Genomic DNA, 56,118 nt, shown 5'->3' with positions numbered 1-56,118 from the left:
TCGGCGCTGAACGCGTCACGGCGGATGCGGCCGGAGCGCTACTACCGGCTGCTGGAGCTGGACGACCTCGCCGGCGGCCTGTCCTTCGCCGGGTACCACGACGCTTTGGACTGGTTCGGCGAGGAGTACGGCAACCTGATCGCCGCGGTGCACCTGGCGCGCCGCTGGCGGGACGACATCTGCTGGAAGCTCGCGTGGCTGCTGCAGAGCTACTTCGTGACGCGTTCGCGGCTCGACGACTGGCGTTCGGTGTTCGCGGTGGCGCTCGAAGCCGCGCGGGCGAGCGGTCACCGGCCGGGCGAGGCGGGCATCCTCAGCGGGCTCGGCGTGGTCAACGGCGTCGCGCGCGAGTACGACGAGTCGCGGCGCTACCTCGAGCAGGTGCTCGCGATCCAGCGCGAGCTCGGCGCCCGCGAGGGCGAGGCGCGGGCGCAGTACAACCTGGCGATGGCGGCGCACAACCTCGACGACTACGCCTGGGCGTACGAGCACGGGATGCAGGCGCTGGAGATCGTGCGTTCGCTGGGGCTGGGGGCGTTCGAAGCGAGCGTGCTGCGGGCGCTGGGCGACATCTGCACGTCGATGGGCGACCACGACCAGGCGTTGCGGCTGGCGGACGCGGCGCTGGCGATCCTGGGGCCGGACGGCGAGCCGGTGGACACGCGGTTCACCTTGCACACGCGCGGGCTGGCGCTGGTGGGGCTGGGCCGCGTGGCGGAGGGGATCGCGGTCATCCGCGAGTCGGTCTCGATGTTCTTCGAGATGGGCGAGCCGTACGAGGCGGCGGACGTGCTGGCCCAGCTGGGCGCGATCCACCTGCGCCAGGGAGATCGGGCGCTGGCCAGGGAGTGCTGGGTCCGGTCGGTGCGGCTGCTGACGGAACTGGGGCACCCGGACGCCGACGACGTGCGCGCGAAGCTGGCGGCGCTGGTGGGTTCGGGGAGCTGAGGGCTGGGCGGACCGCCCACGTGCCGACCCCCAGCGACAGCACGCAGGCCGGTCCGGCCCGCGCGTCCACTCAAGCCGATGGCGCTCACTGTCCACTCACTGTCTCGTCTGACTGTCTCGTCGGCGGGGCGACGCCGAGCAGGTCGGCCAGGGTCTCGGCGTTGCGCGGCGCCTCGACTTTGACGTCGTTGTCGAAGTAGACGTGGACATCGCGCTTCCCGCCGTCGTGCCAGGTCCGGATCTTGTCGGCCCAGGTGCGCAAGGCCTGGTCGGAGTAGCCGCTGACGTACAGCTCCTCGTCGCCGTGGAGGCGGACGTAGGCGAAGTCGGCGGTCTGGTCTTCCAGGAACGGCCACTTGCCGGCGGTGTCGGCGGTCACCAGGGCGATGCGGTGCTTCCGGAGCAGCTCCTTGGCCGCGGGTTCGGCGAAGGACGGGTGCCGGACTTCCAGCGCGTGCTGCAAAGGCTTTCGCGGTCCGGGTTCGAGGTAGGCGGCGCCCTTGAGCTTGTCGTCGTGCTTCGCGCCGAGCTGGGCGGCGTCGGTCGTCGTGCGCGGCAGGAGGGCGAAGAAGTTCGTGAGCCGGTCGGGGTCGAATCTGAGCCGGGGCGGCAGCTGCCAGAGGAACGGGCCCAGTTTCGCGCCGAGGGCGAGGACGCCGGACGCGTAGAAGTTCGCGAGCGCGGTTTCGACGTCCCTGAGTTGCTTCATGTGGGTGATGAAGCGGCCGCCTTTGACCGCGAAGAGGAAGTTTTCCGGGGTCTCTTCGAACCAGGCGCGGTACCGCTCGGGGCGCTGCAGGGAGTAGAAGGAGCCGTTGATCTCGACGGCGTTCATCCGCCGCGAGAGGTGTTCGAGCTCTCGCCGCTGCGGTAGGCCGGGTGGGTAGAACACTCCGCGCCAGGGCGGGTAGCGCCAGCCTGAGGTGCCGATCCGGATCTCGGCGATTGGTCTCACCGCCTTTCCGCGGTGGGTGGTTCCCGGTTTGGGGGTTGTCCAAACTCGGTTGTGGGTGTTGCTGTGGGACACGTGGGCTGGGGAGTGGGACGGGTGGCCTGATTTTGGGGTCGGGCGTCTTAGGGGGCCTTTGTGGTGTTTGCTCATGGGACTCCTGGGGGTTCGCGTGGGGCGGTTCTGTTGGTTGGGTGGCTCGCTCCTTTCTGTGCTTCGGCTTGCTTCTGCTTCTCTTCAAAGACTTGTCCTCGCCGGACGGGCAGGCTCTGGGATGGCCCTGGGTTTTGCTTTCTTCTCGCCTTTTGGTGGGGTCGCTGGGTGGTCATCCCGTCGCCTGATTGAGGCCTATCACTTTGAGCCAGGCCCGCAAGCTTTGTGCTGCTCTCCTGGGCTGGTCAGGTGGTTGCGGGCCTGGCTCAAAGTGATTTTTGGGCCTCAGGCGACGGGATGACCACCCAGCTCTTTTCTGGGGTGTTGGGTGGGCTGCGCCCCCCCCGCTGGCCTATGCCCAGGAAAATCGCCACAGGCGGGACTGGACCAAGCCTGATGCGTACTCGCGCAAATTGCCTGGCTGGCCTGCGAATGTTGGCAGGCTGAACGCACGGTGCTCTGCCGCTACCGTCAATGCTCGCGCCTGGTTCCTTGGGGGTGCTGCTACCGATAGCTCCAGCGAATCGAATCCCAGTACCACCAACGTTGCTCCGAAGCGGTCCTCCCAGCTCCGCAACACCGCTGATAGCTCTGCCACCTGGTCCGTGCACTTGATCATCCCTGTCCAGCCCAGCAGGGCCGGGATGTCCGCCGGGCGCTCGGTCTGGACCAGGCCCAGGCGGTGGGGGGCGCGGTTCGCCAGGATCGATCCCGTGTTGCCCGCCTCCGCCAGTGGGTCCGACTTGCGTGCGCTCTTCTTGGCCAGCCCCGGAAACCTGGCGCCGAACGGGCGGAGGCATGCTCCGTCGCAGCACGAACCGTCCCACCAGCGCTCCAGGGCGGCCGCCGGGTCGGCCGAGGCCACCCGGTGGTCCGCCGGGGCCAAGCGGCCTCGGTCGTCTATCCAGTCCTCGCCGTTCGCCGCGAAGCGCTGGTCGTGGGGGATCAGCACCGGCCACAAGCCGGACCTCTCGAACTCGGCCACGCAGCCCAGGTAGCGCTCGGGCCGGGTCAGCGGCAGGTCGGACACCCACAGCCGGCCGTGCCACGACCCCGGTGGCAGGGTCTGGACCGGCGGCGCGGGCGTACCGGGGCGGAGCGGTGCGATCGTCATGGACGTCCCCTCGAACTTGTGTTCAGCTGCTGCACGTCGAACAGTAGTTCGAGGGTCCGACAATTTCCAGCGATCCGGCCACTCATCCGTTCGAGTGAATCCGCGAATCCGCAGGTCAGAGCGTCAAACGAGAGCAAAGTGGCGGAAGTTGCTCGTGTGACGATTCGCTGGGCCGAAGGGGTGGCGCGCTCAGGGGGAGAGGTCGTGCAGCCAGGGCGTCAGAGCGGCCGGAGCAGGTCGTCCGCGTCGACGATGTGGTACGCGTACCCCTGCTCCGCCAGGAACCGCTGCCGGTGCGCCGCGTACTCCGTGTCGACCGTGTCGCGCGAGACGATCGAGTAGAAGTGCGCCTGGCGGCCGTCGCCCTTGGGGCGCAGGAGCCGGCCCAGCCGCTGGGCCTCCTCCTGGCGGGAGCCGAACGTCCCCGAAATCTGGATCGCCACCGACGCCTCCGGTAGGTCGATCGAGAAGTTGGCGACCTTCGACACCACGAGCGTCCGGATCTCGCCGCGGCGGAACTTGTCGAACAGCTCCTCGCGCTCCTTGTTGCGGGTCGCGCCCTGGATCACCGGGGCGTCGAGCTCGTCGCCGAGCATCTCCAGCTGGTCCAGGTACGCGCCGATCACCAGCGTCGGCTCGCCCGCGTGACGCTCCACAATGGACTTGATCACCGGGGTCTTCGTCAACGCCGTCGCCGCGAGCTTGTACCGCTCGTCGGCCTCGGCCGTCGCGTACTCCAGGCGCTCCGCATCCGTCAACGTCACGCGGACTTCGGTGCACTTCGCCGGGGCGATCCAGCCCTGCGCCTCGATGTCGCGCCACGGCACGTCGTAGCGCTTCGGCCCGATCAGCGAGAAGACGTCGCCCTCGCGGCCGTCCTCGCGCACCAGCGTCGCGGTCAGGCCGAGGCGCCGCCGGGACTGCAGGTCCGCCGTCATCCGGAACACCGGCGCCGGCAGCAGGTGGACCTCGTCGTAGACGACCAGGCCCCAGTCGCGCGAGTCGAACAGCTCCAGGTGCCGGTACTCGCCCTTGGTCTTGCGGGTGACCACCTGGTAGGTCGCGATGGTGACCGGCCGGATCTCCTTCTTCTCGCCGGAGTACTCGCCGATCTCCTCCTCGGTCAGCGACGTCCGCGCGATCAGCTCGCGCTTCCACTGCCGGCCGGCGACCGTGTTCGTCACCAGGATCAGCGTCGTCGCCTCGGCCTTGGCCATCGCCGCCGCGCCGACCATCGTCTTGCCCGCGCCGCACGGCAGCACGACGACGCCGGAGCCGCCCGCCCAGAACGCCTCCGCCGCCTGCCGCTGGTAGTCGCGCAGCTGCCAGTCCGTCTCGTCCAAGGCGATCGGGTGCGCTTCGCCGTCGACGTACCCGGCGAGGTCCTCGGCCGGCCAGCCGACCTTCAGCAGCGCCTGCTTCAGCCGCCCGCGCTCGGACGGGTGCACGATAACCGTGTCCTCGTCGATCCGGGCGCCGAGCATCGGGCTGATCTTCTTGTTCCGGACGACCTCGGTCAGCACCGCGCGGTCGGTGGTCGACATGACCAGGCCGTGCGCCGGGTGGTTGGCGATCTGCAGCCGCCCGAACCGGCCCATCACGTCGACGACGTCGATCAGTAGCGGCTGCGGCACGGGGAAGCGCGAGTACGTCGTCAGCGCGTCGACGACCTGCTCGGCGTCGTGGCCGGCGGCACGCGCGTTCCACAAGGCCAGCGGCGTGATCCGGTAGGTGTGGACGTGCTCGGGCGCCCGTTCGAGCTCGGCGAACGGCGCGATCGCGATCCGCGCGTCATCGGCCTGGGGGTGGTCCACCTCCAGGAGCACGGTCTTGTCGGACTGGACGATCAGCGGGCCATCAGTCACAACTACTGTTATACGTGCCTCGCCGGTGGGACGAGGTGCCGAGGGGATCGCTGGAGGGCACGTTGACCACACCACCGTTCGACGACAACCCGTTCCGGTCGCCGGACTACGCGACGGCGCCCCCGCCGATGCCCGGTCGGCAGCCGGTCCCGCACTGGTTCACGACGAAGGTGAAGGTCACGCTCACCGTGTGCGTCGTCCTGGCGCTGGCCGTGGGGTCGCTGGGCGCGTGGGGGCTGAGCCGGGTGGGCAGCACCGGCACCCCGTCGGACGGCGACTGCCTGTACCTGTCACGGGAGAGCGGTGACCGGATCGCCTACCACCACGTCGGCTGCAGCTCGGACCGCGCGAGCTACAAGGTCGAGAACACCTACCGCGGGGCCATCGCGTGCGCGTCCGGCGACTACGTGCGGTTCCGGCTGGGCTCCGGCGCCGGCGAGACGCTCTGCCTGGCCCTGAACGTCCGGTCGGGCGACTGCGTGCGCGGTCTCGACGACGAGACGACCGTCACCAAGGTGAGCTGCTCCGACCCGGCGGTGCAGGAACGCGTCCAGATCCTGTCCGGCTACGGGCGCGAAGACGAGTGCGAGCGCGCCGACAAGGTGCTGTCCTACGCGGGCCCGCCGTCGCGCACGGTGTGCCTGGCCCCGCCGGGCGAGAGCATCTAGGTCCCGCTCTGGTCGGGGAGCAGGCTCTGGACGTCGAGGCGGTTCGCCAGCAACCCCGAGTTGTGCATGAGGTCGGCGACGCGCTGCAGCCGGATGCCATTGAGCGACGCAGGGTACGAGCCGAGTGAGATCAGCGCCGCCGTCGTCGTGTCGATGTCGGAGAACCTCGGCAGCGCGTCGCGGACGATCGCCGGGTCGGTCGCGCTCTGCTGGGCCGCGCCCAGCGCCGTGCGGAACGCCGCCAGCGTGCGCGGGTTGGCCTGGGCGAACGGCTTGGCCGACGCGTACGCCGACAGCGGGAAGTCGAGCGTCGCGCCGCGGGCGCCGTCGGCGAGGATGTGGGCGCCGAGGTCCTTCTCGGAGCGCGTGATGTACGGCTCGATCATCAGCGCCGCGTCGGCGTCGCCGCCCTGCAGGGATTGCGGCATCTGGTCGAACGCGACCTGCTTGAACTTGATCTTCGTCACGTCGACGCCGGCCGTCCCCAGCACCGAGCGCGCGGCGAGCGCGCCGACGTCGTCGAGCATGTTCACCGCGATCCGGGGTGACTTCTTCGACGTCGGCACGGTGTAGTCGGAGCCCGGCAGGGTCACCAGGGCCATCGTGTTCGGCCCGGCCGTGTAGGCCTCGCCCTGCAGCTGCAGGGCCGTCCCGTCGGCCGCGGCGCGGAACAGCGCGATGTCGGACCCGAACGTGACGTCGAGGTCACCCGCGGTCAGCTTGGCCAGCCCGTCCTCGCCGCCGAGCTCGACGAGCTGCACGTTCAGGCCCACGGCGCCGAACTTCCCGGCCGCGACGGCGATCCGCAGCGGGGCCGTGTCGATGGCGTTGCCCACACCGACGCGCAGGGTGGTCCGCTCCAACGGCGGCGGCGGGGCGGCCGAACCGGAATCGAACACACCGCAGCCCGCGGTCGCCAGAAACGCCGCTACCAGCGGAATCAGCACTCCGCGTCTGATCATGAACCTTCACCTACCGCGAGAATCTGGTTCTCGTGCTGGATCGTATGGTCCGCGCCCCATACGATCGCGGGCAGGGCCGTATCGCGCCAGCGCGGCTTTCGGATCTTCATGGGGCGGGCTACCGTTCAGTAGGTTCGAGGTGCTGTCAGATCCGCGGGTTCCCGTCCGCGGCGGAAAAGGAAACCAGGTGACCCGTCGCGACAAGCGTCCCCGCAAGGGCGGCGACGCGGCGGATCCACGTCCGGCCGGCGGCCGCTGGCGGCTCCGCAACTGGCGTCTCGGCACGAAGCTGTTCGCCGTCCTCCTCATCCCCGCGCTGGCGGTCATCGGGCTCGTCGGCCTGCGGATCAGCTCGGACCTGCGCGACGCCCGGCAGCTCGCCGAGTTCGCCACCCGCAGCCGCGTCGACAGCACGGTCGCCGAAGCCCTCCACGAGCTGCAACGCGAGCGCGACCTCACCGTCCGGTTCGTCGCCCAGGACCGCCAGGGCGACACCGCCGACCTGACCGGCCAGCGCAAACGCGTCGACCAGGCGATCGGCACGTTCGAACGGACCCTCGCCGACAGTAAACCGCGGCTTGACGCCAAGGCGGCGGAAAGCCTGCAGCAGACCGACGACCGGCTGCGCGTGCTCGGCGGCCTCCGGTTCTCCGCGGAGCATTCGGCGTTCCCCGCCGACGCCGTGCTGCGCTCCTACAGCGAGCTGATCTCCGGCCTGCTCGACATCAGCGACTCGGCCGCCGCCGACGTCTCGGACCCCGAGCTCGCGCGCCTGCGCCTGGCCGGCAACGCGCTGGCCCGGATCAAGGACCAGATGTCGGTCAAGCGCGCGGTGCTGGCCGAGGCGCTCGCCGAGGGCAGCCTCAACCGCGACCGCACGCGCTCCCTGCTCGGCGCCGAAGCCGAGCTCGCCGCCGCGCGCAACGACTACCGCACCTTCGCGACGCCCGAGCAGCAGCGGATGTTCGACGACACGGTGATCGGCCTGGTCGTCGACATCGGCAACGACATGGTCGAGTCCGCGCTCACCCGCACCGAGAACGGCCAGAACCTCAACGGCCTCGACCCCAACCAGTGGGACGTCTCGGCGACGCACACGGTCAACCTCGCCCACCAGGTGCAGCAGGCCCTGCTGGTCCAGTTGCAGGAACGCACGGACTCCTTGGCGGCACAGGCGCGCACGGCGGCGATCTGGGACGGCGGGGTCGTGCTGGGCGTCCTGCTCGTCGCGGGCGTGCTGTCGGTGGTCATCGCGCGCTCGCTGCTGCGCCCGCTGCGGATCCTGCGCCGGACGGCCCTCGAGGTCGCCGAGCACCGGCTGCCCGCGGCCGTGCAGAACCTGCTCACCGACCCCGAGCCCGCCCCGGAGAACCTGCGCAAACGGCTGGCCGTCGCGCCGGTTCCGGTCTTCACGCGAGAGGAGCTCGGCCAGGTGGCGCGGGCGTTCGACGCGGTGCACGGCGAAGCCGTCCGGCTGGCCGGCGAGCAGGCGATGCTGCGCGAGAACGTCAACGCGATGTTCGTCAACCTCTCGCAGCGCAGCCAGGACCTCGTCGAGCGGCAGCTGTCGGTGCTGGACCGGATGGAGGCCGACGAGCAGGATCCGGACACCCTCGCCGGGCTCTTCGAGCTCGACCACCTCGCGACGCGGATGCGGCGCAACAGCGAGAACCTGCTGGTCCTGTCCGGCCAGGACTCGGCACGCGAGGACGCCGGCGCCGTCTCGGCCGACGAGATCATCGGCGCCGCGCTCTCGGAGGTCGAGCACTACCAGCGGATCGAGCTCGGGCCGGCGCCGCAGGTCGCCGTGCGCGGGGAAGCCGTCAACGACCTCGTGCACGTCGTCTCGGAGCTGCTGGAGAACGCGACGCGCTACTCGGGCAACGCGACGGTCACCGTCGCGAGCGCCGAGACCCACGACGGCGACTGGCAGATCGAGATCATCGACCACGGCGCCGGCATGCCGCAGGCCGAGATCGACCGCACCAACGTGCGGCTCGCGAACCCGCCGGACGTCGACGTCGAGGTGTCCCGCCGGATGGGCCTGTTCGTGGTCGCGACGCTGGCCACCCGCCACCGCATCGACGTCAGCCTGAGCCCGGGCGCGGACGGCGGCCTCGTCGCGACCGTGCTGGTGCCCACCGCCCTGATCGTCGAGCTGCCGCCGATGCCCGGCCCGCCCCCGCCCGCCGAGCCCGCCGCCGCGCCGGAGCCGGAGCTGCTGGCGCCGCTGGCCCCGCTCACGCCGGCGGAACCCGAGCCGGAGCCCGAACCGGAGCCCGAGGAGCTGACGCCTCCGTCGATCGAGGCCGGCCCGCCGCGCCGGGCGCCCGTGGTGGCCCGGGAGCACAGCCCGGAGTGGCCGACGGCGGACGACGACTCGCACCTGGACCTCGACGCCCCGACCGAGCGGATGCCCGCCTACCGCGACGTCCTGTCGCGCTGGTTCGACGCGGCGGCCGCGCCCGCGGCGGCGGCCGAGCGCCCGCCCGCCGAGCCGCTCCCGGTGGCTCCCGCGCCCCGGCCGGTCGAACCGCAGCCGCGGCACGCGCTGGCCGCCGCGCTCCCACCGCCGCCTCCGCCACCGCCGCCGGTGGCGCCCGAACCGAACCCGGACGACGAGGACACCGATCCGCAGTTCGCGCCCGTCGCGCCGCCGGCCGCGATCGAGCCCGCCTACGAGTGGCCGACCCCGGCCGAGCTGGAGCAGGAGGACGGCGCCGAGGACACCTGGCCGTTCCTGCAGACCGACGACGTCGCCGCCGGGCCGGGAGCGGTGCCCGAGCAGCGGCCGATACTCTCTCTTTCCCCGGAAGCGGTGCGCGAGCGGATGACGAGCCTTCAAGGCGGCTTCCGGCGAGGGCGTCATGCCAGGGGGGACGACACCCGGAACCAGTGAAACGGATTGAGGCATGAGCTCGAAGACGCCCCTGCTGGAAGTGATCGCGCTGGACGCGGCGGACGCCGAAGGCGCGCAGGCGGGCGGGGCGGACCGCCTCGAACTGGTGACGGACATGGCGCAGGACGGCCTGACCCCGACGGTGGAAACCCTGCGCGACGTGCTTTCGGCGACCGACCTCCCGGTCCGGGTCATGTTGCGGGACAACGGTTCCTTCGCCGTCGGCGACCTCGAAGGGCTGCGCGCGGATACCGCCCGGCTGATCGAAGCGGGCGCGCGCGAGTTCGTCTTCGGCTTCCTGAACATCGACAGCGAGATCGACCTGGACGCCTGCGAAGCGCTGATCAAGGAGGTCGACGGTCTGCCGTGGACGTTCCACCGCGCCATCGACCGCACCCGGGATCCGTTGCGCGCCTACGACCAGCTGGCCGCGCTCGGCTGTGACACCGTGCTCGCGGCGGGCCACCCCAACGGCGTAGCCAGTGGGCTTTCCGTGCTGCAGCGGCTCGCGCAGCGCGACAGCGGGCCGGCGCTGCTCGTCGGTGGTGGACTGCGCGCGCAGCAGGTCCACCTCTTGCGCGCGGGCGGGGTGCGCGGGTTCCATGTCGGGAGCGCGGTCCGGCCGGGCGGGTGGCAGTCGCCGGTCGACGCCGAAACGGTGCGCACGTGGGTGGAGCTCGTCAAATCCTGAAGAACCGCGGAAGCCGCACACCGGACGGTCGCGCCACGCGGAATACGCGGTTGTCCGGTGGGCGATCGCGTAATCCGCGAAGTGGTTGTACCAGTATTTTCGGTAATTGAATCGTGCTCCTGAAATTGCATTCGGTTCTTGCGAATGCCGAGCCGCCGTCGCGCGTGCAGGTGCACGCGCGCCGAGCCGGTTGGGCTGCTTGGCGGCTGATGACGTGGTACGCGCTGGCTATCGTGGGCGTGGACTCGTGAAACGCCGCCGGTTCCGGCGGGGGCGGGGTGATCTGCGACGGGCGTGTTGCCGTTCACCCGGATGGTGTCAAGAATTGTTCGGCTAGCGCGGGAGGCGTCGCTGTGGGCGCGCGTATTCGGTTCGCGGTCAATTCGATGAGAAGCCACGAGGAAACCAGGATGCCGACCATCCGGTGGATTTCCGCCGCGTGGGAGCGGCTGATTCCCCGTGGTGATCGCCCGAGCGCGTCCGGGACGAACCGGAAGGTCGAATCGTGACCGGCGCGCTACCGCGGCAACGCGGAACCGAAACCCCCGAAGACGAGTTCGAGAAGCTGGGGCTCGGCGGCTCGCTCGCCCTCACCGGCCTGCTGGCCGCCGTCAAGATCGCGGAAACCGCCACGGGTGTGGTGCTCACCGCCACCGGGGTACTCCCCGGTGCCAGTCCCTCGAAGGAGCGGGCTCCGGCCTGGCCCGGCGGGGAATGACCGGGAGCTGCCCGGCATCGGCAGCTCTCTACGGACGGAGGGCTGCCATGACGGGCAGTGAAGGGCGGGGCGGCACGCGAGTGGGTATCGCCGACGTGTGCCGGCTCGAAGACGTCGTCGCGGAGCTGAGGGCCCTGGACTACCGCTACGGCGGTGGCGCCTGCCGGGCGGCCGTCGAGTCGCGGCTGCCCGCCGCCGTGGCGCTGCTGGACGGCGTGACCAAGACCGTCGTGCTGGCGCGGCTCTGCACCGCCGTCGCGGACCTCTACAACCTGTCCGGCTGGACGAACTTCGACCAGGACCGCCCGGCCGCCGCGCTGGAGGCGTTCGCGCGGGCGCTGGAACTGGCCGTCGAAGCCGGGAACGACGACCTGCAGGCCAACATCCGCTACCGCATCGGACGGCTGCACCTGCACTACGGCGCCGTCGACGCGGCACTGGCCGAGTTCGCGCGCGGCCGGGAGGCGGCGCTGCTGGCCCACTCCAAGCTCGCGCAGGCGATCCTGTCGGCCAACCAGGCGTGGGCGCACGCCAAGAAGGCCGACGTCACCGAGGCGCTGACCTACCTGCGCCGCGCCCGCCAGGAGTTCGCGGAAGCCGAGGGACGCGATCCGTCGCCGTGGGACGCGTTCTTCGGGCCCGCCGACCTCGCCGCGATGGTCGGCACGGTGCACGGCGAACTGGCCCAGGTGGTCGACATCCGGCACGGCCGCGACGGCATCCCCGCGCTCACCGAGGCGATCGCCGGGTACCGCGGCGGCATGACGCGCAGCCGGTCGCTGACCCTGATCTGGCTGGCCACCGTGCACGCGCTGGACGGCGACCTCGACGTCGCCGGCGCCGTCGGCGAGGAGGCGATCGAGCTCGCGGGTGCCCTGCGGTCGCCCCGGACGCGTCAGCGGCTGCACTCGCTCTCGGCGGCCGCCCGGCGGTTCTCCGGCAACGCGGAGGCGCAGGAGATCGTCGACCGCGTCGACGATCTCGGGCATTCCGGACGATAATCGAATGATCATGGAAAGGTAAACGTTCCGGAAAATGAAAATGGGATCCGCGAAACGGCAGCCAAAAGTAGGTTCCTGGGCGGCCTGACGGCTTCTTATGCTTCTCGGCAACCTGCGGCGAGTATTCAAGCGCAGGCCCGGTCCCCACCGCCGAGAGGAAATTCCCCATGCGCTTGCGCAAGCTCGTCGCGGCCGCCGTGCCGCTGCCGGCGTTGCTCGGCCTCGCCGTGGCCGTCCCCGCCGCGGCGGCGACGGAACCCCTGGTCACACTGGCCGACAGCGCCGCCCCGCTCGTCAACAGCGCCCGCGTCGGCGACGTCGCGGGCGGGCAGTCGATCACCGCCGCGCTGTCGCTGAAACTGCACAACCAGCAGGCACTGGAAAAGTTCCTCGCCGATGTGCAGAACCCGGCGTCGCCGCAATACCACCACTTTTTGACCCCCGCGCAGTTCACCGCCGAGTTCGGCCCGACCCAGGCCGACGTGAGCAAGGCCGTCTCATTCCTCGAGAAATCGGGGGCGACCGGGATCGAGGTTTCCGGCAACCGCCAGGCCATCACGTTCACGGGTTCGGCGGCCCAGCTGGAATCGGCGTTCCACACCCGGATCGGGACCTACCACGACCAGGTGTCCGGCCGCGACTTCTTCGCCAACGACGCCGCGCCGACCGTGCCCGCGGACGTGTCCGCGGTCGTGGGCAACGTCGTCGGCCTGGACAACCACGCGCTGCGGACGCACGCGCAGGCCGTCGCGAAACCCAATGTCGTCAAGGCGGTGACCCCGCCGGTGCTCAAGACCGCTTACGGCACCAGCGGTTTGTCCGCGACCGGCAGCGGCGTGAAGGTCGGCTTCGTCGAGTTCGACGGCTACCAGAAGTCCAACATCACCAAGTACGACAGCACGTACGGCCTGTCGGCGGGCTCGGTGACCACAGTCCCGGTCAGCGGCGCGAACTACGACTCGTCGCCGGGCGGTGGCCAGATCGAGGTCGAGCTGGACATCGAGGTCGTCCACGCGCTGGCGGCCGCGGCGAGCGACTACGTCTACGAGGCCCCGAACACCAGCGCCGGCGAACTGGCGATGTACCAGAAGATCGCGTCGGACCACACGGTCAACGTCGTCTCGATCTCCTGGGGCGCTTGCGAATCCGCGGAGGGTTCGAGCGCGGCGAAGAGCGTCAGCAACGCGATCGCGACGGGCACGGCGGAGGGCATCTCGTACTTCGCGGCCGCGGGCGACGACGGCACGACCGACTGCTACCGCCAGACGGGCTCGACGGCGAAGGCGGTCGACTTCCCGGCGTCCAGCCCGAACGTGACGGGTGTCGGCGGCACGCAGCTGACGGTGACGTCGTCGAACGCGTACAGCAGCGAGAAGGCGTGGAACGACGGCGCGTCCAACGGTTCCACGGGCGGCGGCATCTCGACGGTGTTCACGGCGCCGTCGTGGCAGTCCTCGCAGAGCACGACGTACCGCAAGGTCCCGGACGTCTCGGCCGACGCGGCGAGCGGCTCGGGCTACTACATCTACACGGCGGGCGCGTGGCAGACGGTGTGGGGAACGTCGGGCGCGGCCCCGCTGTGGGCGGCGTTCGCGACGCTGCAGAACCAGGTCCACGGCGGTGGGCTGGGCAACCTGAACCCGAAGTTCTACTCGATCGGGAACGGATCGTCGTACGGGACGGGGTTCCACGACGTGACGACGGGCAACAACACCCTGCACGGGACGACGGGCTTCAGCGCCGGCACCGGGTATGACCAGGTGACGGGCTGGGGGTCGTTCAAGGGGAGCGGCTTGTCGGGCCTGATCGGCTGAGCGTTGTGGGGGCCGGGGCTGTCGCATTCGTGCGACGGCCCCGGTTCCCGTTTTTGTCGGTGACCGGTGACACACTGCGCACATGTCAACACGAGTAGCGACGCCGAGGAGCCGGGCGCTGGGCTTCGGCTTGCGCACGGCCCGGGTGGCGCGCGGTCTCGGCATGCGCGAACTGGCCCGGATGGTCGATGTGCGGCCGCAGGAACTCTCCCACTGGGAGATCGGCACGCGGGTGCCGAAGATCGCGCAGGTAGGCCTGTTGCTCGGCGCATTGCGGGTCGAACCAGCGGAGCGGGAGCGCCTGCTGGACTTGGCGGAGTACGCGCGGGAACCCAACTGGCTCGAACACAGCATCCCGGGCATCTCGCCGAAGCTCTCGGCTTTCATCGAGTACGAGCGCACCGCCTCGGCGATCTTCGCCTGGGAACCGTTGCTGATCCCCGGACTGCTGCAGACCCCCGAGTACGCCTGGGCGATCCTCGGCACCGGTGGTCGGCAGCGGGCAGAAGCGGAACTGCGGCTGAGGCTGAAGGTTCGCTTGCTGCGCCAGGAGGTACTGACCGGCCGCGACCCTTCTCCCTACACCGTCTTCCTCGGCGAAGCTGTGGTCCGGCAGCGCCTCGGCGGCCGCGAAATCATGCTCTCGCAGCTCAAGTACGTTTCCGAACTGGCCAAGCGGCGGAACATCAGCTTGCGGATCCTGCCGGAGAGCGAAGAGTTCCACCCGGGGCTCAACGGTTCGTTCGTCATCTTCGACTACACCGAGCTGCCGCCGATCATCTTTCTGGAGCAGTACAGGGGAAGTGCTTACCTCTACGATGAGCAACAGGTGGCCGACTACCAGGCCGCCCAGCGGGCGATGGCGGTACTGACCCTGAGCGAGCAGGCATCCTCCGCTCTCCTCGGGGAGGTGATCGCCGACTTGGAGGCGTGATGTGGCGTAAGTCCAGCTACAGCGGGAGCGAAGAGAACTGCGTTGAGGTGCGCCTCGGCCCGGTGTCGCAGATCCGCGACACCAAGGACCGCTCCGGGGGCACGCTGATCGTCACTGCGGCCACTTGGAGGGCTTTCCTTCGCAAGACTAAGCATTAGTCTGGGGGCATGATCAAGCGCACGGTGCTGGACGCCACCCGCGAGCTCCTCCGCGAACTCGGCCTCACCACGTTGTTCGGCAACCCCGGCACCACCGAGGTCCCCTTCCTCACCGACTGGCCGGACGACTTCGACTACGTCCTCGGCCTGCAGGAGTCCGCCGTCGTGGCGATGGCCGATGCCTACTCGCAAGCCACGCGCCAAGCCGTGCTCGTCAACCTGCACTCCGCCGGCGGTGTCGGCCACGGGCTCGGCAGCCTCTACAACGCCTACCGCAACCGCACGCCCTTGATCATCGTCGCCGGGCAGCAGACGCGGAACCTCCTGCCGCACGATCCCTTCCTCGGCGCCATCGACGCGCCCGGCTTCCCCAAGCCCTACGTCAAGTGGTCCATCGAACCCGCCACCGCCGAAGACGTCCCGGCCGCGCTCGCCCGCGCCTACCACGTCGCGACGCAGGCGCCGTCCGGTCCCGTCTTCGTGTCCGTTCCCGCCGACGACTGGACCGCCACCACCGAACGCCCGGTCATCTCCCGGCCGCGCATCCGCGGGTTCGCGCCCGACCCCGAGGCGATCGACGAACTCGTCGCCGCGCTCGAAGCCAGTGAACGGCCGGCCATCGTCGTCGGGGGAGCCGTCGACCAGGACGGCGCCGTCGTCGAGACCGTCGCGCTCGCCGAACGGCTCAACGCCGGCGTTTACGTCGCTCCCATGTCGTTCCGGTGCTCCTTCCCCGAAGACCACCCGCTGTTCCAAGGCTTCCTCGACCCCGAACGCGGCGCCGTCTCGGACAAGCTCGCCGGGCACGACCTCGTTCTCGTGCTCGGCGCGCCCGCCTTCACCTACCACGTCGACCGCGGGCGCGGGGAAGCTCCGCTGCCGCCGCTGTTCATCCTCAGCGACGACGAGCAGATCCTCGCGCGCGCCTTCGAAGGCACCGGTATCCGCGCGACGCCGAAGCTGGGCATCCGCGCGCTGCTGAACGTCGTCGACCGCAGCACGCGGCCCGCGCCGGCTCCGCTGGAGCGTCCGGCGAAGCCCGGTGACGAGAAGCTCTCCGCCGAGTTCGTCTACTCGACGCTCGCGGACCTGTTGCCGGACAGCGCGATCGTCGTCGAGGAGACGCCCAGTCACCGCGGCATCCTGCACGACCACCTGCCGATCACGGAGACCGACACGGGCTTCCTGACGATGGCCAGCGGCACGCTCGGCTACGGCGTCCCGGGCGCGGTCGGTGCGGCGCTCGCCCGCCCGGACCGTCCGGTCGTCGGCGTGGTCGGCGACGGCTCCAGCATGTACGGCATCCAGGCCCTCTGGACGGCCGCGCGGCAGGAACTGCCGGTGACGATCCTCATCATGGACAACTCGGAGTACGCGGCGGTCCGCATCCTCGGCGAGACGATCGGCGGTGCGAAGCTCCCCGGCACCGAGCTGGGCGGCATCGACTTCGCGGCGCTGGCGTCGAGCATGGGCTGCCAAGGCATGACGATCACCGAGCCGTCGGGCCTGGTCCTGGGCTTGACGGCGGCGCTGGCCGACCCGCGGCCGACGCTGGTGCACATCAAGGTCGCGGCGTCCGACCGGACGTTGTACTGACTTGTCGACAACCGGCTTCGTCCACCCGGACTCCGCGGACAACTGAAAAGCCGCGGCGGATCAAGAAGATCCGCCGCGGCTTCAGTTGTCCTAAGTGGACTCAGCTACCGGTCTTGCTGCTCTCCGAAACGTCCGAAGACTGCTCCGCCAGCTCCCACTCCGCGGCATCGGAAGCAGCCGTCGCGGCCTCCGCGGGGCTGCCGCCGTGCAGCAGGCGCGCCACTTCGCCGCGCAGCGTCACGAACTCCGCCGACTCGCGCGTCGTGATCTGGTCCCGTGCGGCGGGGAGGCCGACCGGCAGGTCCGCCACGATCGACGCCGGCGACTTCGACAGCACCAGCACCCGGTCGGACAGGTAGACGCTCTCGTCGATGTCGTGCGTGACGACCAGGATCGTGCTGCCCTGCTCGCGCTGCACGCGCCGGGTGAGGTCCTCGAGCTCGAAGCGCGTCTGGGCGTCGACCGACGCGAACGGCTCGTCCATCAGCAGCAGCGCCGGCCGGCTGGCCAGCGCGCGGGCGATCGACACCCGCTGCTGCATGCCGCCCGACAGCTGCCACGGGAACTTCCCGCCGACGCCCGAAAGCCCGACCTGCTCGAGGGCCTCGGCCGCCCGCGTCCGCCGCTCGGCCTTCGAAATCTGCCGCCAGCGCAACGGGAACTCGACGTTCTTCTGCACCGAAAGCCACGGGAACAGCGACCGGCTGTAGTCCTGGAACACGACGGCGAGGTCGTCCGGCACGCCCGAGACGCGGTCGCCGTGCAGGCTCACCGTGCCCTCGGTCGGCGGGGTCAGCCCGGCGACGCAGCGCAGCAGCGTCGACTTCCCGCAGCCCGACGGGCCGACGATGCTGGCCAGCTGCCCGGCCTCGACGGCGAACGACAGGTCGTTCACCGCGGTGTGCGCCTTGGCGCCCGTGCCGTAGCGGTGGCTGAGGCCGGACACTTCGAGCATGGTTGACATGGGAGAGGCCTTTCCAGCGTCAGTCGCGGCCGAGGCGGGTCGGCTGCCAGGCCAGCACCCGCCGCTCCGCGGCCAGGAAGATCGTGTTGAAGACGTAGCCGAGGATGCCCAGCAGCACCAGCCACGACCACATGGTCGGGAAGTCGAAGTCCTGCTGGGCGTTCAGCAGCGACCGCCCGATGCCGTTGTACGCGCCGACCAGTTCGGAGACGACCATCAGCAGCAGCGAGATGGACAGGCTGACCCGCAGCCCGGCGAAGATCTTCGGCGCCGCCGCGGGCAGCACGACCATGCCGACCCAGTACCGCTTGGGGGTCCGGAACGACCGGGCCGTCTCCACCTTCACCTGGTCGACCGACCGGACGCCGTCGACCGCGTTGAGCACCACCGGCCACACCGAGCCGAAGATGATCGACCCGATCTGCATGCCCGAGCTCAGCCCGAACAGCACCGCGAACACCGGGATCAGCGTGGGCGGCGGGATCGAGCGGAAGAACGCGAACAGCGGGCCGACGTAGTCCATCGCGGTCGCGGACCGGCCGAGCAGCACACCGAGGACGACGCCGACGACCGCGGCCAGCGCCCAGCCGCCGAGCGTCCGGCCGAGGCTGGGGAACACGTTGTCGAACACCGCGTCGGTGAGGAAGAGGTGCGACGCGGGCCCGGTGAACCACAGCTTCGCCGCGGCGGTCGCGATCTCCGTCGGCGGCGGGAAGAACTTGCTGCCGCCCGCGCGGGCGGCGAACTCCCAGACCACCACGAGGATCGCGAACAGCAGCCAGTTGCGGACGACGGTCGCGGCGCCGCGGGCGGCGCGCCGGCCCACCCGGCCGGAGAGTGTCGCCGTGGTCATGCGATCGCCTCCCGGTCGACGGTGCTCCAGCGGAACAGGCGCTTGCCCAGCTGCTCCAGACCTTCGTTGATCAGGTACCCCAGCACCCCCGCGACCACGGTACCGGCCAGCACCAGGTCGAACCGGATCGAACCGGTGCCGGCGACCAGGATGAAGCTGCCGAGGCCGACCTCCGACCCGGCGAGGAACTCGACGCTGACGACGGCGATCAGGGAGATGGTCGCCGACAGCCGGACGCCGGTGAAGACGAACGGCGCGGTCTGCGGCAGCGCGACCGACGAGAGCATGCGGAACCGGCTGGTCCCGCACGCGCGCGCGGTCTCCATCAGCACCGGGTCGATCTCACCCATGCCGTAGATGGTGTTGAACATGATCGGCCACAGCGACGCGTACACCGCCAGCGAGATCTTCGCCTCCGGTCCGGAGCCGAGCACCAGCAGCACCAGCGGCACGAGCGCGGTGACCGGGATCGGGCGGAGGAACTCGACGATCGCGGCGGTGGCCGTGCGCAGCACCGGGACGCTGCCCAGCAGCAACCCGGCCGGCACCCCGACGGCGATGGCGATGGCGATGGCGATCAGCCAGGCCAGCATGGTCGCGACGATGTCGCGGATGAAGGAGGGGTCGCCCAGCAGGTGCCCGACGGTGACCAGGACGACGCTCGGCGGCGGCGTGAACGTCTTGCTGACCAGGCCGACCTGGACGACGACCTCCCAGAGCAGGAGGAAGCCGACCAGGCCGGCCAAGCCTCGGAGCAGTTTCTTCACGTCAGCTGGCAACCTGCGGCGCGATCATCGACGCCGCGTCCACCTTGCTGGTGATGACGCCCATCTGCAGCAGCAGGTCGGGCACCCGCTGGAGGCGCCGCGCGTCCAGCGTCGAGCCGTACCCCGGCAGGGTGAGCAGCTTGGCCGTGTCTTCGTCGATCTTCGCGTACTTGACCAGCAGCGGCTCGACCTTCGCGCGGTCGTTGAGCGCGTCGAGGGTGGCCTTCTTCATGGCGCGCTGGAAGGCCGCGAGGGTCTTCGGGTTCGCCTGGACCCACTTCGTCGTCGCGCCGTAGCCGGTCAGCGGGAAGTCCTGGCTGGCACCGGTGTTGATGTCGATGACGGGGGTCGCGCCCGCGATCTTCGCCGCCTGGGACAGCTGCGGTTCCGGCATGTAGGCCGCGTCCACCTGGTTGTCCTTCAGCGCCGCCGCCATGTTCGGCAGCGGCATCGGGACCCAGGTGACGTTGTTGAAGTCGACGCCGTGGTCCTTCATGACGGACTTAGTGAGGATGTCGGACGCGGTGTTCTTCGCCGTGATCGCGATCCGCTTGTTGGCGAGGTCGTTGACCGTCTTGACCGTCGAGTTCGGCACCGTGACGATCGCGTTGCTCTTGGCGTTGACCGACGTGCCGTCGGCGACCAGCTGCACGTCCGCGGAGCCGGTGCTCTTGGCGACGAAGAACGGCATGTAGGTCGACAGCGAGATGTCCGCTTCACCGGAGATCGCCTTCGTCATCGACGCTTGACCGCTGTTGGCGATGATCTGCTCGACCTCGAGGCCCTCGGCCTTGAAGTAGCCGCCGTCCTGGGCCAGCCAGAACGGGGCCAGGTCGGTCGTCGGCATGATCGAGACCTTGATCTTCGACTTCTCCAGGCCGCCCCCGTTCGACGAGGCGCTCGAGTCGTCCGAGCCGAGCGCACTGCAGCCGGTGAGGGCCGTGGCGGCTGCGACGGTGAGGGCGAGCCCGAGCGCGGCGCGGCGAGTGCGAACCCGGCCACTGCTCATGGCGTTTCCAAGCAAGGCCTGCTCCTTGGGTGAAAATGTTGACGGTTGGCGGACCGAATCCCGGGGAAGTACGTAACTCATTCTCAGGGGAGTCCCGCGGGCCACTGTAGAGGCGGTGACAGCTCGCTCACAACGGGTGGGATCAATACCTGAGCGGGTGGCGCACGTCACTCTTTCGGCCTCTGGTCTAGACCCACTGCTCCACTCGCCGTAGTGGTTCACCCAGCGTAGGGGCCAGATCCTGAATAACCGATGGCCAACTGTGCGTCGACTGAGCGAACGCTGTGCAACATCGGGCACGAAGCATCGGGAGGGTTACATCTTCCCCGGCCGTTCGCTACCCTCTGCACCTGCGGGGAGGTATCAACCTCCGATGTAGTGAGAGAGAGTGCCTGGATGGCCGATCAAGACGGACCACTTCGGTGTACCAGGGCTCACTGTGCTTTTCCTGAGAGATTCTCCCCCGCAGAGACCACTGCCTGGCCGTGCTCAGCCGCCGTGCCGGTGGACTGAACCGACCAAACAGACCGATGCAGACCAGCGCAGGGACCCGACCGTGATGCTCGAGCTGAACCGATTCCGTCCGGCCGGACGGGGTTCAGGAACCCCCGTCGAAGACGATCTTTTCACCCGTACGGGTAGCGTCTCGCGCTGGCTCCTGCCGATCGGCCGCCGAGCCGGAACGCCGGGAGCGTGCTGACGAGTGGCTGAGGAGAACGCGATGCGCCCTGGCGGGCGCTGGACCGAGCAGGGTTTCACGAGCACGAACGATGATGGTGGTGCGGCGGTGCCGAACGAAGACGCCGCGGGGGTAGGAGGGACCCCTGCGCAGTCGCCCGGAGATGCTCCGGGCCGGAAGGCCGGGCTGTTCTCCGGCATGCGCGATTGGCGGCTGCGCTCGAAGCTGGCCGCGATCCTCCTGATCCCGACGCTGACCGCGCTCACGCTGGGCACGTTGCGCGTGGTGGACGACGCCCAGCAGGCGGCGGAGTTCCAGCGGACGGCCGACCAGGTCGCGTTCGCCGTCAAGGTCACCACGGTGGTGCACGAGCTGCAGAACGAACGCTCGCTGGCCGTCGCGCGGATCTCGTCCAACAACCAGCTGCTGCAGACCGGGCTGGACGCGCAGATCGCCAAGGTCGACCGCGAGGTGACGAACCTGCGTTCGGCGGCGGCGACCCTCAACTACGACGACCAGGCGACCAAGGACCGCTACACCCGCGGTCTCCAGCGCCTCGACGCCCTGCGCCCGCTGCGGGCGGCGTTCAACACCTCGAGCGGCCTGCCCGACATCACGGTCATGACCGCCTACTCGGGCATCCTCGACTCGCTCATCGAGCTCGGCCGCGAGGTGACCACCGCGGTCACCGACCGGGACGTGCTCCGGCTGGGCACGAGCACGCAGGCGATCAGCGAGGCCAAGGAGTTCACCACCCGCGCCGACGCCGAGCTGCAGATCGCCGCGTTCCGCGGCAACTTCCCCGGCGACCTCCTGGACCAGACGCGCGCGTCGGCGTCCAGTGCCGACGCCTCCGTCCAGTCGTTCCTCGCGAACGCCGACGACGACCAGCGCCAGCTCTACAACGACACCTACTCCGGCCCGGAGGTCGACGACCGCCGCCGGATCCAGACGGCGGCCTTCGCCTTCGCCCAGCAGGGTGACGCGCCGAGCATCGACACCACCGCGCTCGGCAAGGACAGCACCGTGTCGGCGGACAAGCTGCACGCGGTCGAGTCGAACCTGCTGGCCCAGCTCAAGACCCGCGCCGACGACCTCGCCACGGCGGCGGTCAACTCGGCCTGGGTCGGCGGTGCCGTGGTGCTCGCCGCGCTGGCGGCCGCGATCGCGCTGATGCTCGTCGTCGCCCGCCTGATGCTGCGCCCGCTGCGGGTGCTGCGGAAGAGCGCGCTGGACGTCGCCTACACCCGGCTGCCCGAGACCGTGCAGGCGATCCTCGACGACCCGGACCCGGTCGGCGCCTCGAAGAAGGCCGTCCAGCCGGTGCCCGTCACCTCCCGCGACGAGATCGGCGAGGTCGCGCGGTCGTTCGACATCGTCCACGAACAAGCCGTCAAGATGGCCGCCGAGCAGGCCCTCCTGCGCGAGAACGTCAACGGCATCTTCGTGAACCTCTCCCGGCGGTCGCAGCGGCTGGTGGAACGCCAGCTCGGCGTCATCGACCGCCTCGAGGCCGACGAGCAGGACCCGGACCACTTGGCGAGCCTGTTCGAGCTCGACCACCTGGCCACGCGGCTGCGGCGCAACGGTGAGTCCCTGCTGGTGCTCTCCGGCGCCGGCCTGGCCAAGTCCGTGCCCAAGCCGGTGCCCGCCGCCGACGTCATCGGCGCCGCGGTGTCGGAGATCGAGCAGTACGCCCGGATCGAGGTCGGCATCGTGCCCGACGTCGCGGTCCAGGGCCTCGCGATCCACGACCTCGTGCACGTCCTCGCGGAGCTGCTCGACAACGCGACCTACTTCTCCGAGCCGGAGACGAAGGTCATCGTCCGGGCCGTGGTGACCCGCCGGAAGGCGCTGGCCATCCAGGTCACCGACCACGGTGTCGGCATGACCGAGGACCGGCTGGCCGAGGTCAACGCCCGGCTGGCCGAGCCGCCGGACCTGGACGTGTCGGTGACCCGGCGGATGGGCCTGTACGTGGTCTCGCGCCTGGCCAAGCGCCACGGCATCGAGGTCCGGCTGCGCGAGAACGAGGACATCGAGGGTGGCGTGATCGCCCGCGTCGTCGTCCCGGCCGAGCTGCTCACGCCGCTGCGCCCGGGCATGCAGCGGCAGACCCCGCCGCCGGCGAACCGGTCCGAGACGTCGATGTCGATGCCGAGCATCCCGATCCCGGCCGCGCGTTCGGACTTCGACCAGACGCTGACGCACACGCCGGTGCCGCCTTCGGCACCGCCGCCCCCACCGCCTCCGCCGGCTCCCGAGCCGGTGGCGAACCAGGGTGGGCTGGTGCCCCTCGACCAGCCGATCAGCCTGGACGACCTGGTCAGCGGCGGCCGCGCGGCGGGCCCGTTCCTGTCGCCCGAGCTGCCGAAGCCCGACGTGCCGGCCTGGCCGACCGCCGAGGACCTCGCGCCGCTGACCCCGCAGCCGAACGGCGACGGCGCCAGCTCGCGGGCCGGTGACACGCAGTTCGCGCCGCTGGTCCTGCCGAAGCGCGAGCCGAAGTACGTCCCCCCGGAGGAGCCGCCACCACCCCCGCCGCCCGCGGCGGAGGTCGGGTCGTCGGCCCTCGAGGACGATGTACCCACCCGGCGGCTGCCCATCTACCAGTCGGTGCTGTCACGCTGGTTCAGTGAGGGCGACGACTCGACTGCCGACCCGGTGCAGCCGCAGAGCGAGGGTGAAGACCCGAACCTGCCGCCCCTCACCGGCTCCCCCGAGCCGGTGGCCGAACCGGTCGCCCGGCGCCAGGAGCCCGTCGACGAGCTGCAGCCGACCGCCGCGACCCGGCACCCGCTCCTCCCCGCCGACGACGGCTGGCACAGCGCCTCCGACGACGGCTGGCAGGCGGCGCAGTCGCTGCTGGAGTCCAAGAACGAGGAGATCACCCCGGCCGGGCTGCCCAAGCGCGTCCCGAACCAGTACCTGGTCCCGGGGTCGATCAACAGCCCTTCGGCCGAAGCGCCGGCGCAGAACAGCTTCGCGGACAACACCGCGGGCATGCCCGGAACGGGTGCGATCACCCGCTCGGCGTCCGCGGCGCGGAGCCGGATGGCAAGCTTCCAGCGGGGCTACACCTCGGGACGGCACGCGTTGAAGGAACTCCCGGGCGAAGAACAGCTGGAAACCAGCAGGGTTCCGGGGCGTGGCAACACCACAGACAGCAGTGAGGAGTGAAAGTGACACGGGCGGGTGCAATGCAGCCGGGTGGCTCCGCGCAGCCGAACGGCCAGGCGCATGCCAAGGCGAACAATGCCGGCAGCTTCGCTTGGCTGATCACGGATTTCGTGCACCGGGTGCCCGGCGCGGCCCACGCGGTCGTGGTGTCGGCCGACGGCCTGCTCCTCGCGGCCTCGCGTGGTCTGCCGAAGGACCGGGCCGACCAGCTGGCCGCGGTGGCGTCGGGGCTCACGAGCCTCGCGCGCGGTGCGGCCAAGGTGTTCGAAGGCGGAACGGTCGCGCAGACGGTCGTCGAAATGGCGAACGGCTTCCTCTTCCTCATGTCGGTTTCCGACGGTTCGTGCCTGGCGGTCCTCGGTTCGCCGGAGAGTGACATCGGCTTGGTCGTCTACGAGATGACCCTGCTGGTGGAGCGGGTCGGCCAGCAGCTGACTCCGGAGATGCGGGCGCAACTGCAGGGTGCGGCGATCCGCCGCTGAGGACCCGGGAACCGAGGAGAGAGCCGTGGACGACGGGCGCTTGAGGGGCGATGGCCGGCTCGGTGACGACTTCTCCGGTGGGTGGTCCGAGCACTCGGACGACGGCCGGGAAGACTGGCAGTCGTTCCGGGACCGGGTCGACCGCGAGTGGCGGTCGCGCCGGGTGCAGGCGTCCGACAGCGACCCCGTGCGGGAACCGCCGAACTGGCTGACCGACAGCAATGCCGGTCAGGAGCCGATCCGGCCGATCCAGGCCGGCAGCGGTGAGTACCGCGACCGGCTGCTGGGCGGGCCGGGCGCGGAGCTGTTCGGCGGGTCGAGCGGGCCGCTGTACGACGCACGGGACTTCGCCGCGTACAGCACCGAGCGCGACTTTTCGTCGGGCCCGGACTCCGGTGAGCTCGCGGCGGCGCTGCCGCAGCAGGCCCACCAGGAGTACGTCGACGCGCCGCCGCCGACGGAGATGGAGACGTCCGGCCTGGTCCGGCCGTACTTCCGGACCCGCGGCCGGACGAAGGCGACGCTCGACCTGGCGATCGAGGCGCTGATCTCGACCAGCGAACAGGGCCGGATGCTCGACCGGGTCCGGGTGCCCGAGCACCGGTCGATCTGCGACCTGTGCCTCGACACCCGGTCGGTGGCCGAAGTGGCGGCGCTGCTGCGCCTGCCGCTCGGCGTGGTGCGGGTGTTGATTGGTGACGTGGCGGGCCTCGGGCTGGTGCTGGTGCACTCCAGCAACCAGACGGTGGGCGACCGCCCGAGTATCGAGTTCATGGAAAGGGTGCTCAGTGGGCTTCGGAGAATTTGACTCCGACGCGAACGCGCCGCAGGTGACGGGTCCGACCTCGTCGGCCAAGATCGTGGTCGCCGGCGGGTTCGGTTCGGGGAAGACAACGTTGGTCGGGGCGATCTCCGAGATCGACCCGCTGACCACCGAGGCCATGATGACCGAGGCGAGCGTCGGACACGACGACACCTCGGCCACGCCCAACAAGACCACCACTACCGTGGCGATGGACTTCGGGCGCATCTCGCTGGACTCGGACCTCGTGCTCTACGTCTTCGGCACGCCGGGTCAGCACCGGTTCTGGTTCATGTGGGACGACCTCGCGGTCGGTGCCATCGGGGCGGTCGTGCTGGTGGACACGCGGCGGCTCGCCGACGCGTTCCCCTCGATCGACTTCTTCGAGAACCGGAAGCTGCCCTACGTCGTGGCGATCAACTGCTTCGACCGGCTCCTGCACCACCAGATCGAGGACGTCCGGCACGCGCTCACCATCGCGCCGTCCGTCCCGATCATGGCGTGCGACGCGCGTGAGCGCGACTCCGCCAAGCAGGTGCTGATCTCCGTCGTCCAGCACGCGATCGCGCACGATACGGCGCTGCGCGCGGGCTGAGGGTATGACGCCCCGAACCGGATGCGGCCGTTGGAGTGAACTCCACGCGCTTCACCCACTTCGGGGAGCGTTGCCGCCGTCCGGAGGACGAAGTGGTCGCCGCGTCGGGGGTGCGCCGGGGGTCCCGGCGGGTCCCCGGTCCGGCGTCGGCGGGTCTGACCTGCGCGGACGCTCCGCCGTCGCGGGCCGCGGGGTGGGCTCCGCCCGCGCCGACCCGGCCGGGCCGGCGCGGAGCGCGGCCGGGCGCACACGTAGGGTGCGCAGCGGCCGGCCGGTGGTCGACTCGACACTTCCGGCGGGGCGAATACGCTTGAGCGTGGGCCGTGCCGGCCACTCCGGAGTGCGGCGCGCGGCGCCGCAGGAGCAAGGAGGGGCAGTAGTGACGGCTTCCGGCCAGGGTTCGTTCGGCTGGCTCATCACGGACTTCGTGCGCCGGGTACCCGGCGCCGCGCACGCCGTTCTGGTGTCCGCGGACGGCCTGCTGCTGGCGCCGTCGGAAGGGCTGCCGCAGGAGCGCGCCGAGCAGCTGTCCGCGGTGGCGTCCGGGCTGATCAGCCTGACGCACGGCGCCGCGCGCTGCTTCGAGGCGGGCGGCGTCAACCAGACCGTGGTGGAGATGGAACGCGGCTACCTGTTCCTGATGTCGGTGTCGGACGGCTCGTCGCTGGCGGTGCTGGCCGCGCCGACGTGCGACATCGGCACGGTCGCCTACGAGATGACGCTGCTCGTCGAGCGCGTGGGCCAGCAGATCACCCCCGAGCTGCGCGCGCAGCTGCAGGGCGGCGTGCGTGGGTAGGACAAGATGAGGATTTCGGGATTCGACGATCCGGACTCCAGCGGCTGGGACGCGCTGCACCGCGGCACCGAGCGCGAGGGTTTCGATTCGCCCAGCAAGTTCGACATGTCGACGCTGTCGATGATCATGCCCAAGCGCAAGCCGGCGCGGCCGCAGCCGGACGCGCAGGGTTACACCGACGAGGACACCCGCGAGTGGGGTTCCCCGGCGGCGTCGTCCGACGAGGACTACGACGACGGTTACGACCCCGCCGAGCCGGAGTGGCAGGACGACGAGCGCTACGAGCCGGAGCCCCCGCCGCTCGAGCCGGCGTGGACGCCCCCGCGCGGCGCCCGCCCGCCGGCCCCGCCGCGGCCGCCGGCCCCGCCCGGCCCGCCGCCGCCCCGGCCACCGGCGCCGAGACCCCCGGTGTCCAGAACCCCGGCGGCGCCCCCGCCGTCGTGGGCCCCGCCGATCGACCCGCGCACCGGCTGGACACCCCCGCCGGACCCGGAGACCCGCTGGATCCCGCAGCCGGAGCCGTGGGAGGAACCGGCCCGCGTCGCGGCGCCCGTCGCCCCGGCGGGTTCGCGGGTCCGCCCGTACACGCGGACGGGCGGCCGCACGAGGTCCGACCACAACCTGGCCCTGGAGGCCCTGGTCTCGACGTCCGACGACGGCCGCCGGTACCGCGGCGTGCGCTCGGTCGAGCACCGCCGCATCTGCGACCTGTGCCTGGACACGCGCTCGGTGGCCGAGATCGCGGCCCACCTGCGGCTGCCGCTGGGCGTGGTGAAGGTGCTGGTGGGCGACATGTCCGACATCGGGCTGGTGCTGATCCACCAGACGGAGCTGATCCTCGGGGACCGGTCGTCCCGCGAGTTCATGGAGCGCGTCCTGGCCGGCCTGCGGGCGCTCTAGTCTTCGACCAGCGCCGCCGAGGTGATGCGGTGCAGCGAGTAGCGCTCGTTGTTGTCGCCTTCGAGGACGCCGCCGCCGACCCGGATCGGCCGGACCACCCGCTGGCTGGCCGTCCCGCGTGAGTCGACGAACCCGATCCAGACCTCACGCCGCTCCAGCGTCGCCCGCGACAGCAGCTCCAGCGTCGCCGAGGTGTCCGCGCCGCCGCCCACCGGCGCCCGCACGGCCGATCCCCGGCGGCGGGCCGATGCCGCGTCGCCCGCCCGCAGGTTCGAGACGATCCGGGACGCCTGGTCCGGCGTCAGCACCGCCTGCTCACCCGGGCTGCGCCGGGGCCCGCGTGCCTTCGCCGGCAGCCGGCGCCCGCCCGGGCGGATGTCGACGACCCGGCCGTCCGGGCCCTCGGCCGCGGGGGCGAACCCGGCCGCGCGCAGGCCGGCCAGCACCTCGTGCAGCGGGTCCGGGCTGACCACGACCGTCGGCGCGATCAGCCGCAGGTCGTGCTCCGCCGCGACCGGGTTGGCCAGCACCTCCGCCAGCAGCGCTTCGTCGTCGCACCGCAGGAACGACGCCGCCGCGCCGCCGCGCAGCCGGCCGTGCCGCCGGGCGACGTCGTCGACCAGGTAGCTCAGCGACTGCGGGACCGGTGTCGCGGACTTCTTCTTGAACAGGGCGTGCAGCTCGTCGGCCGTGCGCCCGGTGTCCAGCGCCCGCCGCACGGACGTCTCGGTGATCCGGTAGACCGTCGCGTGCCCGGCCGACTCGACGTCCGCGACCGCGGCCATCTCGGTCGCCAGCTCCGGCTCGAGCGGGCCCGGTGCGACGACCGTCAGGTCGGCCTGCAGCAGCACGTGGTCCACCGGCGCCGGCAGCGCGTCCAGGATCGCCTCGACGGCACCCGGCCGGTCGTCGGCCAGCAGCGCGCGCGTCGCCGTCGTGACGCCGCCGAGCCCGACCAGCCCCAGCGCGGACGCCTCGGCCATCGTCCAGCGGACGGTCTCGTCGCGCAGCCGCCCGCCGCGCCGCGGGGCTCGCCAGGCCAGCACCGCGACGAGTTCGTCGACGCTCTTCACGCCGGCGCCCTCGGGCAGGTCGGCCAGCGCGGACAGCACCCGCCGCCGCGTGACCGGGGCCAGCGGGCGGCGCAGGTCCTCCGACAGCGGCGCGATGGGCTTGTCCTTGGCGTCGCGGCCGCCGGCCATCCCGGGCAGCCGCGGCAGCTCCAGCCACGCCTGGGCGAGCGTCATCCAGCGCTGGGCGGTCGGCGACGCGAGCCACGAGTCGGTCAGCGTCGTCGGCACCCACTCGGGCGCGGTCGCCTCGCTGTCCGCGACGAGCCCGGCGCCGACGGCCAGCTCGGCGAGCAGCACCGCCTGCGTCTCGTCGATCTCGAGGTCCTTGGCGAGCTTCTTCAGCTCGCGCACGCCGAGGCCGCCCGACTTGAGCACCGGCGGCGGGGACGCGGACCACGACCGCAGCAGGGATTCGGTGTGGCGCAGGAACTCCATCGCCTCACCGGCCGCCGCCTTGTCCAAAGTAGACGTCTGGTGCGGGTGGACGGGCAGCTCGGGTTCGGTGAGCGCGCCCGGCGCGAAGACACCCCCGCGCAGCGCGACCCCGAGCTCGCGCGGCAGCTCGACGGTCTGGTCGTCGCGCCGCAGCAGCAGCCCGCGGGCCAGCAGCTTCTGCACCGGGGTCGTGGCCTTCTCGAGCGTCAGGTCGAGCCCGGCGTCGCGGGTGCGGCCGATCGGCGGGCCGGCGGCGAGGGCGTTCAGGACGGCGCGCTCGTCGTCGGGCAGCTCCGCGAGCCGCGCGGTCAGGTCTTCGCCGGCCAGAGACGGCGACGACGCGCCGAGCCCGGCCGGGAACGGCCCGAGCGCCTCGCGGACCGCGGGCGGCACGCGCAGCGCGTCGTCCGGGCCCCACGCCAGCGCCCGCGCGCGCAGCCGAGCCAGCGGCACGCTGATGTCGGTGCCGACGAGGCCGGTGACCTCGGCGACCGGCACCGGGTCGCGGTCCGCGCCGGCCAGCAGGCACGCTTCGAGCACGGCGATGGTGACGGTGTCCAGGTCTTCGCAGGCGCGCGCGACCGAGCCGGGGGTGCCGGCCCTGGTGGCCAGCACCGTGCTGTCGGAGGGCGGAGGCGTCGAGAGGTCCCGCCGCGTGCGGAGAAGCTCTTCGAGTGCGGCGTCGGACTCCGCGCGCAGCCAGTCCGCCAAGGAGGTCGCGGGCATAGAAGGCCAGGATACCGGGCGGTTGCGCCGGGCCGCCCGGGCTCAGGCAGACTGTTCCCGTACGACGGAGCAAGGCTGTGGAGGACGTTGTGGCCAAGGGTGAGAAGAAGCACAAGGGTGTCGACCCGACCTGGCCGGGCGATGACGGCGAGCACCCCGTGACCGAGCTCGCGTCCGACCGCCAGGGCGCGCTGTCGCCGTTCGGGGACGTCACCTTCCCGCTCGACACGGTGCCCTACGTGCACCCCGAGACCGAGATCAACCGCTGACGCCATAGTTACTGGTCAGTACCGGTATCGGCCCCTTCGTGAGGGCGGTCACGGGAGTAGGTTCGCTCCCGTCCTGCCCGACCTTTCCCATGCGGGGGTAAGTGCCATGCCGGTTCCCGGTCCCGGATACTCGATCACCGTCCGGGTCGAGGCCCCGGCCTCGTCCAGCGCGGCCGGTGACCTCACCACCGCCGTCGGGCGCGTCGGCGGGGTCCTGACCGCGTTCGACGTCGTCGAGTCCCACTCCGACTCGATCGTGGTCGACATCAGCGCCAACGCGCTGTCGGAGAACCACGCGAACGACATCACCCAGACGCTGGACTCGCTGCCCGGCGTCAAGGTCCGCAAGGTCTCCGACCGCACGTTCCTGATCCACCTCGGCGGCAAGATCGAGGTCACCCCCAAGGTCGCGCTCCGCAACCGTGACGACCTCTCCCGCGCCTACACGCCGGGTGTCGCCCGCGTCTGCCAGGCCATCGCGAACAACCCCGAGGACGCGCGCCGGCTGACCATCAAGCGCAACACCGTCGCCGTGCTCACCGACGGTTCCGCGGTGCTCGGCCTCGGCAACATCGGCCCGGCCGCCGCACTACCGGTGATGGAGGGCAAGGCGGCGCTGTTCAAGAAGTTCGCCGACGTCGACGCGTGGCCGGTCTGCCTGGACACCCAGGACACCGAAGAGATCATCCTGATCGCCAAGGCGCTGGCCCCGGTGTACGCGGGCATCAACCTCGAGGACATCGCCGCGCCGCGCTGCTTCGAGATCGAGAAGCGCCTGCGCGAGCAGCTGGACATCCCGGTGTTCCACGACGACCAGCACGGCACCGCGATCGTCGTCGTCGCCGCGCTGCGCAACGCCCTGCGCGTGGTCGGGAAGAACATCGAGGACTGCAAGATCGTGGTCAGCGGCGTCGGCGCGGCCGGCTCGGCGATCATCCGCCTGCTGCTGCACAAGAACCCGGGCGACATCGTCGCCGCGGACATCGACGGCGTCGTCCACTCCGCGCGCGGCAACCTCGACGACAACCTCGCGTGGATCGCGTCGCACACGAACAAGCAGCAGGTCGGTGGCACCCTGCACGAGGCCCTGGCCGGTGCGGACGTCTTCATCGGCGTCTCGGCGCCCAACCTCTTCGGCGCCGAACAGGTCGCCACGATGAACAAGGACGCCGTGGTATTTGCGCTGGCCAACCCGGACCCGGAGATCGACCCGCTCGAGGCGCAGAAGCACGCCGCCGTCGTCGCGACCGGCCGCAGCGACTTCCCGAACCAGATCAACAACGTCCTGGCCTTCCCGGGCGTCTTCCGCGGCCTGCTGGACGCGCACGCGAACAACATCGACGACTCGATGCTGCTCGCGGCGGCCGACGCGATCGCCGACGTCGTCGACAACGGCAAGCTCAACGCGTCGTTCATCGTGCCGAGCGTGTTCGACAGCGCCGTGGCGCCCGCGGTCGCCGAAGCCGTGCGGAAGGCCGTGCGCGCCGAACAGGGCTGAGTAGCGCTTTCGGCGGACGACCGGCGTCCTCCGGCGTCCTAGGCTGACTCCCGACACGGTTGGGGGGAAACCGAAATGCGGAGGATCTCGCTGGTCGCGGCGGTGGCCGTCGTGGTGGCCTCGGTGGTGCCGGGCGTGGCCCAGGCGGCGCCGGCCGCGCTGACCTGGGGCGCGTGCCCGGCGGACGTCACCGCGCCGGGCCTGGAGTGCTCGACGCTCGACGTCCCGCTGGACTACCGGAAACCGGACGGCACCCGGATCCGGGTCGCGATCTCGCGGCTGAAGAGCGCGAACCCGGCCGCGCGGCGCGGGATCCTGCTGACCAACCCGGGCGGCCCCGGTGGCCCGGGCCTGAACCTGCCGGGGCTCCTGAAGCTCGCCGGGCTGTCGCAGAGCGTCCTGGACGCCTACGACATCATCGGGTTCGACCCGCGCGGGGTCGGCCACAGCACGCCGGTGACGTGCGATTTGACGCCCGCGCAGCAGGTGAGCAACGTGCCGCCGTACGCGCTGAACCCGGCCGACGTCGCCGTGCGCGCCGAGTACGCGAAGGGCGTGGCTCGGCAGTGCGGTGCTTCGCCGACGGCGTCGATGCTGCCGTACGTCACGACCGCGAACACCGCCCGCGACATGGACCGGATCCGCGCCGCGCTGGGCGAGCCGAAGCTGTCGTACTTCGGCATCTCGTACGGCACGTACCTCGGCGCGGTCTACACGACGCTGTTCCCGCAGCACAGCGACCGGATCCTGCTCGACAGCAACCTCGGCCCGGGCGGCCTGGACGTCACCGGCTCGCGGATGTTCGCCCAGGGGTTCGAGGACCGGTTCCCGGACTTCGCGGCGTTCGCCGTGGCGCACCCCGAGTACGCGCTGGGCACGACGCCGGCGCAGGTGCGGGCGAAGTACTTCGCCCTGGCGGCGCGGCTGGACGCTTCGCCGAACTCCCAGGGCGTCGACGGCAAGCTGTTCCGGCAGATCACGTTCGGCATGTTCTACAGCGACCGCACGCTGCCGTACCTGGCCACGGCGTGGCACGCGCTCGACACCGGGCAGCCGATCCCGCCGCTGCCCGGTGGCCAGATCCCGGGCATCGAGAACCTGCTTTCGAGCCAGCTGTACGTCGTGTGCGGCGACTCGGACTGGCCGGAATCGGTGTGGGCGTACCAGAAGAACGTGGCGGTCGACCGGTTGCGCCACCCGATGTTCGGCGCAGCGGCGGCCAACGTCTGGCCGTGCGCGTTCTGGCCGTCGGACCCGGTGGAGCCGCCGGTGCGGATCGGCGACCGCGGCCCGTCGGACGTGCTGATGCTGCAGAACCTCCGCGACCCCGCGACCCCGCTGGCGGGCGCGCTCCGGCTGCGCCGGGCCTTCGGGGACCGGGCCCGCGTGGTCACCGCGGACCAGGGCGGCCACGGCGTCTACTTCAACGCCAACACGTGCGCGAACGACGCGGCGACGGCGTTCCTGGCCACGGGCGTCCGCCCAGCGCGGGATCTCGCGTGCGCGGCGGAGCCCGCCCGGCCCGTGCCCACCGACGCACTGCGCGTGCTCGGAAGTAGCCTCGGCATGTGAGTGAACTCAGCCACGTCGACGAGACCGGCGCCGCCCGGATGGTCGACGTCTCCGGCAAGACCGCCACCGCGCGCACCGCGCTCGCCGCCGGGACCGTGCGGACCACCGCCGAGGTGCTCCGCCTGCTGGCCACCGACGGCCTCCCCAAGGGCGACGCCCTCGCCACCGCGCGCATCGCCGGGATCATGGGCGCCAAGCGCGTCCCCGAGCTGATCCCGCTGTGCCACCAGATCGCGCTGTCCGGGGTCAAGGTCGAGTTCACGCTCGGCGAGGCCGAGGTCGGCATCCGCGCGACGGCGAAGACCACCGACGTCACCGGCGTCGAGATGGAAGCGCTGACCGCGGTCGCGGTGGCCGGGCTGACGCTGCACGACATGATCAAGGCCGTCGACCCGGCGGCGACGCTGGACGACGTCCGCCTGCTCCGCAAGGACGGCGGCAAGACCGGGACCTGGGAGCGGCCGTGAAGCGCACCGCACGCGTGATCGTGGCGTCCAACCGCGCCGCGAAGGGCGTCTACGAGGACAAGACGGGCCCGGTGATCGTCGCCTGGCTGGCCGGACGCGGGTACGACGTGCCGGCGCCGGTCGTCGTCGAGGACGGCGACCCGGTGGGCGTCGCGCTGCGGGCCGCGCTCGCCGACGACGTCGCCGTCGTGCTCACCACCGGCGGTACCGGTATCTCGCCGACCGACCGCACTCCGGACGTCACGCGCGCGGTCCTCGACCACGAGCTGCCGGGCGTCGCGGACGCGATCCGCGCGGCGGGGCTGCCCAAGGTCCCGACGGCGGTGCTTTCGCGCGGTGTCGCGGGCGTGGCGGGGCGCACCCTGGTCGTGAACCTCCCGGGCTCCAGCGGCGGTGTGAAGGACGGCCTGGGCGTGCTGGACGGCATCCTGGACCACGCGGTCGACCAGCTGGCCGGGGGCGACCACCCGCGGCCGGCGGTGGCGCCGGTGCCGGTGCGCGTGGTGCGGGCCCTCGTCACCGAGGAGACGCTGTCGGTCGAGGAGCACGCGCGGCTGGTGGAGGACGACGCGGCGGGCGCGGTGGTGACGTTCGCGGGCGTGGTCCGCGACCACGACGGCGGCAAGGGCGTGCGCGACCTGACGTACGAGGGCCACCCGAGCGCGGGTGACGTGATCGCCGAGGTCGTGGCCGACTTGTCGACTCGCTGGACGGGCGTCCGGGCGGTGGCGGTGAGCCACCGCGTCGGTCACCTGGCGATCGGCGACGTGGCGCTGGCGTGCGCGGTGGCGGCGGAGCACCGCGGCCAGGCGTTCTCGGCGTGCTCGGACCTGGTGGACGAGGTCAAGGCCCGGCTGCCGGTCTGGAAGCACCAGCACTTCACCGACGGCACGGACGAGTGGGTCAACTCGCCGTAACCCGGAAGACGGCGCCGCGGCCAGCTCGGGGTTTGGTCCCCTGGGCGGCTCACCGGCCGGCGGGAGCGGGTCCGCGGGCTCTGAGGGCTCGCAGACGGCCTGGCGCGACGGCTCGCGGCCTCGGCGACAGGTCTAGGCCATTCGCGCGCTCTGAGGGCCGCTCAGGCGGCGTTGCCGGCCGGCGGCCGGCTCCGCACCTCGGAAACGCGCAAGCCCTCCACCGCCCGGGGGATCGGCGGTGGAGGGCTGAGCAGTCACGGCTCGAGGCCGGACCTACGCATCGCTGCGCGCGATCGTCACTTGGTGGCGATCTTCTGGCCGACGAGGATCATGTCCGCGTTCGGGATGTACTTCGCGTTCAGGTCCTGCAGCTTCTGGTAGCCGCCCTGGACGTTGAACTGCTTGGCGATCTTGGACAGCGTGTCGCCCGCCACGACGGTGTAGTCACCGGCCGGGTTGGAGCTGGCCACGCCGGTCGCCGCCGGAGCCGCCGCCTGCTTCGGGGCGGTCACGGTCTTCTTCGGGGTCGACTGCTTGGTGGTCGTCTTGTGGGTGGACTTCGGGGCCGTCGACGAGCCGCCGCCGCCCTTCTTGCCACAGACGGGCCACGCGCCGATGCCCTGGCCCTGCAGGACCCGCTCGGCCACGGCGATCTGCTGCTCGCGGGACGCGCCCTGCGGGCTGCCGGTGCCGCCGTAGGCCTTCCAGGTGCTCTGCGTGAACTGCAGGCCGCCGTAGTAGCCGTTGCCGGTGCTGGTGCTCCAGTTGCCGCCGCTCTCGCACTGCGCGATGGCGTCCCAGTTGGTCGCCGACGCGGGGGTCGCGGCGATAGCGAGGGGAGCGCCGACCGCAATGCCCGCGATGGCGACGCGAGCGACGGTGCGGGTGGCAGCGGACATCTTGCGGTGCTTGCCTCGGTAAGACATTTGGATGCTTCTCGGTTTTCCTGCGCCTACGAGCACGTGCTGAGGGTCAGGATCGGGGTCCTGGCGCCGGCCGTCTCAGACCGGCGGGCGAGTCCGACGCACGGCGCGTCTTCGTCGTCCCCTCGTCCCTGTCCGGAAATGCTTTCGCTCGGGGTATGGGTCCGGGATTCCGTTGGACAGGGCTAGGCGCTACGGATTCCCGGTCGTGCTGGTTGGTCGGGGCCAACCGAAAAGCGACGGTACGTAACGAGAGCCGTGATCGGAAATTATTCGGGGCGTGACCTACGTCACAGTAACAGCACGCAACCCCCATCGATGCCGATGTTTGCGCAGGTCAGCGGGCCGTTATCTGCCCGTTTCCTTGTCGAGATAAAACACGGATCGTGAGGCTTGCATCACGTGTTTTGCGCGGCGAATGGCCCATTCGCGACGCCCGGCCGCGAAGGGAAGCGCGCATCTTATGACGGCTCACGAGACGACGCCAGACTTGACAACTCCGCCTCATGTGCCCCAGGAGTCACGGTAGTCCCACCTGTTAGTGGGGTTTGAATGCACCGCCGAGAGCGTGCGGACCCGTGCGGCCGCCCGGTGGGGGCCACGCACCGCAACGGACCAGGCGAAACGGGTCACCGGAAGGCGTGGCGGCGGAGCGCGATCAGCTTCTCGCGAACAGCCGGAATTGATGACGCGCCACGCCGAGGGGTGGCAGGGGCTTCGCCGAGCGGTCCCCGGCGACGCGCGACCGGTCGGCTGTTTATAGGGAGGGCGAACTCAGGGTCGACGCCGGGAGGGCCCCGGTGGCCAGGCAAATGCCTGCGCGCCCCGCCCTGGGCAGGGGTGCGGGGCTGCTGGCGGATCGGCAGGGCGGGGTCTATGTGCCCGAGTTCGGAGGGGCGGGTCGCTGGGGCGGGGTCGACAGGCCTGCGGTCAAGAGTGCGGGCCGCTGCCGGGCCGGCGGGGCGGGTCGACAGGCCCCCGGTCAGGGTGCGGGCCGCCAGCGGATCGGCAGGGCCGGGTCGACCTGCCCGAGGTCAGAGGGGCGGGCCGCCGCCGGGCCGGGTCGCCATGCTTGCGGTCAGGAGTCCCGGCCCGCCGACGGGCCGGGAAGGGCCGCCGCATCCCAGCAGGCGGCTCAGCCGCCCGCGAAGGGCGGCAGGACGTCCAGCTCGGCACCATCCCGCAGCCCGCGCCCCGGATCCCGCACCGCGACCCCGTCCAACAGGTAACTCGCCGCGTCGAGGACCCGCGGCAACGCCACCGGGTGAAGCCGCCGCAGCTCAGCGACCGCGTCGCCCACCGAAGCGCCCTCCGGGAGCTGGACCTTCTCCTCTTCTTCCCCCGCCGCGGCCCGCGCCGAGGCGAAGTACCGCACCACGATGGTCAGAGTCGACATCTCAGCCGCCGATCGCGCTCATCGGCCGGATCGGCTGCGCGAACCCGGCGTCGTTGATCTCGTGTCCCGCGAGCTTGCCCCACATCGTCGCGCGCCAGGCGTCGGCAATCTCTTCATCGCGCGCGCCCGCGCGCGCGAGGGAGCGCAAGTCCGTCTCGTCGTTGCTGAACAAGCAGGAGCGCACCGCGCCGTCGGCCGTCAGGCGCGTGCGCTCGCACGCCGCGCAGAACGGCCGGGTCACCGACGCGATCACGCCGACGTCGCCGGGGCCGCCGTCGACCAGCCAGCGCTCGGCCGGCGCGCCACCCCGCGCTGCCGGGAACGGCGTCAGCTCGAACTCCGCCTCCAGCATCGAAAGGATCTCCGCCGCGGTGATCATCTCGCCGCGGTTCCAGCCGTGCTGGGCGTCCAACGGCATCTGCTCGATGAACCGCAGGTGGTAGCCCTCGGCGAGGCAGAACTTCAGCAGCGGCACGGCTTCGGCCTCGTTGACGCCCCGCATGAGCACGGCGTTGACCTTCACCGGCGACATCCCGGCGTCGCGCGCGGCCGCCATGCCGGCCAGCACGTGCGAGAGCCGGTCGCGGCGGGTGATCTCGAGGAACGTCTTGGGGTCGATGGTGTCGAGCGAGACGTTGATGCGGTTCAGCCCGGCCTCGGCGAGGCCCGCGGCGCGGCGAGCCAGCCCGATCCCGTTGGTCGTCATGGACAGCCGGGGCCGCGGCGACAACGCCGTGACCCGCCCGATGATGTCCTCGAGACCTGGCCGCAGCAGCGGTTCGCCGCCGGTGAGCCGGATGTCGGTGACGCCGAGCTGCTCGACGGCGATCCGCATCAGCCGGACCAGTTCGTCGTCGCTCAGCACCTGCTCGCCCGGCATCCAGTCGAGGCCCTCCGCGGGCATGCAGTAGGTGCAGCGCAGGTTGCACCGATCCGTCAGGGAAACCCGCAGATCGGTGGCCACCCGGCCGAAGGTGTCGATGAGTTGGGGGTTCTCGGGCCTGGGCACGCGAGATGACCCTCGTGTACCGGGGACGCGAGGAAACCCGAGATCCACTGCCGTCATTACGCACAGAGTAGCTCCGGAACGAGCGAAGTGACGCGCTCGCTAGGATACTTTGCGGAGTGAGTGGTTCAGTTGCCGAACTAACGAGGGGCTGTGACGGATAAGACTTACCCGGTCACCGAAGAGGAGCTCTTCCGCTTCGCGGAATTGGGCCGCGCGGGCAGCACGTTCACCGTCCTGCGCCACGCGCGGATCGCCGAGCGGATGGGCCTGTCCGGCACCGACCACAAGACGTTCGACCTGGTCATCCAATCGGGCGGACCGTTGACCGCGGGGCGGATCGCCGAGCTGACGGGCCTGTCCACCGGCGCCGTGACCGGCGTCATAGACCGGCTGGAGAAGGTCGGCCTGGTCCGCCGCATGCGCGATCCGGAGGACCGGCGCAAGGTCCTCGTCGAGGTCGTGCCGGGGGCCGCCGACCGGTTCGCGCCGCTCTTCGCGTCGGCCTTCGACACCCTCCGCGACACGCTCGCGCAGTTCTCCCCGGCCGAGCGAAAAGCGATCGAGCGTTATCAGAATGTCATCCTCGAACAGCTTCGCGCCGAAGTCATGCACAATTCGCGCCCCGCGTAGCTTTTCCTCAACTGCGGAGATAATGTCTGCGCCATGCCGCAATTTCGGTTGTCCGAGGCCGCGCGCCTGCTCGGCGTCAGTGACGACACCGTCCGGAGGTGGGTGCGCGCGGGGCAGCTGACCGCGACCGACGACGCCGCCGGCCGCAAGGTCGTCGACGGCGCCCAGCTCGCGGGCTTCGCCCGGGCTCAGGCCTCCGGCCCCGAGGACCCCTCCGCCGTCGGCCGCTCCGCCCGCAACCGGTTCGTCGGGCTGGTCACCGAGGTCATCGCCGACAAGGTGATGGCCCAGGTGGAACTGCAGTGCGGGGCACACCGAGTCGTGTCCCTGATGAGTACGGAAGCCGTCCGCGAGCTGGGCCTGCGCCCGGGAGTGCTCGCGGTCGCGGTGGTCAAGGCGACCACTGTTGTGGTGGAAACACCGGAAGGAAGTCGATGAACAAGCCCGCTTTTCGGGGGTCCGGGTGGCGAAGCCCCCGGCCCGGGGCGAAGCCCCGGATGTCACAGCTCGCTCTCGCCGTCGCGGCCGTCGCCCTGTTCGCGGGCGCGTGCAGCAGCTCGGACGAGCCCAGCACGCAGTCCGGCGGGTCGTCGTCGGTCACCGCGCCCGCGCCGAAGGGTGGCGGCGACGCCGGCACCGGCACGCTCACCGTGTTCGCCGCCGCGTCCCTCACCGAGTCGTTCACCGCACTCGGCAAGGAGTTCGAGGCCCAGCACCCCGGCGTCACCGTGAAGTTCAGCTTCGCGGGCTCGTCCGGCCTGGTCCAGCAGCTGACGAACGGCGCGAAGGCGGACGTCTTCGCCTCGGCCGACCAGGCCAACATGGACAAAGCGGTCCAGGGTGGCGTGATCGACGGGCAGCCGACGGTCTTCGCGACCAACAAGCTCGCCATCGCGGTCGCGCCCGGCAACCCCAAGGGCATCAAGTCCTTCGCGGACCTGAACAAGGCCGGCCTGACCGTCGTCACCTGCGCGCCGCAGGTGCCGTGCGGCTCGGCCACCAAGAAGGTGGAGACCGCCACCGGCGTCACGCTCAAGCCGAAGAGCGAAGAGCAGGACGTCAAGCAGGTGCTGAACAAGGTCCAGTCCGGCGACGCCGACGCGGGCCTGGTCTACGTCACCGACGCCACCTCGGCCGCGGGCAAGGTCGACAAGGTCGACTTCCCCGAGGCGTCCGGCGCGGTCAACAGCTACCCGATCGCCGTGGTCAAGGGCGGCCAGAGCGCCCTGGCCAAGCAGTTCGACGACTTCGTCCTCGGCACCGAGGGCAAGAACGAGCTGACGAAGGTCGGGTTCGGCCCTGCGCAGTAAGCGGCTCTCGAGCGGCCGGCCGGGATCCGTCCCGGCCGGCCGTTCGCGGGTTCCGTGGGTCTTGGGCATTCCCGCCACGCTCGCGCTGGCCCTCGTCGTCCTGCCGGTCGTCGGGCTGCTGGTGCGTTCGGACCTGACGCGGCTGCCGTCGCTGATCGCCACGCCGTCGTCGTGGCACGCGCTGCGGCTGTCGCTCATCACGGCCGCTTTGTCCACTTTGGCCTGCGTGCTGCTCGGCGTCCCGCTGGCCGTCGTCCTCGCCCGGGCCCGCTTCCGCGGGGTCCGGCTGCTGCGGTCGATCGTGCTGCTGCCGCTGGTGCTGCCGCCGGTCGTCGGCGGCCTCGCGCTGCTCTACCTGCTCGGCCGCAAGGGCTTCCTCGGCATGCTGATCACGACGCTGACCGGGGAATCGGTCCCGTTCACGACGACCGCCGTCGTCATCGCGCAGACGTTCGTCGCGATGCCGTTCCTCGTCGTCAGCCTCGAAGGCGCGCTGCGCGGCGCGGGCGACCGCTACGAGCAGGTCGCCGCGACCCTCGGCGCGCGCCCGTGGACCGTCTTCCGGCGCGTCACGCTGCCGCTGCTGCTGCCCGCGCTCGGCTCCGGCGTCGTCCTCAGCTTCGCCCGCGCGCTCGGCGAGTTCGGCGCGACGATCACCTTCGCCGGCAGCCTCGAAGATGTCACGCGGACACTGCCGCTCGAGGTCTACACGCAGGCCGAAGTGGACATCGACAGCGCCGTCGCGTTGTCGCTGCTGCTCATCGTCGTCGCGGTCATCGTGATCGCCGTGGCGCGCCCGCGTTCGTGGGAAGGCGGCCTGCGGTGAGCCTGACCGCCCGGATCGAAGCCGTCCGCGGCTCGTTCTCGCTGGACGTCGACCTCGACGTGCCCACCGGGACGGTGCTGGCGCTGCTCGGCCCGAACGGCTCGGGCAAGTCGACCGTGCTGGGCTGCCTCGCCGGGTTGATCACGCCGACGTCGGCGGAGATCACCGTCGCCGGGCGCGCGCTGGCCGGCGTGGCCCCGCACCGGCGGGGGATCGGCCTGCTGTCCCAGGACGCGCTGCTCTTCCCGCACCTGTCCGCGGCCGACAACGTCGCGTTCTCGCCGCGCTCGACCGGCGCCGGCCGCCGCGCCGCGCGGGAGCGGGCCTTCTACTGGCTGGCCGAAGTGGACGCCGTCTCGCTGGCGGACCGGCGGCCGGGGCAGCTGTCCGGCGGGCAGGCCCAGCGCGTCGCGATCGCCCGGGCGCTGGCCGCCGAGCCGGACCTGCTGCTGCTCGACGAGCCGTTCGCGGCGCTCGACGTCGACGCCGCGCCGGCGATCCGCGGCCTGCTGCGTCGGGTGCTCAAGACGGGACCGACGACGGTGCTCGTCACGCACGACCCGCTGGACGCGCTCGCGCTCGCCGACCACGTCGCGGTGATGAACGGCGGCCGGATCGTCGAACGCGGCCCGACCCGCGAAGTGCTTTCCGCGCCGCGAACGGCGTTCACCGCGCGGATCGCCGGGCTCAACCTCGTCGCCGGGACCGCGGTGACCGACGGCCTGCGGACGGCGTCGGACGAGGTGGTGAGCGGGATCCCCGCCGCCGACGTGGTGCTGGGGGAGCCCGCGGTGGCGGTGTTCCCGCCGAACGCCGTCGCCGTCTACCCGCACGACGGCGAGCACCGCGGCAGCCCGCGCAACACGACCGACGCCGTCGTGGCGGCCCTGGAACCGCACGGGCCGGTGATCCGCCTGCGTGCCGAAGGCGACGGCTGGGCGCACGGCCTGACCGCCGACCTGACACCGGCCGCCGTGGCCGAGCTCGCGCTGGAGCCCGGCTCGGCGGTGACGCTGTCGGTGAAGGCCGCGACCGTGGTGGTGCACCCGGCCGCGGCCTCCTGAGGTCAGCCCTCGTGGTGGTGGCCGCCGCCCGGGTGGACGTGGAACTTCGCGACCTCCGGCGGGTGCACGACGAACGGCCGCATCATGCCCTCGTCCTCGTGGTCGAGGATGTGGCAGTGGAACATGAACTCGCCGGTGCCCCCGCCGAACTGCCCGGCGACGCTCACCCACTGGCCCGGGTTCACGATGATCGTGTCCTTCCAGCCCCCCTCGTACTTCTCCAGCGGGACGTCGGTAAACCCGCTGATCGGCGCCGTCGTCCGCGCCGCCGCCGGGTCGAACGTCGTGGTGAAGCTCCGCCGGAACAGCGCCTGGAACTCCGTCAGGTGGATGTGGATCGGGTGCGAGGGGCCGCCGTTCGCGAGGTGCACCAGGTTCCACACCGCCCACCGGTCGTGGTCGATGAAGATGCCCGTGGTGTCGTCGAAGAGCCGCCCGACCATCCGGAACGTCTTGAGCCCGCCGGCCGGGTCCTGGACCTGGACGATCCCCTCGCCACCCGGGTCGGCGTCGACCTGTTCGAGGTCCCACATCTCCGGGTGGCCGTCCTTGCCGAGCAGCAGCGCGACCCAGACGTGGTCGTGGTCCTCCGGCAGCGTCGTGCCGTGCTGCAGCCGCACGTAGGACGTCGAGATCTTCTCCGGCAGCGTGAACGAGTCGTGCTTCGCGCGGCCGTCCACCCGGAACTCCATGAGGTCCGCCTCGACGGTGCCGAGCCTCGGGTCGGCGTTGCGCAGCTTGAGCTTCTGCCCCTTGAAGCGGCTGAAGTCGATCAGCACGTCGAAGCGCTCGGCCGGCGCGACCGTCAGGCCGTTGCGGGGTAGCTCGGTGGGCACCGGCAGGAGGCCGCCGTCGGTGCCAATCAGGCGGACGGCGTCGTTCACCGGGTTGTTGTTCTCGTCGACCAGGTTCAGCGTGTAGAACCGCGAGTTGGCCGCGTTGAGCAGCCGGAAGCGGTACCACTTCGCGTCGACGTCCAGGTGCGGCCAGATCACGCCGTTCACCAGGTTGAACGGCCCGGAGAACGGGATCATCGGGCCGTTCGGGACGTACGGGAACTTGAACAGCAGCTGCCCGGTGAGCTCGCCGGTCGCCGGGTCGGTGTCGAGGTTCCGGTCGGTGATGATCAGCGGGATCTCGCGGTCGCCGTGCGGCAGGTCGAGCGCGTCCTCCTCGTCGTCGCGGATCAGGTACATCCCGGCCAGGCCGGTGTGGACGTTGAAGCGCGTGATCGCCATGGCGTGGTCGTGGTACCAGAGCGGCATCGCGGGCTGGCGGTTCTGGTACTCGGCCAGCTGCGACGTGCCCTTGAGACCCGCGTTGTGCGCCCAGCCGTCGTTGCCCGCGTTGGTGCGCGCGCCGTGCAGGTGGACGACGGTCCACGCCGGCAGGTCCGCGACGCCGTCGACGATCGAGTAGCCCGGCCGGTCCAGCTCGCGGCCCGGGCGGCTCGTCGGGCCGTCCGCCACCGGCCCCTGAACGGCGACGAGCGGGAACTCGCCCTCGATTTCGTTCGACCACGAAATCCGCAGCTGCTTGCCGCTGCGCACTTCGATCGTCGGACCCGGGAAATGCCCCGCGTACGTCCACAGCGTGCTTTCGGGCAATTGCGAGTGCAGCCGCTGCTGCCGGGTCACCATCGGAATGGTGATCATTTCCCGGGCGCGGGCCCGGAACAGCGGCGGAATCGGCAGTGGGTCGAGGAACTTGGTGAGTCCCCAGTTCGGCCCGGTGGTCGGCGCGGCCGCGGCCGGACGCTCGATGATTTCGGTCATTTGTTCTCCCCCTTCGCGTTCGGGGGCAGGAAGAATTGCGCGACGGCGCAACGCGCCGACGACGTCGAAAAGTATTCCCCCGAACCCCCTCGGTGACCGGGAACGCGACTCCCCTCGCGGTACCGGCAATTCCCACTGTAGCCGTTTTCGCGCTTGGCCGCAGGTGTCTCGCGCGCGTGATAGGTTCCGCGCATGAACGAACGCCGGTGGACGTATCTCTCCGACATGGACGGCGTCCTGGTCAAGGAGGAGCACCTCGTTCCCGGGGCCGACGAGTTCCTCGCCGAGCTGAAGTCGAACGGCATCGACTTCCTGGTGCTGACGAACAACTCGATCTACACCCCGCGTGACCTGCGGGCCCGGCTGGAGCGCACCGGGCTCGAAATCCCGGAGGAGTCGATCTGGACCTCGGCGCTGGCGACCGCGAAGTTCCTGTCGTCGCAGCGGCCGAACGGCTCGGCGTACGTCATCGGCGAAGCGGGCCTGACGACCGCGCTGCACGAGGTCGGCTACGTCCTGACCGAGCGCGACCCGGACTACGTCGTGCTCGGCGAGACCCGCACGTACAGCTTCAGCGCCATCACGCGCGCGATCCGACTGATCGAGGGCGGCGCGAAGTTCATCGCGACCAACCCGGACGCGACCGGCCCGAGCATCGAGGGCTCGATGCCGGCCACCGGGTCCGTCGCGGCGCTGATCGAGAAGGCCACCGGCCGCTCGCCGTACTACGTCGGCAAGCCGAACCCGCTGATGATGCGCTCGGCGCTGCGCCGCCTGGGCGCGCACTCGGAGTCGACGCTGATGATCGGCGACCGGATGGACACCGACGTGCACTCGGGCATCGAGGCCGGCCTGCAGACGATCCTGGTGCTCACCGGCATCTCCACCCCGGAGTCGGCCGAACGCTATCCGTACCGGCCCACACTGGTGATCGACTCGGTGGCTGACCTGATCGGGCGGACCCTGGACCCGTTCGGCGAAGGCTGACCACCGGCGTGGCGGGCGAAGGGCTTATCGTCACCGGATGAGCAACTCCACGTACGTTGTCGGCGACGTGCACGGCCACCGCGACGAGCTGGTCGAGGCACTGCGCGCCGAGGGGTTGGTGGACGACGAGGGCAACTGGTCGGGGGGCGGGGACCAGCTGTGGTTCCTGGGGGACTTCGTCGACCGCGGCCCGGACGGCGTCGGCGCGATCGACCTGGTCATGCGCCTGGAGGAGCAGGCGGCCGAGGCGGGCGGGCAGGTGCAGACGCTGCTGGGCAACCACGAGATCCTGGCGCTGGGGATGTACCACTTCGGCGACGAGCCGGTGCCGTCCGACTTCGGCCCGCGCAGCTTCGCCCGCAGCTGGGAGATCAACGGCGGCCTCCTGTCGGACCAGGACCGGCTGACCCCCGAGCACATCGAGTGGCTGTCCCAGCGTCCGCTGGCCGCGCTGGCGGCCGACCACCTGCTCCTGCACTCGGACACCCTCGAGTACCTGGACTGGGGGTCCACGGTCCCCGAGATCAACGAGGCCGCGGCCGACATCCTGGCCGGCTCGGACATCGAGGCCTGGTGGGACGTCTGGCGCCGGATGACCACGCGGTACGCGTTCCGCGGCCCGGACGGCGAGGAGAACGCCCAGAAGCTGATGGACGCCCTCGGCGGGACCCGGATCGTGCACGGCCACAGCGTCATCGCCGACCAGCTCGGCATCCACCCGACGCAGATCGAGGGACCGTTCCTGTACGCGGGCGGGAAGGCGCTGGGCGTCGACGGCGGGCTGTTCGTCGGCGGGCCGTGTCTCGTGGTGGAGCTGCCGTACGAGCCGGAGTCCTAAGGGATCTCGACGATCTCCTTGCCGAGCGGCATCAGGGACACCGGGATCATCTTGAAGTTCGCCACGCCCAGCGGGATGCCGATGATCGTGACGCACAGGGCGATGCCCGTGAAGATGTGCCCGATGGCCAGCCAGAGCCCGGCGAAGATGAACCAGATGACGTTGCCGAGGAAGGATGCGGTACCGGCGTCCCGCCGGTCGACGACGGTGCGGCCGAACGGCCACAGCGCGTAGTTCGCGATCCGGAACGACGCCAGCCCGAACGGGATGGTGACGATCAGGATGCAGCAGATCACGCCGGCGACCAGGTAGCCCAGGGCCATCCAGAAGCCGCACAGGACGAGCCAGATGATGTTCAGCAGTGTGCGCATCAGACGTGCAGCTCCCCGCTCACGATGGTGACGGCTTGGCCGGCGAGGTGGACGCGGTCGCCGTCCTGGCGAGTCCGGACGATGCCGCCGCGTTGGGAAATCTGGTGTCCGGTGAGTTCCTTGTTCTGGAGCTTTTCGGACCAGTAGGGCGACAGGATGCAGTGCGCCGAGCCGGTGACGGGGTCTTCGTCGATGCCGACGCCCGGCGCGAAGAAGCGGCTGACGTAGTCCGTTTTGTCACCTCGTGCGGTCACCAGCAGACGTCCGGTCCAGGTGTTCTTGAGCTTGGCGAGGTCCGGTTCGATTTTTTTGGCCGTTTCGGCGTCCTTGAGGACGGCGAAGAGGTTCTCGACGCCGCGTCCGACGTACTCGATCTCGACGCCGGGGAGGATCTCGGAGAGGTCGTCGTCGGTCGGCGTCGGCGGGTCGGAGGGGAAGTCCAGCTCGACCCAGCCGCCGTCGGCCTTGGCGCGCAGCTCACCGCTCTTCGTGGTGTAGGTCTGTTCGCCGCCGAGCACGTGGGTGGCGGCGACGGTGGCGTGCCCGCACAGCGCGACCTCGACGGCCGGGGTGAACCACCGGAGCGACTTGGGGCCGTCTTGGGTGGTCACGACGAAGGCGGTCTCGGCGTGCTTCATTTCGGTGGCGACGGCCTGCATCCAGGCCGGGTCGGCGGGCTCGTCGAGCAGGACGACCCCGGCGGAGTTCCCGGCGAAGGCCCGGTCGGTGAAGGCGTCGACGACGAAGAAGCGCATGCTCCCAATGTAGCCCGCGACCTGGGCGTGTTGATCTTTTCTCCGGGAGATTCCGGGGTTGTCCCCTAGGCCTCCCCGATGGTGGGCTTGACGATCTTTTCGCCGTCGGGGCCGCGTTCGGGCTTGAGGTCGAAGACGTCCTCGTCGACGGCGTACTTGTTCTTGTGCTCCTTGTCGTCTTCCTTCTTCTTGCCGGCGGCGCCCGCGGCCCCGGCACCGCCCGCGCCCTTGCCCTTGGCGGCCGCGGCGGCGGTCGCCCCGCGTTCGAGCCGTTCGCCCGCGGCTTTCCCACCGGTTTTGGCGCTTTCCCCGGCGGTTTCCTTCGGGCCACCGGTGTAGCCGCCCCCGGAGACGCGAGAGCCGGCGAACCCGGTCCCGGCCCGCCCGACGCCGGACTTGCCGCGGGTGATGTCGCCGCTGCCGGTGCCACCACCGGTCGTACCGGGCATGGCGAGACCATCGGGAGTCATGCGCGGGAAGGCGCTCGGGCTGGATGTGCCGCGGAAGCCGGTGTTGCCGCCGCTGAAGTTGGTGCCGCCGACGCCGCTGGTGGTCCCGGGCTGGACGAAGTTCGGCGGGGTGGTGCCCGGGGGCGTGGTGCCGGGAGGAATGGCGCCGGGCGGGGTGGTGCCGCCGGGGATGTAGCTGCCGCTCGTTCCGCCGGTGCCACCGGTGCCGCCGATGGTGGGGGTGCCGGTGAAGCTGGTGCTGCTGGTGCCGTGAAAGCCGGAGACGGAGGTGGAGTCGCCGTTCCCGAGCTGCGGGGGAGGCGCGTAGGTGGGCTGCGAGCTGGCGGTTTCGTGGTAGGTGCCATCGAGGTTCTGCAGCACCTGAACGGCTTGCTGGTGCGCGGCATCGGCTTGCTGCTGCTTGGCCTGGATGCCGGCCATGGTGCTGCTCATGCCGATGAGGTTGCCGGAGTTGTACTGCTGCTTGGCCTTGTCGAGCTCGGCTTGCTGATCGAAGCCGGTGGGCTCGGGCATGTTGTTCTTCGCGTAGGACGCGGCAGCGGACTGCTGAGAGTAGTGGTTCGACATGAGCTGCATGGCATTGCCGGTTTGCTCAGTGTGTCCAGCGGTCGTTTGGAAGAAGCCGTTCGCCTGCTCGGCGGCGGGGCCTTGCCACGAGCCACCAGCGGCGGTAGCGGCGTCCCGGAATTGGTTGGAGGCGTCGGCGAGCCAGTTTCCGTAGACGTTGGTCACGTGGCTGCGCTCGTTGATCCCCTCGATGTCGAGGTCTTTGTGGACCATGTCGTACAGCGCCTCGTGCGGCCTGTTCGCGTAGTTGTCTCCGGGGGTCGGCGAGTCCCCGCGCAGGGTCTGCCCCTCTTGAAGGACTTTCCCTTGGGCGACGGAGTAGTCCGACGCTGCCCTTTGAGTCAATTGCTGGGCGTCGCTGTTGCCGTCGAGCTTCTGTGCGGTGGCCGCGTAGTAGTCGCCCTCGGACTGGCGATGCTGCGCCCGGTGCGGCTGACTCATGGCAGAACTCCGTCTCAGTTGGTCTTGGGCAGCTGTGTCTCTACCTTCGGAGCGACTTCTTCGACCAGCTTGCAAGAGGCTTGGGTGTCCCCGCCGGAAGCAATGAGTACCTGTGCGCGAGAACTCGGCTTGACCTCCAGCCACACCCCGCACTGACCCGCCACGTTCAGCGGTTCACGTTCTTCGACCGCGGGCCGACCGTTGACTGTGCCCTCGCTTGCCTGGCTCGGGTTGCCGACGTTGTCGCGGTACCCTCGCCCGGGCTGAAGCGAAACCGCGACATCGGCGCCCTGGCTGCTCACAGTCGAGGGCTTGGAGGCGCGGCAACTTTCCTTGGCGTCCGCGACTGTAGGCACAGCCTTGGGGAAATCCAAACCCGCGAGCGCCTGATCGAGAATGGTGCACGGGTTCAAGCCCGCGAACGGGTTGTCGGGATCGACACTCCCGCTACCTGTCGTCGGCGCCGATGTTCTTGCCGTAGACGAACTGGGTGTCGCCTGACCACCGACCTGGGCGGTACAGGCGGTGAGGCTGAAGGCGGAGGCCAGGATGGCCAACGCGATCGAAACACGTCGTGCGGTCACTACTCCTACAGCCCCTTGTTCAACCGGGAGAAAGCCGTGCTGTGCGCGTCTTCGGTTTCACGATAGTTTTTGCGCGCGATCACCATGGCTTCGCGTGCTTGCCGGACGCCGTCACGCATCTTGATGAGGTTGGGAAGCAGCGAGTCGCCTTCACCGTCGGCCACCTTCACGTTGAAGACAGCGACAGCTTTGGCGTAGTCGCTACCGCCCATCCGGGCTTTCTCCGCCAGAATCCGAAGATCGACGATCATCCTGTCGCAGCCGTCCAGGAAGAAGTCGCAGGCTTTCAAGTACGCCTGGAAACCTTCTTCGTTCACTGCGAACTGACCGCCCTCGGCGAGGGTTTTCAGGTGGCTGCCGGCTTCGCTGGCCCGCTGCGCGGACTCCGAGCTCACCGGCTCGGTGAGCAACCCTGAGATGAAGTTCGACCCGGCGTCCCCCGCTGCGGGTGGGGGTGTGAACGATCCCGGTGCGCCGAATTGCGAACCGCCCATGACGCCCTCCCAGTCGTCCTCCACCACACTGCGTGGTTCCTCGCACTGTACTAGTGACGAACCGGCCGCGTCAGTGGTTCCGGCCACGCTCCAGCAGCCACGTGCGCAGGTGGGAACCATCCGATGGGGTGAACGTCACCCGTGTCTCGTTGCCCGGTAACGACTCGCTGAACATCAGGAACCGGCCGCCCTCGTTGTCGACGAACGTCACCGTCCCCGCCGGCTTCAGCGCCCCCGACGACCGGACCGACAGCTCGAACGTCCCGTACCGGTGCAGCGGCCACGACGAGAACTCCGTCGCCGCGTCGGCGTCGCGGCGGGTGCCCGGCTCGATGAACGTCAGCTCGGCCAGGGGGACCGGGCGGTACGCCGGGAGCATGCCGACCACCAGGTCGACCAGCCGGTCCGGGCGGGTCTGGGCGAACAGGATCTCCTCGCCCGACAGCTCCGAAAACACCCCCAGCCCGTGCCCGATCGCCGCGCGGTAGAACACCTGGCGGCCCTCCTCCGCCGCACGGACGATGATCAGCACGTCCGGCTGGGTCCATGCCCGCAGCGTCTGCTCGACCTCGATGTCCAGCTTGTCCGGACCCGCCAGGCCGCGCGCCCGCATGGACTCCCACGAAGCCGCCGCGATGCGCTCGTTCTCCACCAGGGTCCGGCCCGGGCTGCGGATTTCGAACGGGTGCCAGTTCGCCGGAAGACCGGTACGCCGGACCGCCGTGTCGACCTCAGCCAGGCCCAGTGAGAATTCCTCCGGCACGTCCCCGAGCGTAGCGGAACGGCCACCCCGCGCTCAGATGTCGAGCTGCCGCACGCCCGTCTCGCGGAACGTCACCCGGCCGGCCGTCGCCTGTTTGCGCAAGCGGACGATTTCGTGCGGCTGCAACCCGATCGCGACGCCGAACGCCTCCACGTCCGGGAACCCGCCCAGCCGCTGACGCAGCTCCAGCGCCTTCGTCACCTGCTCCGGGGACAGCAAGCGCGCCAGCTCCGGTCCCGAAGCCGAGTTGACGTCCAAAAGCGGAACAGCAAGCGGAGCCGCAAGCGGAACAGCCACCGGAGCGGGCGCCGGCGGCGGCGCCAGTTCGACGGCGTCCGCCGGCACGTACGCCTCGATCGTGTCGCTCTGTCGCAGTTCCCGGAACGCCAACCCGACCGTGAACGTCCGCATCCCGCCGTTCGTCCGCACCGCGACCCCGTCCCGCGCCAGCGACAGGATCCGCAGGTCCGACGCCACGACCGTGCTCCGCTCGTTGAACGTCGTCCCCGCCGGCCGCAGTACCCGCACCCGCGCGCCGACGGAGAACAGCGAAGGCCGCCCCTCAGGGACTTCGACCGCCGCCACCACGGACCCGTTGGGCAGGTCGTTCACCCCGTGCGCGACGGCGACGCCCTCCCGTCGCTCCAGGTAGTCGTGTTCGGGCTCGTGGAACGTCCTCAGCGCGTCGCCCACCATGGGCGGCGCATCGCACTGGAAGCCCAGCAGCACCGTCCCGGCCTGCCCGGCCGGCAGTTCCGGCACCGGGCCCGGCGCGAACAGCCCGAGCACGCGCATCGGCTGGCCGCCCCGCGACGACGCCGTCAGCGCCCCGAAGCGCAGGACACCGTCGCGGACGAGCACCTGGACGCGGAACCCGGTCAGCTGGTCGTACGCCGGCGCGGTCACCTGGGCGAGCCCCTCCGGCCGGCTCAGGTCCGGGCCGACCCGGTCGTCGGTGTACAGCTCCAGCGAGTCGCCTTTTCCGAGGTCGGCCCGTCCGGCCGCGACGTAGACGTCCTTGACGAACCCGGCGTCGGTCACCGGTTCGACCTCGCTGGAGAAGAACTTCTTCCGCACCATGATCCCGAGGCGCAGGTTGTCCGCCAGGACGCGGTCGCGCCGCAGCAGCCGCGCGCGGGCGCCGCGGACCGCGCGCCCGACGCTGACCTGCCCGCCGGGCAGCTCCCCGAGGCCGGGGACGGTGACCGAGTCGTGGAGCGCCTTCCCGAACTCGACCAGCCCGACCCTGACCTCGGTCACGACGTGGCGGCCAGGGTGACGCTGATCGACTGGTCGGCGTTGACGCGCTCGGATTCGACGACCATGCCGGACCGCGCCGCGCGCTCCTTCAGCCGCGCGAGCACCGAGCGCTGCACCTCCGCCGCGTACGCCTCGTCGACCGACAGCACCAGCCGCTGCGCTTCGGCTTCGGCCAGGCCGGGACCGTCGACGTGCGCCAGTTGAACGCCCTCGGGGCCGTAGACGAACGTGATCCGGCGGCCCTCCCACGCGGCGACGACGGAGTTGCCGTCGTCGGTCACCTGCGCCCGCAGCCCGGTCAGCGCACGGGAAAGGAGGTCGCGGTGGCGCATCCGGGTCCGCACGGTGACCACGCCGGCCTGCGTGTGCGCGGCGATCGTGGCGGCGTTGAGCTGGGCCAGCGCCTCGCTGCGCAGCTTGAGCGTGACACTCATCGGGGATCCCTTTCGAGCAGCGCTTCGAGTACTTCGGTGGTGGCGAACCCGTTCAGCTCGATCGCGCCTTCGGGCGAGATCGTCAGTTCCAGGCGGTTCGGGGTGGTGAAGATCGACTCGTCGTAGCGGTCGGTCAGGAAGTGGAACCGCTGGTTCACCGAGCCGACCCACGGCCGCGACGGCTCCGGCCGATCGGCCAGGAAAGGCCCGTCCACCAGCAGGTCCGTCGAGTCCAGGAGCTTCGACGGCGGCAGGTCCTCCAGGACGTGCCCGGTGAACGTCATCACCGAAAGGCCCGCCGAGCGCACCGCGGCGGCGAAGTGCCCCAGCGGCTCCGGCTGGTCGAACGGCTCGCCGCCCAGCAGCGTGACGCCTTCGATGCCGTCGATCGCCAGCACCCGTGACACCAAGTCCGGCCACGCCAGTCGAAAACCGCCGCGGGTCGTCCACGTCTGCGGGTTGAAGCAGCCGGGGCAGCGCACCGAGCACCCCTGCGTCCACACCGCACACCGCAGGCCGGGGCCTTCGGCCGCGGTGACGTCGACGATCCGGTGGAGGTTCAGGAGTTCCATTGCGACTGCTGCTGCGAAGCCGTGTTCTCCGCGGACGCCGACGTGCGCCGGTAGTCCTCGGTGAACTCCGACGTGACGGTCTCCGCGCCGAGCAGGTCCTCGAGCAGCGGGATGTAGTCGAGGCACTTGGACCCGGTCACGCCGTGCGTTTCGGCGCTGATCGAGCCGTCCTTGCCGATGGTGACGGTCACGCGGTGCGTCATACGTCGATCGTCCTTCCCCTCGGGGACTCCGGCTGCGGCACCGGCTCGGAGACCACTTCGCCGGACGTGTCCGTCGCTGCGACGGCCCGGGTCTGCGCCCAGTTCCGGATGGCCAGGATTTCGTCGGCCTGGGTCACCGACAGCGGCACGGTCGACTTCACCGCCCGCACGAGGTCGTCGCGGCGCAGTGGCCGCTTTTCGGCGAACGCGTCGACCAGGCCGGCCAGCACGGCCTGCTCGATCTCGGCGCCGCTGTAGCCCGCGCTGACGTCGGCGAGCTCGGCGAACAGGGCGTCGTCCAGCCGCAGTTCGCTCGCCACGAACGCGTCGGTGACGCGCTTGCGCAGGTGGATCCGCCAGATCGCGGCGCGCTCGGGCCCGGACGGCAGGTCGACGAAGAAGATCTCGTCGAAGCGGCCCTTGCGGAGGAACTCCGGCGGCAGCGAGTCGACCTGGTTCGCGGTGGCCATCACGAACACCGGCGCCGACTTCTCCTGCATCCACGACAGGAACGTGCCGAACACGCGCCGCGCGGTACCGCCGTCGCCACCGCCGCCCGCGCCGGCGAGGCCCTTCTCGATCTCGTCGACCCACAGCACGCACGGCGCGATGCCTTCGGCGGTGCGGATGACCGTGCGGATGTTCTTCTCGCTGGAGCCGACCAGGCCGGCGAAGACGCGGCCGAGGTCGAGGCGCAGCAGCGGCAGCCGCCACATGTTCGCGACGCAGACGGCGGACAGGCTCTTGCCGCAGCCGGGGACGCCGGTGAGCAGCAGGCCCTTCGGCGCGGCGAGGTTGTACGCCGACGCGGCGGGCGTCCAGGTGCCCGTGCGCTTGGTCAGCCACCGCTTGAGCCGGTCGAGGCCGCCGACGGCGTCGAAGCTCGTTTCCGCCGGGACGATGTCGAGCATCCCGGACCGGCGGACGGCCTGGCGCTTCTCGGCGAGGATCAGCTCGAGGTCGCTGGGGTCGAGCCCGCCGCCCTCGACGAGCGCCCTGGCGAACGCGTTCTCGGCTTCGGGCAGCGTGAGGCCGCGCGCGGCGGCGACGATCATGTCCCGGTCGTCGCGGTCGATGCTGATCCGGACGTTCTGCCGGTGCGCGGCGACCATGCCGTCGAGCAGCTCGCCGATCTGGCGCTGGTCGGGCAGCGGGAAGTCGACGACGGTGGCGTCGTGCTCAAGCTCCGGCGGCACGGGCAGCGACGGCGACACGAGAATGAGGCTCAGCGGGACCGGACGCGTCTTGAACGCGGCGGCGAGCTCGCGCAGCCGGCGCACGACGTCGGGATCGGGCCGGTGCCCGCCTTCGGAGACGAGCGACGGGTGCAGGTCGGCGAAGACGAAGACGGCGGGCTCACCCCAGCCGTAGATCCGTTCGAGTGCGGCGGCCGCGGTGCGGGTCTCGCTGATCGGCGGCCCGCCGGCGGGAGCGAGCCCGGTGGTCGACGACCAGACGTAGACGCGCCGCGGAGTGCGAAGGCGCTGCTGGTCTTCGGCGACGGCGCGGATCTCCCGCAGCACCCGCTGCTCTTCGTGCGTCTCGACGACCAACAGCGGGTAGCGCGCCTGCAGCAACTGGGTCAGCTCATCGCGAAACCCCTGGCCGGCCATCGATCGCCCCCTCGAAAGTCCGTCCGGACCCTACCAGCGCGCTCGTAGGTTGTACTCAACCTAGGGGCTAGGTAGAGTACGATCATGACTCGATCCCGGGAGCCCAGGATGACGCTGCCGACGCAGCTGGTCCTGCGGGTGCTGATGGCCGATCCGGCGAGAGAGCTGTACGGGTTGCAGATCTGCGGCGAAGCAGGGCTGCCCAGCGGCACGATCCACCCGATCCTGGCCCGGCTCGAGCGGGTCGGCTGGTTGTCCAGCCGGTGGGAGACGGTCGACACGCGCGAAGAGGGCCGGCCCCGGCGCCGGTACTACCGCATCGATCCGGCCGCGATGGGGCTCGTGCACGCGGCCCTGCTGCGTGCCGAATCCTCCGCGCAGGGACTCGGCCGCCTGCGGCCGCACCTGGCCGACGGTGCCTCATGAGCAGCGCCGACCAAGTCCTCGTCGTCGCCCGTGCGCTCGCCCAGGACCGCGATCTGGTGGGAGAGCTGGACACGATCTTCACCCAGGCCCAGGCGCTCAACATCGACTTCCGCGGAACCGCACGCCGCCGGCTGCAGGAGCGGGTCCACCAGCTCCTGCGCAACATCGATCGCGAGCGGGCGCTGCTGGACGGGGTCGACGTCCACGCCGCCGCCGACGGCCCGCGAGCCGGGGAGCTCGCGGCCGGCGTCGAACGGAGTCTCGGCCGCGTCGAGGAGCTTGTCGTCTCCTTCGGGCGGACGGTGGAACTGGGCGGCCTCCTCGACCTCGACCACGGGCCCGCGTCGGTCGTTCTCGTGGCCGTGGCGCACGCCCTCGACGACTCCCTGGCCGCGGTCGCGGCCCTGGCTGGGGTGTGCGCGCAACCGGCGGAGCGGGAAGCGTCGAGCGGCGCGCCGGCACGTCGCTCGCCCCTGTGGGCGTCACGGCGCGTGGCGAACTTCGCCGTCCGGCTCCTGCCCTGGGAGGAACGCCAGCGCTACCTCGACGAGTACGTCAGCGAGCTCGACGACTTGGCGCAGACCGAGAACCTCTCCCGGCGCGCTCAGCTGTGGCACGCGCTGCGACTGCTGGCGCGAACCCCGGCGTTGAGGTTCGCGTTGCGCGCCACCGAACCCCAGGCGCCGCAGGCGCGGAGCAAGGCCGTGTCCCGCCTGATCACCGCGTGGACCGATGCTTGACGACGGCGGCGGGCGGATGAGGCGTGCGCGGGCGGCGGTGCACCGGACCGTGCTCGTCGTCGACGTCGAGGAGTACGGGCAGGCGTGGCGGACGACGCCGCACCGGCTCGCGCTGCGGGAGGGCTTGGACCGGGCGCTGCGCCGGGCGTTCGACGACACCGGCGTCGCGCTGGCCGACTGCCGGGTGGAGGACTGCGGAGACGGCGCCTTCATCCTCGTTCCCGCGCAGGTGCCGAAAGGCCCTCTGGTCGAATCGCTGCCGTACGCCTTGGCCGACGCCTTGCGGCAGCACAACAGGAGCCACCCGGCCGAGGAGCGCATCCGGCTGCGGATGGCGCTGCACGCCGGTGAAGTCGCCTTCGACGATCGGGGCGTGACCGCGCCGGCGATCAACAAGGCGTTCCGGCTGCTCGAGGCGCAACCGGTCAAGAACGCGCTGCGGGACTCGCCCGGCGTGCTCGTGGTGATCACCTCCGAATGGTTCTTCGACGAGGTGGTGCGGCACAGCTGCGCGATCGACCCGGCCACGTTCCGGCCCGTGCTGGTCGAGGTGAAGGAGACGGTCACGACCGGCTGGGTCTGCCGTCCCGATCACCCGTACCCCGCTGAGCTGGCTGCGAGCGGGTTCGCTTCCTAGACTCGGGTCGCCCGACGAAGACGTCACTGGGAGGCACCATGCCTGACGCGCCCGCCCTGCCGAGCTATGCCTCGGGAATCTCCGAGGTCCCGCTGCTCGGCGACACCATCGGGGACAACTTCGACCGGACCGTGGCCGCGTTCGGGGAGCGGGACGCCCTCGTCGACCGGACCGCCGGCCGCCGGTGGACCTACCGGGAGCTCGCCGCCGAGGTGAACGCCCTCGCCCTGGGCCTGGTCGCGCGGGGCATCGGCAAGGGCGACCGGGTCGGGATCTGGTCGCCGAACCGGGCCGAATGGACCTTCCTGCAGTACGCGACGGCCAAGATCGGCGCGATCCTGGTCAACATCAACCCCGCCTACCGGTCGCACGAGCTCGAGTACGTGCTCAACCAGGCCGGCGTCCGGCTGCTGGTCGCCTCCGACAAGTTCAAGACGTCCGACTACCCGGCGATGGTCGACGAAGTACGTGAGAAGTGCGCCGCGCTCGAGCACGTCGTCATCCTCGGCGGCGAGAGCTGGCAAGCGCTGATGGACGCGGGCTGGCAGGGCGACCCGGCGGCGCTCGTCGAAAAGC

General features: G+C 70.8%; 56 protein-coding genes (2 of these 56 cut by a window edge). 32 read left to right on the top strand and 24 right to left on the bottom strand.

The features are described 5' to 3' along the window. Nucleotides 1–948, top strand: the final stretch of a protein-coding gene (locus ACIRSS_RS17250; RefSeq protein WP_400895802.1) for an AfsR/SARP family transcriptional regulator. The gene continues 1,842 nt to the left of window position 1, outside the view; the window shows 948 of its 2,790 coding nt (coding positions 1,843–2,790); the start codon falls outside the window, past its left edge; it ends in the stop codon at nt 946–948. Between the two features lie 85 nt (nt 949–1,033). Here ACIRSS_RS17250 and ACIRSS_RS17245 read toward each other — a convergent pair whose 3' ends face one another. From ACIRSS_RS17245 to ACIRSS_RS17235, 3 genes are all read right to left on the bottom strand, one after another. Beyond that, nucleotides 1,034–1,903 carry a DUF72 domain-containing protein gene (locus ACIRSS_RS17245; RefSeq protein WP_400895800.1) on the bottom strand — a complete coding sequence of 290 codons (870 nt, stop codon included), beginning with the start codon at nt 1,901–1,903 and terminating at the stop codon, nt 1,034–1,036. Between the two features lie 499 nt (nt 1,904–2,402). After that, nucleotides 2,403–3,164 carry a DUF4253 domain-containing protein gene (locus ACIRSS_RS17240; protein WP_400895797.1) on the bottom strand — a complete coding sequence of 254 codons (762 nt, stop codon included), beginning with the start codon at nt 3,162–3,164 and terminating at the stop codon, nt 2,403–2,405. A 218-nt stretch (nt 3,165–3,382) separates the two neighbouring features. Further along, complete coding sequence (locus ACIRSS_RS17235) at nt 3,383–5,029, bottom strand: DNA repair helicase XPB (protein ID WP_400895794.1); 1,647 nt, start codon at nt 5,027–5,029, stop codon at nt 3,383–3,385. A 62-nt stretch (nt 5,030–5,091) separates the two neighbouring features. On the opposite strand from ACIRSS_RS17235, the gene ACIRSS_RS17230 reads away from it, so the two are divergent. Then, complete coding sequence (locus tag ACIRSS_RS17230) at nt 5,092–5,697, top strand: hypothetical protein (protein ID WP_400895791.1); 606 nt, start codon at nt 5,092–5,094, stop codon at nt 5,695–5,697. On the opposite strand, the gene ACIRSS_RS17225 is transcribed toward ACIRSS_RS17230, so the two are convergent. Then, on the bottom strand, nt 5,694–6,659 hold the full coding sequence (locus tag ACIRSS_RS17225; protein ID WP_400895788.1) for an ABC transporter substrate-binding protein: 966 nt from the start codon (nt 6,657–6,659) through the stop codon (nt 5,694–5,696). The genes ACIRSS_RS17230 and ACIRSS_RS17225 overlap by 4 nt on opposite strands. A gap of 187 nt (nt 6,660–6,846) precedes the next feature. Between ACIRSS_RS17225 and ACIRSS_RS17220 the strand changes: the two genes are divergently transcribed. The 8 genes from ACIRSS_RS17220 to mdlC all read left to right on the top strand — a co-directional run bounded on the left by ACIRSS_RS17220 (nt 6,847) and on the right by mdlC (nt 16,470). Beyond that, complete coding sequence (locus ACIRSS_RS17220; protein WP_400895786.1) at nt 6,847–9,558, top strand: nitrate- and nitrite sensing domain-containing protein; 2,712 nt, start codon at nt 6,847–6,849, stop codon at nt 9,556–9,558. A 13-nt stretch (nt 9,559–9,571) separates the two neighbouring features. Further along, on the top strand, nt 9,572–10,249 hold the full coding sequence (locus ACIRSS_RS17215; protein ID WP_400895783.1) for a copper homeostasis protein CutC: 678 nt from the start codon (nt 9,572–9,574) through the stop codon (nt 10,247–10,249). Between the two features lie 505 nt (nt 10,250–10,754). Continuing rightward, the gene (locus tag ACIRSS_RS17210) at nt 10,755–10,967 is read left to right on the top strand and encodes a hypothetical protein (protein WP_400895780.1); all 213 of its coding nucleotides are present in this window, start codon (nt 10,755–10,757) and stop codon (nt 10,965–10,967) included. Between the two features lie 47 nt (nt 10,968–11,014). Next, complete coding sequence (locus tag ACIRSS_RS17205) at nt 11,015–11,968, top strand: hypothetical protein (RefSeq protein WP_400895777.1); 954 nt, start codon at nt 11,015–11,017, stop codon at nt 11,966–11,968. 167 nt (nt 11,969–12,135) lie between these two features. After that, nucleotides 12,136–13,782 (top strand): protease pro-enzyme activation domain-containing protein, encoded by a 1,647-nt coding sequence (locus ACIRSS_RS17200; protein ID WP_400895774.1) that lies wholly within the window; start codon nt 12,136–12,138, stop codon nt 13,780–13,782. Nucleotides 13,783–13,864: 82 nt separating this feature from the next. After that, on the top strand, nt 13,865–14,716 hold the full coding sequence (locus ACIRSS_RS17195; RefSeq protein ID WP_400895771.1) for a helix-turn-helix transcriptional regulator: 852 nt from the start codon (nt 13,865–13,867) through the stop codon (nt 14,714–14,716). Then, the gene (locus tag ACIRSS_RS17190; protein WP_400895769.1) at nt 14,716–14,874 is read left to right on the top strand and encodes a DUF397 domain-containing protein; all 159 of its coding nucleotides are present in this window, start codon (nt 14,716–14,718) and stop codon (nt 14,872–14,874) included. Before ACIRSS_RS17195 ends, ACIRSS_RS17190 begins: the two co-directional genes overlap by 1 nt. A 9-nt stretch (nt 14,875–14,883) precedes the next feature. Then, on the top strand, nt 14,884–16,470 hold the full coding sequence (gene mdlC / locus ACIRSS_RS17185; RefSeq protein WP_400895767.1) for a benzoylformate decarboxylase: 1,587 nt from the start codon (nt 14,884–14,886) through the stop codon (nt 16,468–16,470). A gap of 100 nt (nt 16,471–16,570) precedes the next feature. Here mdlC and ACIRSS_RS17180 read toward each other — a convergent pair whose 3' ends face one another. From ACIRSS_RS17180 to ACIRSS_RS17165, 4 genes are read right to left on the bottom strand one after another with little or no spacing between them, the layout of a single operon-like run. Further along, nucleotides 16,571–17,434 (bottom strand): ABC transporter ATP-binding protein, encoded by an 864-nt coding sequence (locus tag ACIRSS_RS17180; RefSeq protein ID WP_400895765.1) that lies wholly within the window; start codon nt 17,432–17,434, stop codon nt 16,571–16,573. A 19-nt stretch (nt 17,435–17,453) separates the two neighbouring features. After that, entirely contained in the window at nt 17,454–18,287 is an 834-nt protein-coding gene (locus ACIRSS_RS17175) for an ABC transporter permease (protein ID WP_400895763.1), read from the bottom strand. Beyond that, entirely contained in the window at nt 18,284–19,054 is a 771-nt protein-coding gene (locus ACIRSS_RS17170; protein WP_400895760.1) for an ABC transporter permease, read from the bottom strand. Before ACIRSS_RS17170 ends, ACIRSS_RS17175 begins: the two co-directional genes overlap by 4 nt. Nucleotide 19,055: 1 nt before the next feature. Then, complete coding sequence (locus tag ACIRSS_RS17165) at nt 19,056–20,063, bottom strand: ABC transporter substrate-binding protein (RefSeq protein WP_400895758.1); 1,008 nt, start codon at nt 20,061–20,063, stop codon at nt 19,056–19,058. A gap of 721 nt (nt 20,064–20,784) precedes the next feature. Here ACIRSS_RS17165 and ACIRSS_RS17160 point away from each other — a divergent pair. The 6 genes from ACIRSS_RS17160 to ACIRSS_RS17135 all read left to right on the top strand — a co-directional run bounded on the left by ACIRSS_RS17160 (nt 20,785) and on the right by ACIRSS_RS17135 (nt 27,497). Further along, nucleotides 20,785–23,922: a nitrate- and nitrite sensing domain-containing protein gene (locus ACIRSS_RS17160; protein ID WP_400895756.1), complete on the top strand. Its 3,138-nt coding sequence runs from the start codon at nt 20,785–20,787 to the stop codon at nt 23,920–23,922. 20 nt (nt 23,923–23,942) lie between these two features. Then, nucleotides 23,943–24,404: a roadblock/LC7 domain-containing protein gene (locus ACIRSS_RS17155; protein WP_086676266.1), complete on the top strand. Its 462-nt coding sequence runs from the start codon at nt 23,943–23,945 to the stop codon at nt 24,402–24,404. A gap of 25 nt (nt 24,405–24,429) precedes the next feature. After that, nucleotides 24,430–25,212 (top strand): DUF742 domain-containing protein, encoded by a 783-nt coding sequence (locus ACIRSS_RS17150; RefSeq protein WP_400895753.1) that lies wholly within the window; start codon nt 24,430–24,432, stop codon nt 25,210–25,212. Next, the gene (locus tag ACIRSS_RS17145) at nt 25,193–25,801 is read left to right on the top strand and encodes an ATP/GTP-binding protein (RefSeq protein WP_086676271.1); all 609 of its coding nucleotides are present in this window, start codon (nt 25,193–25,195) and stop codon (nt 25,799–25,801) included. Before ACIRSS_RS17150 ends, ACIRSS_RS17145 begins: the two co-directional genes overlap by 20 nt. Before the next feature lie 379 nt (nt 25,802–26,180). Beyond that, the gene (locus ACIRSS_RS17140; RefSeq protein WP_329054659.1) at nt 26,181–26,597 is read left to right on the top strand and encodes a roadblock/LC7 domain-containing protein; all 417 of its coding nucleotides are present in this window, start codon (nt 26,181–26,183) and stop codon (nt 26,595–26,597) included. A gap of 6 nt (nt 26,598–26,603) precedes the next feature. After that, on the top strand, nt 26,604–27,497 hold the full coding sequence (locus ACIRSS_RS17135; protein ID WP_400895750.1) for a DUF742 domain-containing protein: 894 nt from the start codon (nt 26,604–26,606) through the stop codon (nt 27,495–27,497). On the opposite strand, the gene ACIRSS_RS17130 is transcribed toward ACIRSS_RS17135, so the two are convergent. Next, nucleotides 27,494–29,731: a helicase-associated domain-containing protein gene (locus tag ACIRSS_RS17130; protein ID WP_400895747.1), complete on the bottom strand. Its 2,238-nt coding sequence runs from the start codon at nt 29,729–29,731 to the stop codon at nt 27,494–27,496. The two genes, ACIRSS_RS17135 and ACIRSS_RS17130, sit on opposite strands and share 4 nt — an antisense overlap. Before the next feature lie 89 nt (nt 29,732–29,820). Between ACIRSS_RS17130 and ACIRSS_RS17125 the strand changes: the two genes are divergently transcribed. The 5 genes from ACIRSS_RS17125 to ACIRSS_RS17105 all read left to right on the top strand — a co-directional run bounded on the left by ACIRSS_RS17125 (nt 29,821) and on the right by ACIRSS_RS17105 (nt 34,454). Beyond that, nucleotides 29,821–30,000 (top strand): hypothetical protein, encoded by a 180-nt coding sequence (locus ACIRSS_RS17125; protein ID WP_400897512.1) that lies wholly within the window; start codon nt 29,821–29,823, stop codon nt 29,998–30,000. A 106-nt stretch (nt 30,001–30,106) separates the two neighbouring features. Then, nucleotides 30,107–31,498, top strand: coding sequence for an NAD-dependent malic enzyme (locus ACIRSS_RS17120; RefSeq protein WP_400895745.1), 1,392 nt, complete (start codon nt 30,107–30,109; stop codon nt 31,496–31,498). Between the two features lie 75 nt (nt 31,499–31,573). Then, nucleotides 31,574–33,070, top strand: a complete 1,497-nt coding sequence (locus tag ACIRSS_RS17115) for an alpha/beta hydrolase (protein WP_400895742.1) — start codon at nt 31,574–31,576, stop codon at nt 33,068–33,070. After that, entirely contained in the window at nt 33,067–33,537 is a 471-nt protein-coding gene (gene moaC / locus ACIRSS_RS17110) for a cyclic pyranopterin monophosphate synthase MoaC (protein ID WP_285476874.1), read from the top strand. Before ACIRSS_RS17115 ends, moaC begins: the two co-directional genes overlap by 4 nt. Then, on the top strand, nt 33,534–34,454 hold the full coding sequence (locus ACIRSS_RS17105; RefSeq protein WP_400895740.1) for a molybdenum cofactor biosynthesis protein MoaE: 921 nt from the start codon (nt 33,534–33,536) through the stop codon (nt 34,452–34,454). The genes moaC and ACIRSS_RS17105 overlap by 4 nt, the downstream gene beginning before the upstream one ends. A 296-nt stretch (nt 34,455–34,750) precedes the next feature. On the opposite strand, the gene ACIRSS_RS17100 is transcribed toward ACIRSS_RS17105, so the two are convergent. The 3 genes from ACIRSS_RS17100 to moaA form a co-directional block, all read right to left on the bottom strand. After that, entirely contained in the window at nt 34,751–35,380 is a 630-nt protein-coding gene (locus ACIRSS_RS17100) for a transglycosylase family protein (protein ID WP_400895737.1), read from the bottom strand. Between the two features lie 1,132 nt (nt 35,381–36,512). Next, nucleotides 36,513–36,773 carry a MoaD/ThiS family protein gene (locus ACIRSS_RS17095; protein WP_400895735.1) on the bottom strand — a complete coding sequence of 87 codons (261 nt, stop codon included), beginning with the start codon at nt 36,771–36,773 and terminating at the stop codon, nt 36,513–36,515. A gap of 1 nt (nt 36,774) precedes the next feature. Further along, complete coding sequence (moaA, locus tag ACIRSS_RS17090) at nt 36,775–37,782, bottom strand: GTP 3',8-cyclase MoaA (RefSeq protein ID WP_400895733.1); 1,008 nt, start codon at nt 37,780–37,782, stop codon at nt 36,775–36,777. A 150-nt stretch (nt 37,783–37,932) separates the two neighbouring features. On the opposite strand from moaA, the gene ACIRSS_RS17085 reads away from it, so the two are divergent. The 5 genes from ACIRSS_RS17085 to ACIRSS_RS17065 all read left to right on the top strand — a co-directional run bounded on the left by ACIRSS_RS17085 (nt 37,933) and on the right by ACIRSS_RS17065 (nt 41,612). Further along, nucleotides 37,933–38,412, top strand: coding sequence for a MarR family winged helix-turn-helix transcriptional regulator (locus ACIRSS_RS17085; protein WP_400895731.1), 480 nt, complete (start codon nt 37,933–37,935; stop codon nt 38,410–38,412). Nucleotides 38,413–38,445: 33 nt separating this feature from the next. Beyond that, nucleotides 38,446–38,850: a helix-turn-helix transcriptional regulator gene (locus tag ACIRSS_RS17080; protein ID WP_364452110.1), complete on the top strand. Its 405-nt coding sequence runs from the start codon at nt 38,446–38,448 to the stop codon at nt 38,848–38,850. A gap of 59 nt (nt 38,851–38,909) precedes the next feature. Next, nucleotides 38,910–39,722, top strand: a complete 813-nt coding sequence (modA, locus tag ACIRSS_RS17075) for a molybdate ABC transporter substrate-binding protein (RefSeq protein WP_400895729.1) — start codon at nt 38,910–38,912, stop codon at nt 39,720–39,722. Between the two features lie 61 nt (nt 39,723–39,783). Then, nucleotides 39,784–40,548, top strand: a complete 765-nt coding sequence (locus ACIRSS_RS17070; RefSeq protein ID WP_400895727.1) for an ABC transporter permease — start codon at nt 39,784–39,786, stop codon at nt 40,546–40,548. After that, nucleotides 40,545–41,612, top strand: coding sequence for a sulfate/molybdate ABC transporter ATP-binding protein (locus tag ACIRSS_RS17065; RefSeq protein WP_400895724.1), 1,068 nt, complete (start codon nt 40,545–40,547; stop codon nt 41,610–41,612). Before ACIRSS_RS17070 ends, ACIRSS_RS17065 begins: the two co-directional genes overlap by 4 nt. Nucleotides 41,613–41,614: 2 nt before the next feature. Here the strand turns inward: ACIRSS_RS17065 and ACIRSS_RS17060 are convergent, their stop codons facing one another. Next, entirely contained in the window at nt 41,615–43,387 is a 1,773-nt protein-coding gene (locus ACIRSS_RS17060; protein WP_400895721.1) for a multicopper oxidase family protein, read from the bottom strand. 192 nt (nt 43,388–43,579) lie between these two features. Between ACIRSS_RS17060 and ACIRSS_RS17055 the strand changes: the two genes are divergently transcribed. Together ACIRSS_RS17055 and ACIRSS_RS17050 are read left to right on the top strand one after the other, a co-directional pair. After that, a complete protein-coding gene (locus ACIRSS_RS17055; RefSeq protein ID WP_400895719.1) occupies nt 43,580–44,374 on the top strand; it encodes an HAD-IIA family hydrolase in 795 nt (264 codons plus the stop codon). 37 nt (nt 44,375–44,411) lie between these two features. After that, a complete protein-coding gene (locus tag ACIRSS_RS17050; protein ID WP_400895716.1) occupies nt 44,412–45,212 on the top strand; it encodes a metallophosphoesterase in 801 nt (266 codons plus the stop codon). Here ACIRSS_RS17050 and ACIRSS_RS17045 read toward each other — a convergent pair. The 11 genes from ACIRSS_RS17045 to ACIRSS_RS16995 all read right to left on the bottom strand — a co-directional run bounded on the left by ACIRSS_RS17045 (nt 45,209) and on the right by ACIRSS_RS16995 (nt 53,739). After that, a complete protein-coding gene (locus ACIRSS_RS17045; protein ID WP_400895714.1) occupies nt 45,209–45,583 on the bottom strand; it encodes a YccF domain-containing protein in 375 nt (124 codons plus the stop codon). The two genes, ACIRSS_RS17050 and ACIRSS_RS17045, sit on opposite strands and share 4 nt — an antisense overlap. Further along, nucleotides 45,583–46,338 (bottom strand): PhzF family phenazine biosynthesis protein, encoded by a 756-nt coding sequence (locus ACIRSS_RS17040; protein WP_400895711.1) that lies wholly within the window; start codon nt 46,336–46,338, stop codon nt 45,583–45,585. Before ACIRSS_RS17040 ends, ACIRSS_RS17045 begins: the two co-directional genes overlap by 1 nt. A 65-nt stretch (nt 46,339–46,403) precedes the next feature. Beyond that, nucleotides 46,404–47,816, bottom strand: a complete 1,413-nt coding sequence (locus ACIRSS_RS17035; RefSeq protein ID WP_400895709.1) for a hypothetical protein — start codon at nt 47,814–47,816, stop codon at nt 46,404–46,406. Between the two features lie 14 nt (nt 47,817–47,830). Continuing rightward, on the bottom strand, nt 47,831–48,400 hold the full coding sequence (locus tag ACIRSS_RS17030; protein WP_400895706.1) for a DUF3558 family protein: 570 nt from the start codon (nt 48,398–48,400) through the stop codon (nt 47,831–47,833). Nucleotides 48,401–48,405: 5 nt separating this feature from the next. Continuing rightward, complete coding sequence (locus ACIRSS_RS17025) at nt 48,406–48,921, bottom strand: hypothetical protein (RefSeq protein ID WP_400895704.1); 516 nt, start codon at nt 48,919–48,921, stop codon at nt 48,406–48,408. A 43-nt stretch (nt 48,922–48,964) separates the two neighbouring features. Next, entirely contained in the window at nt 48,965–49,657 is a 693-nt protein-coding gene (locus ACIRSS_RS17020; protein WP_400895702.1) for an ESX secretion-associated protein EspG, read from the bottom strand. 33 nt (nt 49,658–49,690) lie between these two features. Beyond that, entirely contained in the window at nt 49,691–50,917 is a 1,227-nt protein-coding gene (locus tag ACIRSS_RS17015) for a hypothetical protein (protein ID WP_400895699.1), read from the bottom strand. Further along, entirely contained in the window at nt 50,914–51,351 is a 438-nt protein-coding gene (locus ACIRSS_RS17010; protein ID WP_400895696.1) for a hypothetical protein, read from the bottom strand. The genes ACIRSS_RS17015 and ACIRSS_RS17010 overlap by 4 nt, the downstream gene beginning before the upstream one ends. Beyond that, a complete protein-coding gene (locus ACIRSS_RS17005; protein WP_400895693.1) occupies nt 51,348–51,923 on the bottom strand; it encodes a 4Fe-4S single cluster domain-containing protein in 576 nt (191 codons plus the stop codon). Before ACIRSS_RS17005 ends, ACIRSS_RS17010 begins: the two co-directional genes overlap by 4 nt. Beyond that, nucleotides 51,911–52,126, bottom strand: a complete 216-nt coding sequence (locus tag ACIRSS_RS17000; RefSeq protein ID WP_360468238.1) for a DUF2997 domain-containing protein — start codon at nt 52,124–52,126, stop codon at nt 51,911–51,913. The genes ACIRSS_RS17005 and ACIRSS_RS17000 overlap by 13 nt, the downstream gene beginning before the upstream one ends. Further along, nucleotides 52,123–53,739, bottom strand: coding sequence for an AAA family ATPase (locus ACIRSS_RS16995; protein WP_400895691.1), 1,617 nt, complete (start codon nt 53,737–53,739; stop codon nt 52,123–52,125). The genes ACIRSS_RS17000 and ACIRSS_RS16995 overlap by 4 nt, the downstream gene beginning before the upstream one ends. Before the next feature lie 84 nt (nt 53,740–53,823). On the opposite strand from ACIRSS_RS16995, the gene ACIRSS_RS16990 reads away from it, so the two are divergent. The 4 genes in view from ACIRSS_RS16990 to ACIRSS_RS16975 are tightly spaced (at most 38 nt apart) and all read left to right on the top strand, a layout consistent with a single transcriptional unit that may run on beyond the window. Further along, the gene (locus tag ACIRSS_RS16990) at nt 53,824–54,165 is read left to right on the top strand and encodes a PadR family transcriptional regulator (protein WP_400895688.1); all 342 of its coding nucleotides are present in this window, start codon (nt 53,824–53,826) and stop codon (nt 54,163–54,165) included. Next, the gene (locus ACIRSS_RS16985; protein ID WP_400895685.1) at nt 54,162–54,905 is read left to right on the top strand and encodes a hypothetical protein; all 744 of its coding nucleotides are present in this window, start codon (nt 54,162–54,164) and stop codon (nt 54,903–54,905) included. Before ACIRSS_RS16990 ends, ACIRSS_RS16985 begins: the two co-directional genes overlap by 4 nt. A gap of 16 nt (nt 54,906–54,921) precedes the next feature. Further along, nucleotides 54,922–55,542 carry a hypothetical protein gene (locus tag ACIRSS_RS16980; RefSeq protein WP_400895683.1) on the top strand — a complete coding sequence of 207 codons (621 nt, stop codon included), beginning with the start codon at nt 54,922–54,924 and terminating at the stop codon, nt 55,540–55,542. A 38-nt stretch (nt 55,543–55,580) separates the two neighbouring features. Then, nucleotides 55,581–56,118, top strand: the 5' portion of a protein-coding gene (locus tag ACIRSS_RS16975) for an AMP-binding protein (protein WP_400895680.1). 1,121 nt of this gene lie beyond the right edge of the window; the window shows 538 of its 1,659 coding nt (coding positions 1–538); it begins with the start codon at nt 55,581–55,583; its stop codon lies beyond the right edge, outside the window.

It is taken from the genome of Amycolatopsis sp. NPDC101161 (assembly GCF_044768185.1).
Classification (GTDB): domain Bacteria; phylum Actinomycetota; class Actinomycetes; order Mycobacteriales; family Pseudonocardiaceae; genus Amycolatopsis.
Note: the sequence above shows the minus strand (reverse complement) of the source record. Positions and strands in the feature narration are given on the sequence as shown.

Bases quoted from the DNA above. Each gene is read 5' to 3' on its own strand.
- ACIRSS_RS17060 (WP_400895721.1), bottom strand. From the start codon at position 43,387: ATGACCGAAATCATCGAGCGTCCGGCCGCGGCCGCGCCGACCACCGGG.
- ACIRSS_RS17055 (WP_400895719.1), top strand. From the start codon at position 43,580: ATGAACGAACGCCGGTGGACGTATCTCTCCGACATGGACGGCGTCCTG.
- ACIRSS_RS17205 (WP_400895777.1), top strand. From the start codon at position 11,015: ATGACGGGCAGTGAAGGGCGGGGCGGCACGCGAGTGGGTATCGCCGAC.
- ACIRSS_RS17100 (WP_400895737.1), bottom strand. From the start codon at position 35,380: ATGTCTTACCGAGGCAAGCACCGCAAGATGTCCGCTGCCACCCGCACC.
- ACIRSS_RS17165 (WP_400895758.1), bottom strand. From the start codon at position 20,063: ATGAGCAGTGGCCGGGTTCGCACTCGCCGCGCCGCGCTCGGGCTCGCC.
- modA (WP_400895729.1), top strand. From the start codon at position 38,910: ATGTCACAGCTCGCTCTCGCCGTCGCGGCCGTCGCCCTGTTCGCGGGC.
- ACIRSS_RS17215 (WP_400895783.1), top strand. From the start codon at position 9,572: ATGAGCTCGAAGACGCCCCTGCTGGAAGTGATCGCGCTGGACGCGGCG.
- ACIRSS_RS17115 (WP_400895742.1), top strand. From the start codon at position 31,574: ATGCGGAGGATCTCGCTGGTCGCGGCGGTGGCCGTCGTGGTGGCCTCG.
- ACIRSS_RS17045 (WP_400895714.1), bottom strand. From the start codon at position 45,583: ATGCGCACACTGCTGAACATCATCTGGCTCGTCCTGTGCGGCTTCTGG.
- ACIRSS_RS17160 (WP_400895756.1), top strand. From the start codon at position 20,785: ATGCGCCCTGGCGGGCGCTGGACCGAGCAGGGTTTCACGAGCACGAAC.
- ACIRSS_RS16995 (WP_400895691.1), bottom strand. From the start codon at position 53,739: ATGGCCGGCCAGGGGTTTCGCGATGAGCTGACCCAGTTGCTGCAGGCG.
- ACIRSS_RS17000 (WP_360468238.1), bottom strand. From the start codon at position 52,126: ATGACGCACCGCGTGACCGTCACCATCGGCAAGGACGGCTCGATCAGC.
- ACIRSS_RS17175 (WP_400895763.1), bottom strand. From the start codon at position 18,287: ATGACCACGGCGACACTCTCCGGCCGGGTGGGCCGGCGCGCCGCCCGC.
- ACIRSS_RS17010 (WP_400895696.1), bottom strand. From the start codon at position 51,351: ATGAGTGTCACGCTCAAGCTGCGCAGCGAGGCGCTGGCCCAGCTCAAC.
- ACIRSS_RS16990 (WP_400895688.1), top strand. From the start codon at position 53,824: ATGACTCGATCCCGGGAGCCCAGGATGACGCTGCCGACGCAGCTGGTC.
- ACIRSS_RS16980 (WP_400895683.1), top strand. From the start codon at position 54,922: ATGAGGCGTGCGCGGGCGGCGGTGCACCGGACCGTGCTCGTCGTCGAC.
- ACIRSS_RS17225 (WP_400895788.1), bottom strand. From the start codon at position 6,659: ATGATCAGACGCGGAGTGCTGATTCCGCTGGTAGCGGCGTTTCTGGCG.
- ACIRSS_RS17200 (WP_400895774.1), top strand. From the start codon at position 12,136: ATGCGCTTGCGCAAGCTCGTCGCGGCCGCCGTGCCGCTGCCGGCGTTG.
- ACIRSS_RS17050 (WP_400895716.1), top strand. From the start codon at position 44,412: ATGAGCAACTCCACGTACGTTGTCGGCGACGTGCACGGCCACCGCGAC.
- ACIRSS_RS17035 (WP_400895709.1), bottom strand. From the start codon at position 47,816: ATGAGTCAGCCGCACCGGGCGCAGCATCGCCAGTCCGAGGGCGACTAC.
- ACIRSS_RS17180 (WP_400895765.1), bottom strand. From the start codon at position 17,434: ATGTCAACCATGCTCGAAGTGTCCGGCCTCAGCCACCGCTACGGCACG.
- ACIRSS_RS17195 (WP_400895771.1), top strand. From the start codon at position 13,865: ATGTCAACACGAGTAGCGACGCCGAGGAGCCGGGCGCTGGGCTTCGGC.
- ACIRSS_RS17135 (WP_400895750.1), top strand. From the start codon at position 26,604: ATGAGGATTTCGGGATTCGACGATCCGGACTCCAGCGGCTGGGACGCG.
- ACIRSS_RS17040 (WP_400895711.1), bottom strand. From the start codon at position 46,338: ATGCGCTTCTTCGTCGTCGACGCCTTCACCGACCGGGCCTTCGCCGGG.
- ACIRSS_RS17095 (WP_400895735.1), bottom strand. From the start codon at position 36,773: ATGTCGACTCTGACCATCGTGGTGCGGTACTTCGCCTCGGCGCGGGCC.
- ACIRSS_RS16985 (WP_400895685.1), top strand. From the start codon at position 54,162: ATGAGCAGCGCCGACCAAGTCCTCGTCGTCGCCCGTGCGCTCGCCCAG.
- ACIRSS_RS17120 (WP_400895745.1), top strand. From the start codon at position 30,107: ATGCCGGTTCCCGGTCCCGGATACTCGATCACCGTCCGGGTCGAGGCC.
- ACIRSS_RS17155 (WP_086676266.1), top strand. From the start codon at position 23,943: ATGCAGCCGGGTGGCTCCGCGCAGCCGAACGGCCAGGCGCATGCCAAG.
- ACIRSS_RS17240 (WP_400895797.1), bottom strand. From the start codon at position 3,164: ATGACGATCGCACCGCTCCGCCCCGGTACGCCCGCGCCGCCGGTCCAG.
- ACIRSS_RS17130 (WP_400895747.1), bottom strand. From the start codon at position 29,731: ATGCCCGCGACCTCCTTGGCGGACTGGCTGCGCGCGGAGTCCGACGCC.
- ACIRSS_RS17005 (WP_400895693.1), bottom strand. From the start codon at position 51,923: ATGGAACTCCTGAACCTCCACCGGATCGTCGACGTCACCGCGGCCGAA.
- mdlC (WP_400895767.1), top strand. From the start codon at position 14,884: ATGATCAAGCGCACGGTGCTGGACGCCACCCGCGAGCTCCTCCGCGAA.
- ACIRSS_RS17080 (WP_364452110.1), top strand. From the start codon at position 38,446: ATGCCGCAATTTCGGTTGTCCGAGGCCGCGCGCCTGCTCGGCGTCAGT.
- ACIRSS_RS17190 (WP_400895769.1), top strand. From the start codon at position 14,716: ATGTGGCGTAAGTCCAGCTACAGCGGGAGCGAAGAGAACTGCGTTGAG.